This is a genomic window from Chloroflexus sp., assembly GCF_034432675.1.
Taxonomy (GTDB): Bacteria; Chloroflexota; Chloroflexia; order Chloroflexales; family Chloroflexaceae; genus Chloroflexus.
The window spans coordinates 1-46,948 of the sequence record NZ_DAOUBI010000143.1; the positions used below are offsets into that span (position 1 = coordinate 1).

The following is a 46,948-nucleotide window of genomic DNA, read 5'->3' on the forward strand; positions in this document are numbered from 1 at the left end:
CTGTCCCACACACTTGCCAGCAACCCCTTCAGCGTGGGTCGCCCCTCGTGCGCGATCAGCCCGAGAAGGACGGTCACGCAGTCCTTCCATTGGCGGCGGCTGAAGCACGGGCGAAACAGCTCCGGGGAATAGCGCAGTGCTGGGAAAAGGCATAGAATGGGCGTGGGCCTGGTCCACCTTTGGGACAATGGTTTGCTGGTGTATTTCATTATCCACGAAAGAGGCCGTGCCCGCTACTTCAGATTATCAAAGTGCAAAGATAGTGAGTCAGATGTTGCCGGACTATTCCTGTCGTGTAGTTTAGCGTAAAATAATTTCTAAACAGCATGCTGAACACACATCACGAGAAAGAGGCGACGCATGTCTAGCATGCATCGCCTCTTCGATCTGAGAGTAACGATACCGTAATCTACGCAGATTGTACGTGGAAGATAGCTTGTCATATATTTTTCATTATCATATCAGATTTTATTCAAAAAACATTATCAAAAAATATGTATGAAAGGCTTCTTATCACGATCATTCTTTGCTATTGAATTCAGTAAATTTATTGCACTTGTCCTCATCATCTTCCCGTATGGTGCTGCTGCCTCACGGGCACACGAGTCGAAATCTTCACACCGCAAGGTTTCGCCTCGTCCGCAACCACAGGTGCTCCGGCACCGGCCATCTTCCAAACCCAAACCCTGCTGGCCCACTTCGATTATTATTGCGTCCTTGAGCCACCATTCGGCCCTGAACCTGTCGAAGTCGATGTTACCTTTCCTGACGGACGGGTTTTTACCCTGGGGCGAGTCAATTGCTTGATGGCGTGATCGATATGCCGACCAACGTCCAGTTTGCACGCTTCAGCAATAATGCCGGTCAGCTCTCGCTCAACATTACGATACCGGGTACATGGCCTTACGGTTGCTACCGACTGACCGGACGCGGTCTGAGTAGTGGTGGCGCCAATACCGCCTCAGCGTTCTTTGTCGTGATTCCCGGTGGCCGACCAGGGCCAACCGGGAATGTGGAGTTACGCACAACGTTGAACGGACAGGACACCAGTGTTATTCAACAGGGACAAATTCTCGAAATCGACGGCCGTGGGTTCATCGGTGGTGAGTTTGTCTCATTCTGGCTCACGGCCCCCGAAGGCACCGTTATCGATTTTCCGCCCGGCCAGCAGGTCGTGCAGGCGACACCTTCCGGCGCTGTCGCCACATCATTCCAGTTTGAGGGCAAGAATCCGGTTGGCCGCTATACCGTGACTGCCCTCGGCAACACCAGCGGTTTTCGCGCCTTTGTCCACTTTGAACTGCGCTCCCGACCGGTTACACAACGCGGCCCGGCCCGGCTATCGGTCGTGGTACCATTTGGTGCCGAAGCTCCGCAGCGCTCGATCTTCTACGCGAACGGCGACCTTTTCTTCCCAGGTGAGCGCGTAGACATCTGGTTGACGATGCCGGATGGATTGGTGCGCGGCTTCCCCTCGACCTTTGCTGACCCTGTAGCTGGTCAATTTACGGTCGAACTGTTCCTCGATGAACGGCTACCGGTTGGATTCTACCAACTGACCGCGCAAGGGGCAGTGAGTCAGCAACTGGTGATTGCTACCTTTACGCTGACCCAAACGACTGACACAATTGTCAATCCGCAACCGGTACCCCAGATCGGGTTAGACAACAATCCAGCTACGCCGCCCAATATCTCTTTCAATGATCCCGATCCGACGAATAGTAACGAATACGGCAATCCCGATGAGTAGTGGCTGGATCGCGTGCCCGATCACCGCAAACGTGAGAACAGCCATCGCTGTGCGACTGCGAAGAGTGGGCAGAGGAATTCCCTCTGCCCACTACTATGCATTAAACCCGAAAATGGTCTCAACGTGTTACTTACCAGATCGGGGGAACTATTCGCCGGTAGTGGGTAAAACACTTAACCCAAGCAACCGGTACATTTCTTGCAAACGGGCGAATTGTGCTTCGAGATCGGTAAGCGCCTGAAGGTCACCGGCACGTGCGCGTTCAAATGCAGTGCGGACCTGGGTTTCGATCTCGCCTAACAGCGTTACACTGCGTTTACGCCGGGTTTCAAGGTCGGCGGCGTAGATTGCCAGTGAGATGTGACACGCGGCCAGTTCCAGCAGATTGAGATGGGAACTATCGAAACGGCGACTATGGGTTGTCGTCACCGTAATTGCACCGAGCAGGCGCGTTCCCCAGCGTAGCGGAGCAGCCATCGCACAACGTGTTGGGGCGTCTATTTCGTGCGTCCGTAATGACAGCCAGCGCCGGTCAGCTTCTGTCTCATCGATGATCAGCGGTTGTCCTTCTCGCAACACCAGACCAGCAAAGCCGTGTTCGCGCACCTCACGAGCACGTTCTGGAGTAGTAACGTGACCATTACTGAGCAGCAACATTGGTGATTCTTCATTATCCAGCGGAATCAGTAACAATGATGCTCGCTCACCACCAACCATCGCCGGCACCTGCGTTGCCAGTTGCAAGCCGAGATGGAGCGGATCGGCCGTAGCGCTGACAACCAGCCGGCCAAACTGCAACAATTGGTCGAGGGTGTCGGCGTGGGCACGTGCCTGGTTGAGGTACTGATCGAGTTGCCCCTGAAGTGACGACTGTTCAAGCACCGTGCCAACAATTTGACCGAGCGCCGTGAGCAATTCACGATCATCGCTGTCAAACGGAGGGGTCGCCCGTGTCACTTCAATGCGCCCGACAACCCGACGGCCAATCGTAATCGGGCCAACCAACACTGTGGGAGCGTGGGAGCGTAAACTACCGGTGCCGGCGGGAACAATGATCTCGACCTTATCGGCCAAAAGCCACTCGCCGCACAGATCGCGCAGCATTGGCAATGGATCGGACTGGCGAGCAGTTGCGAAAAACGCACCTACCGTTGTAAGGGCATTGCGCAGACGGGCAGCGCGCCGCTGGGCAGCGACAAGTTGAGTTGCGACATCGGATGCAGTCACGGCCACTCCTGATCTGGAACAAAGAACTTGATGACCTTCATTCACGATAATACCACGACGCCGGGTGAATGAAGATGACAAACCCAGCGTCGTAGATTACAGTTCAGGCATCAAGAGGTTCAGCCGGGCGGTGTTCTTCCATGGTCAAGATGCCACCGCGATGGAAGACCAGTTGACCATTCTCGACATCTACTTCTATTTGATCACCGGCCCGGAACATACCGCGCAGCAACTCCCGCGAGATCGGGGTTTCGAGGAGGCGCTGGATGGTGCGGCGCAACGGTCGCGCACCAAAGACCGGATTGTAGCCCTCTTGCACCAGGTATTCCCTGGCGGCCTGGGTCAGGGTGAGACCAATCTGCTGTTCGCGCAGCCGTTCCACCAGCTCGGTGATCTGGAGTTCGACGATCTTCGTTAGATCGTCCATCGAAAGCGGATGGAAGAGAATGATCTCATCGATCCGGTTCAAAAATTCGGGTCGGAAGGTCTGCCGCAATGCTTCATCGACCTTCTTTCGCGCCTCACGCATATCAATCGTTTTGGCGTTTTTGCCACCGACATTGAAACCGATCCCGCCACCTTGCAGATGTTCGGTACCGGCATTGCTGGTCATGATGATGATGGTATTGCGAAAATCGACCGTGCGTCCCTGACCGTCGGTCAAGCGTCCATCGTCAAGCACCTGCAAGAGGGCATTGAACACATCGCGATGCGCCTTTTCGATCTCATCGAAGAGCACAACCTGGTACGGTCGGCGGCGAATGCTCTCGGTCAACTGTCCACCTTCATCATAGCCAACGTAACCGGGTGGTGCGCCGATCAGGCGACTGACGGTGTGGCGTTCCTGATACTCACTCATATCGACGCGGGTCATCGCCTCTTCGCTGTCAAACATAAACTCGGCGAGGGCACGCGCCAGCTCAGTTTTGCCAACACCGGTTGGGCCAACAAAGAGGAACGAACCAATCGGGCGCCGTGGATCGCGCAGGCCAGAACGGGCACGGCGAATTGCATCGCTCAGGGCGACAATCGCCTCGTGCTGACCGATCACGCGCTCGTGCAATCGCTCTTCCATATGGATGAGCTTCTCGCGTTCGGTTTCGAGCATACGACTGACCGGCACACCTGTCCAGCTTGAGACAATTTGGGCCACGTCTTCATCATCAACGACTTCATCGAGGTTGTTGTGCGCCAGCCACTCATTGCGCTCGGCTTCAAATTGGGCCTGGAGGGCAAGGTAGCGGGAACGTAGCATTGCGGCACGTTCGTAATCGCGTCGGGCACCAGCCTCTTCCTCTTCGGCCTGAAGTCGCTTCAATTCTTCCTCTTTCGCCTTCAATTCAGGCGGCATCGAGAAGATGTCGATGCGCAACTTGGCACTGGCTTCGTCGATCAAATCTATCGCTTTGTCGGGCAGGAAGCGATCATTAATATACCGGCTCGAAAGCTGAACGGCTGCCCGTAGAGCTTCATCGCTGATAGTAAGCTGATGATGCTCCTCGTAGCGCTTGCGCAGGCCGCGCAGCATCTCGACCGTCGTCTCCGGGTCAGGTTCTTCGACGAAAACCGGTGAGAAGCGCCGTTCAAGGGCTGCATCTTTCTCGACATGCTTGCGGTACTCATCGATGGTGGTTGCGCCGATCACTTGAATCTCACCACGTGAGAGGGCCGGTTTCAGCATATTCGAGGCGTCGATGCTCCCGGTTGCGGCGCCGGCACCGACGACCGTATGCAATTCGTCGATAAAGAGAATAAGCCGCCCCTTTGCATTGCGCACCTCATCCATGACCGCTTTAAGGCGCTCTTCAAACTCACCACGGAACTTAGAACCGGCAACCATCCCGGCCAGATCGAGCGCCAGCAGCTTTCGGTCGCGTAAGGTCAGTGGTACATCACCACGTGCAATACGTTGGGCCAATCCCTCAACAATCGCTGTCTTGCCGACGCCGGTTTCACCGACCAGCACCGGATTATTCTTTGTCCGTCGTGACAAGATGCGAATGACCCGCGTGATTTCGGCTTCACGGCCAATAACCGGATCGAGCTTATCTTCACGGGCTAGCTCGGTTAAATCGACGCTATACTTACTCAAAATTTCGTAGCGACTCTCAGCCGATGGGTCATCGCTGCGTTGACTACCACGAATCTCCATCAACACCTGATAAATCCGCTCCTGATCAATTTGATAACTCTGCAAAATTCGTGCCGATGGTCCATCACGCTCGTTGGCCAGTCCGATCAGCAGATGATCAAGGCCAACATACTGGTCTCCCAGACGGTTAGCCTCTTCCTCTGCCCGCTTGACTAGTCGCTGCGTGCGTGGCGTAATATAGACCTGACTGCCCATGCCGTATGGGCTGAGTATCTTGGGGAGCTTTTCCAGCTCGCGTTCGACACGTCGTTCCACCTCGATGGGATCTACGTTCAACCGTGTCAACGCACGAGCTGCTAGACCATCACGCTGCCGGAGCATCGCCAGGAACAGATGCTCAACATCGAGCTGTGAATGTTGATGCTCCTGCATAATCTCTTGCGCAATATGGAAGGCATTTTGCGCTTTTTCGGTAAATCGCTCCAATCTCATCGCAGTCCCTCTATCTGTATCCGCTGGTGGCGGTTTGGCAGATCACAACATTGATCTGCTCTGGTAGTATAGCACAGGAAGCAGTCGAAAACAGGGGTAAACTGTTGGATTTGTGTTAATGGAGATGTTATGAAGCGATGGTTGTGGTCTTCATCAGCCGATATCTGGTTGCTGATCGGTGTGATGTGTATCGGGATAGCCTGCGCCGGTATATCCAGTCTGGTTCTACCGATGGGTTTGCTCGATATTGGTACAACGTATGCCCAGCCCTACCTGGAAGGATTTCACGGTCTGGAGCGGAATCTGCAGTTCTCGTATTCTTTTACGAAAGAGAACGCAACGGTCACCTTTCCCGGTATTGGTTCCGGTTGGACAACACTTGTCCTACGTGCAAGCGGGTATCGGCCAGAGAGTGCTCCACCGGCAGAACTGTTTTTGGCAACCGATGAAACCGAGCCGATTCGACTGCAACTCCGCAACGATACGGCGCGCTACTATCTCCTCTTGCCACCAGGGGATGATGATTTGCGCATACAATTGACAAGCCCGACCTTCACGACACCGACCGACCCCAGGCAATTGGGGGTGGCGATTGACTGGATTGCTGCTCATCAACTGGAATACGGCTGGCCGTTTTGGCAGGCATTGTACCTGACGTTGATCGGTGGTTTGGGCTACTGGTTGTTGCGTCGGGTAGCGGTTGAGCGCCAGCCTGCGGCAGCCATTATGCTTGCAACACTCATCACGCTGGGCGGTCTGCTGGTATCGTTTCGCATCTGGTGGGCTATCTTTACCCCGATGCTGGTTGGGTTACTGATAGGATTACACCTTTGTCTAGGGCCACTTCGGGTTTTCACCTGCTTGGCCTTCGCCCGTGGCGGTGAAACGCTCCCTCAATGGCACGAGACGTGGCTCTGGCGGATTGTGTTGCTGGCGGCATTGATTAAGATCGGTGGCGTGATTTACCCGCAAACAATTGTGTACGATGAACGCTGGCATGTCCCGCGCACGCAACTGGTACTCGATGGCCGGTTTCTGGAGCTGGTGGTCCCGAGTCGGGTAACGCTGTTGGGTGATACCGTGGGCTTTGAGGGAGGGCACTTTCCGTATTCACCTCTCTGGTATCTGATTACAGCGCCGTTTGGTCTGATCGGTATTGATCTGGGTCTGGCATCGAACGTTTTGAACACAGCTCTTGACGTGTCACGAAGTCTGCTCATCGCTTACATTGCCCTCCGCCTGTTTGGACGTCCGGGGCTGGCCGTCACAGCCGCTGGCTGTTATCATCTGCTGCTGATGCCCTATTTTCTGATCTCGTGGGGTAACTGGCCGACCCAACTGGGACTTTGGGGAACCCTGGTCTTGATTGCGGTTGTGCTGGCTTACGATGATCGACCTGAAGAGCGGCGGGCATTGTGGGGGGTTGCCGCTGCCGCAGCTCTGGCAATGCTGACCTACACTGTTGTGGGGATTATGGCCTTTACAATGATGGGCATCTATGCATTGTTTGAACTGGTTCGTCGCGAAACACTGGCGCGTCATCGGGGCAGGCTGATCTTATTGGGGCTAGCAATTGCCGAGGGAGCGGCATTTCTCATCTACCACATGTGGTATGTACCGGTGATTGTAGCCGAAACTATACCTGCCATCGGTGCAGCGCTCGGTCAGCGGGTGGGTCGCGCCGATGCACCACCGTTACCGATACCACTGATTGATGGCGCTTTTATGCTCAATCATCTGACCTGGCCGGGCATTTTGCTGATCCTCGGCGGTGCGGTGCTTGCCTGGTCGGCAGCGCGTCGCGCCCACGGTCTGCTCATCGGCTGGTGGGCTGTGCTTCTGCTTTACTCACTGGTGAGCTGGAATATTGCCGACATGATTCTGAAGCAGGTCTTCTTTATGTTGCCGCTGGCCGCTCTCTGTATGGCACTGGCCATCGATTGGCTCTGGCGTCAGCATTGGATCGGGAAGACGGCGGTTATCTTGTCGTTAGTGTACCTCTCACTGCGACTTGCCGACCGCTGGTATGAATACATTATGGTGAAGCGTCATATTGGGTAACGGTAGTGTTCGGTAGGTGGTGGGAGAAAAGAGAAAACAGGAAATAGGAGGGAGAAAATAGGATATACAGTAGGAGGGAGCGCTGGGGGTGAACAAGATACGTCAAGTCCAGGCGAGACGTTGAGAGAGGGGCGGGAATGTAGTTCCCGCCCAATCACCTTGCCGGAATGGAGATTCTTTGATTGGGCAGGTAGACAGTCTATACCTGCCACGTTGCAGCGATAGGGGTACACGGCTGTGTACTCCTACCGATACATTCAATCTCCCCTAACCGTTCGAGACGAGCCGCAGCCGTGGCGGGAAGGATTTTACCGACTGTGATGAGCCAACTGCCCGCTCAGCCCTGGCAGCGGGATTGGCGAAGATGTTTGTATCAACTACCGAGTTATCACCGCCGTATGGGTTGGGGACGTAGCCGTCAGCATTCCAGTCGTTGTGCCATTCGTTGCCGTTGACAAGGTAGCGGTACTGGTAGGTCCGCCCGGCTTCCAGATCGAGCGTAACTATCCACCCGTGTTCAGTTGCGCGGAGCGGGGTAGCGTTGGGGTTCCAGCCGTTAAAGTCGCCGACGAGGTAGATTGTGTCGGCCCACAATGAGGCAGGGAGCGAGAACGTCACTCGTACTTTTCCGGCGGGGCCGGGCTGTTTCGCAATCATGGCCAAACTCCTTTGTCAGGCCGTTGTTGTGACTACGCTGTCAGTTGATTTTCAAATTATAGCATGCCCCTCGCGGTTATGTCGATAGGTGTTGCGTCTCGGTCTTGCTGTGCCATCGGTACAATGTATCAAGAGCGACATGAAACCTCTCACAAGAGGACCGGCGCATGCAACCTGGTACTGGCGTTCGTTGTCGGAATCGAGATTGGGTGCTGTTGCTATTGAATCATCCCGACATCGTATTACTTCATCCGCTGGTCGGGGTAGATGATCAGGTGGTAGCAATGTATCGTTGACCGATCTGGTTGGTTACGACTATCGCCGGGCAAATGCGGCACCGTCACTTTCAATCACCCCACCAGGTATACTTACCCGTACCGTTGACAGCAACCGCCCTACTGTGCTATCATCAATGACGCATTGTGTTATAAAGAAAGGCATAACGGAGTGTCACATGCGCTGGATCGGTTGGTCGCTGGCTGGAGCCGGAGTAACGGCAGCAACGCTCTTCGCTCTACGTCGCCCTTTACTGGCGAGGCTCCTTGGTTTGCGCCCCGCTGAATATGCCGTCCGGGTGGTGCGTGACATTCCTATTCGTATGCCCGATGGCGTCACCCTCTACGCTGACCACTATGCCCCATGTACAGGCGGCCCACACCCGACGATTCTCATCCGTACACCTTACGGTCGTCCCGGCGAACTTGGCTCGCTGGGTGTCTTTGAGCATACCGGTTGTATGCTCTTTGCTGAACGTGGCTACAACGTGATCGTGCAGGGAGTACGCGGGCGTTACCGCTCAGAGGGCGAATTTGAGCCGTTTGTGAATGAAGCTGCCGATGGGCGGGCGACGATGGCCTGGATTGCTGCCCAACCCTGGTTTGATGGCAATCTTGGCTTGTGGGGGCCGAGCTATGTCGGCTATGCGCAGTGGGGGTTGGCGATTGATGGGCCGCCATATCTGAAGGCGATTGTCCCAATCATGACCAGTGCCCGCTTCTCGCCACTCTTCTATCCCGGCGGTGCATTCGCCTTCGAGTCAACGCTGCGTTGGGTCTTTTTGATCGATGCCTCTAACCGCCACCGTCATAACCTCGACCTGTCTGCGCTGTGGCGAGGGTTTGTGGTCGGCGAGCGGATTCTGGATCGCGCTCTTCATCACCAGCCTTACGCCACAGCCGATACTATTGCGACCGGTGCGCCGGTATCTTTTTTCCAGCGCTGGCTCACCGATACCGATCCCCAGGGCGCCTACTGGTCGCGGGTTGATATGCATCGGCAGTTGCACCGGATTGACGCCGCTGTCCATCTGGTGGCCGGCTGGTACGATATTTTTCTCTCCGGCCAGTTGGCCGATTACGCGGCGCTGGTCGCAGCTGGTAAACGTCCATACCTGACGATTCTGCCGCTGGTGCATACCGGTCTTTCACAACTACTGGAAGGGATGCGCGAGGGGTTGTGGTGGTTTGACGCTCATCTGAAGGGCAGACGCGAGCTGTTGGCCCGCCGACCGGTGCGGCTCAAACTCATGGGTAGTAACGAGTGGCACGAGATGGATTTCTGGCCACCACCGGCAACCCTGTACCGCTACTTTCTCCGGCCAGGGCGGGAGCTTGATCGGCAACCACCCCCAGCCGCTGCGCAACCGGGCAGGTTTTGCTACAATCCCGCCGATCCGCCGCCATCGATTGGCGGTGCCGTCCTGAGTCCGCTGGCCGGACCACGTGATCAGCGTGTGCTTGAGGCGCGGAGTGATATGTTGACATTTACCAGTCCCCCGCTTACTGCCGATCTAGATGTGATCGGGCCGGTGCGCCTGGTCCTCTATGTCAAGAGTGATCACCACTTTTTCGATGTTGTCGGTCGGCTATGCGATGTCTACCCCGATGGGCGGAGTATTAACATTTGCGATGGTATCATTCGTGTGCGGCCAGGCATTGGCGAATGCCAGCCCGATGGCTCACGCCGTATCGAGATCGATCTCTCAGCAACTGCCCAGCGCTTTCGGCGCGGGCATCGCCTGCGTTTACAGGTGACCGGTGGCGGCAGTCCGCGATGGGGGCCGCATCCCGGTGATCATAGCCCTTATGGACAGAGAAACGGCGGTTCACCGCTGGAACAGTCTATTTATCACGATGCTGCCCATCCGTCGGTATTGATTTTGCCGGTGGTGGATGGCACGGTATCGCGTGATCAAACTACATCCGCAGCGTGATACAGACGGGCCGGTTGGTGACATCTTCTCTGATCCGTTCTGGGATAGATGGCGGTCAGGTTCGGTTGATGGCAGGTATTGTATGAACGAAGGGAGCTACGACAATGGAGTACGAGCACAGTGCAGAGATCAAGATGCTGCGACAGGCGGTGCGTGAGTTCGTTGACAAAGAGATTCGCCCGATTGCACGTGCCATCGATGAAGAGGAGCGCGTGCCCTTCGAGACGATGAAGAAAGCGGCTGAGCTAGGGTTTCTTGGCGTACCCTTCCCCGAACGGTACGGTGGGCTTGAGCTGGGCATTACCGGCTACTGCGTGTTGATGGAAGAATTGAACCGGGTCTGTGCCAGCCATGCCACCATCATTGGTGCTCATTCGCAACTGGCGGCGATGAGTATCTACCTCGGCGGCAACGAGCAGCAAAAAGAGACCTACCTTCGTGCCCTGATCGAAGGCCGGAAGTGGGGCGCATGGGCACTCACTGAACCCAATGCCGGCTCAGATGCAGCTCACATTCAGACGACCGCCGAACGACGTGGCGATGAGTGGGTGCTCAACGGTCAGAAGATGTGGATCACCAACGGCAGCTTTGCCGATGTCATCGTGGTCTTTGCCGCAACTGACAAGAATCTCGGTGCGCGTGGTGGCATTACCGCCTTCATTGTCGAGAAGACCATGCCCGGCTTCCGGGTCGGGAAGGTGGAAGAGAAGATGGGCTTGCGCGCCTCGCACACGGCCAGCCTCTACTTCGAGGATTGCCGGGTGCCGGCGGAGAATGTGCTCGGTCAGGTTGGTATGGGCTTTCCGCTCGCGATGCGCACGCTCGACATTGGGCGCTGTGGGTTGGGCGCGAGCAGCATTGGGTCGGCGAAGGAAGCCTTTGAACTGAGCCGCCGGTACATGGTTGAGCGCCATCAGTTCGGGCGCCCGATTGCCGAATTTCAGGCGTTGCAATTCAAGCTGGCCGATATGGCGGTGAAGCTCTACACCATGGAGCAGATCGTCTATGATTGTGCCCGTCGGGTTGACGCCGGTCAGCAGGCGACGCTCGAAAGTAGCATCGTCAAGCTCTATTGCACCGAGATGGCCAGCCAGATCATCGACGAGGCGATTCAGATTCACGGTGGCATGGGCTTCTCACGTGAATTGCCCCTGGAGCGGATGTACCGCGATGCCCGCGTAACCCGCATCTTTGAGGGTACCAATGAGATTCAGCGCCACGTGATTGCCAGCGAGCTGCTCAAGCAGGTTGGTTACAAGGTACGGTTGTATTGAGGTGTCTGGGGCGGGAACCAGCGGTGACGTATGGTTCCCGCTGCCCCCATACCTGATCGTGATCACGGCTGCTGCGGCAGCCACGCTGCCGCAGCATACCCATGCACCACGGGCAATCCCATCTGGCAACGGTATCCTCTCCGAAATGTGCAGCATTGCGTGCGGAGCGGAAATGCTGCTGCTACGCTTCTGCCACCCACGGCGAGGGAACCTGCTCTCTTACCGTTCACGCGGATCGAGCGCATCACGCAATCCATCGCCGAGGAAGGTGAACGACAGCATCAGACCGGCGATTAAAATCACCGGAAAGCTGAGCAACCATGGCCCGGATGATAGATTGTTGTAGCCTTCGGTCAGCATCACACCCAGACTGGTAGGGAACGGATTATCGGGATCGAGCGAGGGGCGCATCCCGACACCGAGAATAGTCAGTACAGCTTCGGCGCTGATCAATGCCGGAATGCTGAACGATGTGGACACAATGATCGGAGCCAGGGTATTGGGCAAGATATGACGCCAGAGGATAGCCAGCGTAGGCACACCAATGGTACGGGCCGCTTCCACAAACTCCTTCTCCTTCAACGACAACACCTGACCGCGTACCAGCCGGGCAATGCCGGTCCAACTGACCAGCGACACCGCAATGAAAATTAGCAACAGGCCATTAAAGGTACGGCCCAGCCACGTCTCGCGAAATGCGGTTGATAACGCGATGATGAACAGCAAATCCGGGAAGGCGGCTACAATCTCGGTAAACCGCATCAACAGATTATCGAGCCAACCGCCGGCAAAGCCCGATATTAAGCCGATGGTGACGCCAATCAGCAGAATGGCAAATTGTGGCACAATCCCGACAATCAGCGAGACCCGGATCGCATACATTAAGCGCGATAGCACATCGCGTCCCAGGGTATCGGTGCCCAGCAGATGCTCCGGCACCCCCATCCGGGCCGGATTATCGGTTACCCAAGCCGGTGGACGTAAGCTGTTGTTTGGGATTTGCTGAACAGGGTTGAAGGGTGCCAGCCACGGTGCAGCAATTGCAACGATGATATACAGCACAATAACCAGCAACCCTACCATTGCGGCCCGATTACGGCGCAGCCGGCGTAGTGCATCTGACCACAAGCTACGCGGTTTCGTATTTAAGTTCTGAAGGTCGATAGGATTTGTCAGTGGTCTGGCCGATGAAGTCACACCGTTCCTCACTACTTGTAGGTAATACGTGGATCAAGAATACCGTAAGCAATATCGACCAGTAAATTGGCAATGCCCAGGAAAAAGACATAGATGAGCGATCCGGCCATAATCATCGAATAGTCGCGCTTACCGATGGCGTCAACGAAGGTGCGACCCATACCGGGAACCTGAAAGATAGTTTCAACAAACAGGGTACCGGTAATCAAACCAGCCAGCGCCGGCCCTAGAATTGTCACTACCGGCAGTAACGAATTTTTCAGCATATGGCGCCAGATAATCACGTGGCCTGCCAGCCCTTTTGCCTGCGCTGTGCGAATATAGTCCTGACGCTTCACTTCCAGCACGCTGGCCCGCGTCAGGCGGGCAATGAATGCCATGCTGGTCGAACCAAGCGCTACTGTTGGCAAGACCCACGGCTTGATCGGATCATTCCAGTCTGGAATAACGGTAAACCAGTTGAGGATGACGGCAAAGATAATGACCAGAATCAGACTGGTAATCAGTGTTCCCAACGCAACAAAGATGGTTGATGAGAGTGAGAGCAGATAATCAAGCCAGGTATTTTGTCGCAGTGCCGCCAGGATACCAAGCGGAATGCCAAACACAACTGCAAAGGCCAGTGCCTGCAACCCCAGGCGTGCCGAATAATAAAACTTACTCGGTCGGGATGGTGTGCCTTCAAACAATTCCTGCTGTACCGTCCGTGCCCCGCGTGAAGCGTAGGTTGGGCCGAGATTTCCGGCAATGGCACCCCATTGAATTTTCCATTCACTAGAGCGAGTATCGGGCACAATATCAAAAAACATATAGCGGGTAAACTGCCGCCAGAACGGCAAATCCATCCCAAAGCGCTCACGCAAAATTGCTTCAACCCGTGGCGAGAGTTGCCGCCGTTCTGGCTGGGTATCGAATGGCCCGCCCGGTGTTAGCTTGGCAATACCAAAAGTAATAAATCCAACAATGATGAGCACAGGAATATTCCACAGAATGCGCCGAATGATATAGGCTGTCATAGGCATGCTCTGGTGGCGCGAGCAGGCTATCTCGCGCCACCGCTAGGGCTTCAGGAACGCCAACTATGGTTGGACATCAACGTTGGGCAGGTTGAAGAAGCCAAGCCAGTAATCGAGTGGGGTGATGGTGTCAGGTGTGATACCCTTCACGTATGGCTTCACCAGTACCGGTCCACCGTTGTTGAGCATGAAGACCACCGGTGCATCTTCGACTAGAATCCTCTGCGCCTGAGCATACAGTTCGGCCCGCTTCACCGGGTCTTGCTCAACGTCAGCCTGGCGCACCAGCTCATCAAGTTGCGGGTTCGAGTAGTTCACCCGTGCACTGAGCAGACCGTTGGTCTGGAACAACGAGACCCAGTTCTGCGGATCAGGGTAGTCGGCGCACCAGCCAAGCGAGAACATCTGCGGCGGGTTGTCCTTGGTAGCCGCAGCGAAGGCTGTCGGATCAATCGGATCAAGGATTACATCGATCCCCAGATTCTGCTTGAACTGGTTGGCAACCCACTCAAAGCGCGCATTGTTACGTGCCGTGCCTGAGTAGGTAAGCCGGATTTCAGGCAGCCCCTGCCCATTCGGATAGCCGGCTTCGGCGAGCGTCTGCTTTGCCTTCTCCGGGTTAAACTCCCACAGTTTCAGATCAGGCTGGTACCCAGGGAATCCAGGCGGGATGAAGCTGTAGGTTGGCGAACCAAGACCCTGGAAAACATCGCGCACATACGATTCACGGTCGAGCGCCTGCGCAAATGCCTGGCGCACCAATTTATTGTCAAACGGTGGCTTCGCCAGGTTGAAGCCGAAGTAGAAGGTACATGAACCGGGTACGTCAATCGTTTCCTTGCTTAAGACGGGATCTGATTTGACTGTTGCCAGGTCTTCAGCACCTACACCGAGGATATCAATCTCACCGTTCTGATAGGCCTGGAACGCTACCTGACCATCGGTGATCATGTAGTATTCAACCCGCTTGAGCTTAACCGGCCCTAGTGGCCCAACGTAATAAGGATTAGGCTCCCACACCGCCTTGCTATCGTGCTCCCACTCCTTGAGGACAAACGGGCCGTTACCGACATAGTTTTCCGGGTAGTACCACCAGTCGTCACCCTTCGCAACATCCTCCTCACGCACCGGTGCGCCAATCCAGAGGGCTGCCATGCTGAGGAAGTAAGGAGCAGGTGCGACTAGCTCGATCTGCAGCGTGTAGTCATCGATGGCCTTGACGCCAAATTCGTCGCGCAGCTTCTCGAGATCGAGCTGCATGACCTCTTCCATCGACAGACCCTGGCACGCAGCGGCACTGTACTCGCTGTAGCCTTTGATGATGCCACACGGCAGCGACTGATACTCGCCGGCAGTTTCAGGATCAGCCAGACGTTTCCAAGCGTATTCAAAGTTACGTGCTGTCAGCGGTGTCCCATCACTGTACTTGCCATCGCGTCGCAAGGTAAAGGTGTAGACGGTACCGTCTTCCGAAACCTCAACCTTCTCAGCAGCACCAGGGATGGGATTCATATCGAGATCGAAGGTCATCAGCGCCTGATAGGCCATCATGATGAACTGAATCTCGTTGACGAAGCTCGATTTTTGGGGATCGATGTTCTCCGGCTCAGAACCGGTCACGAGGCGCAGAACGCCGGGTTGCGCAGTGCCGACAACTGGCGCAGTAGTCGGTTGTTCAGCAGGGGCCGTTGTTGGTTGTTCAGCGGGGGCCGTTGTTGGTCGTTCAGCGGGGGCCGTTGTCGGTTGAGCTGCCGGCGTGGAACCACCGCCACAGGCTGCGAGGATAGGTAAGAGCAACCCAAACAGGAGAGCCAGTGCGAGCGAGCGACGCCAGTAAAGCAAATTCATCGCAACACTCCTTAAAAGGTATCTGTCATGCGAACTAAACACTCGAAGCGAGAAACACCGGCAAAGCCGCACTACGCCGAGCAGAAACGGTTTTTGGGCAAGTAGGGTGCGGGTTTAGAGAATGGTAGATACACCTCCTTTCTTAGCTCATGTCAAGTACATCCGCATCCGTTGCGTAGTGCACCCTTGCACGTGTGGGCATTCCCCGTTCGATAATCGTGATCGTAACACGTTCTATCGAAATCTGTCAAGACAATCATTATGCTACCGCAACATATTGAGGTACCGCCGACACTAAGTCAGGTGTAATAGAGGTCATAACATGCTATTCAACCATCACTCTGATGCTGCGCCTAAGCGTTGTACCGTTGTACGTAAGTGCAGGTATCCCTCTGGAAGCTGGGTGCGCGAGCTTCTAGCTCGTCCACTACCTGAAACCGCACGCACTGCTGACACTTGCTGAACTCTTCGCTTCCGCTCTCGGTGAGGTAGTGCAATCCCATGTTATGAGGAAACACGTTGCGCCAGCGTCTCCCCCCTCCAGCAGGTACAGATTGGGCGGGGGCATGGCGCTGATCACCGTTGCGAGCAGTGCATACGTGACACGCTCGCCATCAATTACCTTGATGCCGCACCTGGGGGTATAGTGCTTCAGCACGGGGATGATGCCAGAACGATGCACTTTGTTGGGGAAGATGAAGGTGTATTCTGCTGCGGAAATACTACCGAATCACGATCCCAATACGGCAGCCGCAGCGATGGCAAAGAAGATTTGCACACCCAACGAAAATCCCTGCCAGAGCCGGGCTGCCAGGGGGCTACGACGATACACGATCAGTCCACCGGCCAGATTCAGCAAGGCGATGATCAGGGCTGCAACAGGCAGAAAGAAGATACGCACCCGTGGCACAAGTTCGGCTGCCGCACCAATCTGATCACCCCGCCACTCAATCTGCGCCGGTAGGGTTGGATAGATAAACGCCAGCACACCGAAGAGCAGCAGGTTCAGCACAAACGTACTGAGAAGAATCTGGCGAATCACCGGGTCGGCCCAAAAGTCGTAGACCAGAAAGCGGGCAACCTGAACACCGGGCGCCAGGGTCTGTATGGCACCCAGGCGACGCCGTTGCTCCAGCTCCTGGACAAAGGTTTCCTGGTCAACAGGCGAGATCGCGTAGGCTTCCTGACCGGCGTAGATAACCAGTGCCTCGGCCAGTGGCCGGGTAGTGAAACGGTGGATGATCGTTCCATCCAGCGCTTTCACTCGTCCATGGTAATAGCCGATGCTGGCAAACGCAGTACGCCAGTCGCCAATCGCCAGAGCACCCTGTTCGATGCGATCAATCATATTGAGCGGGATGATGGCGCGACTGCCTATCCAGGAGACGTACAGACCATTGCGATCAAGGCTATAGCGGAGTGTGAGCGCAGCGCCAAACCGATACAGGAGGATGACGGCAAGGATGATCAACCCAAGTGCCAGCACCGCTTCCCCAAAGAGCCAGCCATCGATGGGCCATTGTTCTGGTGCACCGGTTAGTCTGGTAGCGAGGCGCACTATCAACCAACCGGCGCCGATGAGACTCAGCACGGCGAGCACGAGGCTGATCCAGACTCTTGAGGATGGAATTGGCGGCCAGCGTTGCATAGGTCTTTTGCGTGCCGGAGCAAACTGCTCCGGCACGTGTGAGCGTTACGGTGTTGTAGTTGCGGTCGATGTTGGTGTTGGCGTTACTTCCGCCGTGGGTCCTGCGGTGATCTCGACCGTCGGCGCCAGTGTTGGCGTTGGGAATGGCGTCGGTGGGCCTGGCAGATACGTGGGTACCGGTGTTGGTACCGGTTCGGTCGGCGCCAGCGTCGGTGTTGGTGTTGGTTCGGGGAAACGACGGACATCGGCGGCTGCCCGCTGTTCGGCGATCCAGCGGTCAAACGCCTCGGTGCGGGCCTGGCTAAGTTGTTCTTCCTGGGAGGGGATCGTTTGATCGGTGACTTCCAGGATGTGCCAGCCAAACTGGGTGCGGATCGGATCGCTGACCTGATTGACCGGCAGGCTAAAAGCAGCCGCTACCAGCTCCGGCGGATAGGTTGCGCCATTATCGGCAAAGCCATTCCGGTCGAACGAACCAATATCACCGCCATTCTCACGCGATCCAATATCGTCGGAGCGCTCGGCGGCCAGCGTGGCAAAATCGGCACCGTTCCGAAGCTGCATAACAATCTCTTGTGCCGCAGGTAAAGCCGCTGCAAACGCTGCTTCAATCTGCTCTGGAGTCGCCTCAGCCGGGGGGGTAACGGCAACCAGGATCTGGCGTGCACTAACCCGTTCCGGCTCTGTCTTGTAGGTGAAGCCATCTTCGGGCACCAGCCGGGCCTGAATCTGCTCGTTAAGCAACCGCTCCCGGTACTGACCGAGCAACGCCTGCCGGAATTCATCTTTGCTTAACTCTGGCTGACGTTCGGTGACGATCAGTTCGAGTTCGTAGCGGCGAAACACCTCATCGATAATCTGATCAAACTGCACCCGTGCCTCAGCCGGTAGCGGTGTCGGTTCTGGGGTGAAGGTAGGCACCGGTGTCGGTGACAGCTCTGGGGTCGGGGTTGGACCACCAGGGGTTGGTGATGGAGTTGCGGTTGGTTCTGGTGTCGCCGTTGCCGCCGGATCGACCGTCGGTTCTGGGGTGACATTAGGATCGGGCGTCGGTGTCGGTTCGGGTAGTGGTGGAATGAAGATGAAGCCAAGATCGGCAACGATATTCTGAATGACCTCATCATCATTAATAGTAATACCGAATTCCCCGGCTGCTCGCTGCTTGATCTGGCGATCAATCCATTCCGACACCACTTGCTGATCAACTTCAGCCCGGCGCAACGCGCGGATCTGCTGATCGATCACGATACTGCGGCCCTGGAACTGCTGCGCAATCTGGGGATTGTTACCGAAGAGATCAAGCAACTGAAAATTCTGGATAATCTGCCGGGCGTATGCGATACGCTGTTCACGCCAGTAATTACTACGGGTTAACGTAACTGAGCCAACCTGGGCGACCGGTCGGCTGGGTATCCAGAGCTGTTCGTAGATCAATCCGCTCGTAACGGTGAGCAGAGCGATGACCAGCGCACTCGCTGTTACGATAATAATCAGGCGCTGACGGCGCTCTTCTTCCATGCGGCGACGTGATGGACGCCGCGGCGCAGGGGTTGGCGCCGAAGACGATGCGCTCCGTGGCGGTTTGGGTGTTTGTGACATAGGCTAAAACGGAATATCATCATCGCCAATATCGGGCGGTGGTTCACGGCGAGGGCCGCGCGACGGTTCATCAGAACGGGATGGACGCTGATCGAGCAAAATCATATCCTGCACAATCACTTCAACCCGTGAACGTGTCTGACCACTCTGCGCATCCTCCCAGGTTCGCGTTTGCAGGCGTCCCTCGATATACACCCGAGCGCCCCGACTCAGATATTGGTGGCAAATTTCAGCCAATCGATTCCAGGCAACAACATTAAACCATTCGGTCTCATCGTGCAGATCGCCATTCTGGTCACGCCACTGGCGACTGGCAGCAACACGAAACGTAGCGACCGGTGCGCCGGATGCGGTGTAACGTAGTTCGGGATCGACGCCAAGACGACCAATAATCAACACTTTATTCAGATCACGCGCCATGGCGTCTTCCCTCCACAGTTGTCCCAATCGCTACCAGCACACCGGTAAACGCCTACGCCTCACTCGGCGCTTCCTCTGTTTCCGACTCTGCCGGTTCGACAGGTGTCACCTGAACCGATTTCTCTTCGACCAGCACCAGCAGGTGGCGGAGAATGTTATCATTCAACCTGATAGTCCGGTCGAGTTCGGCAACCTTTGCCGCACTCAATTCGAGGGTGAAGAAGACGTAATAGCCTTCCGTGAACTTACGACGGCTGGCTTCACCGGTCACGTATTCCCGAATGGGATACGCCAGCTTGCGGCGTCCCCACGGCGACGACTGGCTCACCGTGTTAATCTTCCCGCCGAGTTGCTCAACAGTCTGTCTGATCCGGTCAATATTTGCCGTAATGCCTTCTTCGTTGGCAAACAATGGGTTGATGATAACAACCAGTTCGTACTCTCGACGACGTTCGCGCACAAAATCCTCCTCTGGCGATGTTTCGCTCATTGCATCACCGGCAGCGCGCTCCGGCGAGATGGCGAAACAGAAAGACTTTGGGGAGCTCCCCAATTCACGCTCCCCGTGACATCGTGCGATTATAGCATACCTTGCCTGATATGGTGTCAGGGGGTCTGTTCACTCTCTCGCTGCATTAGTGCTTCCCAGGCAGTTGGAGTATCGACATCGGTAACCACCGCCGGATCGTCAACTTCCAGCTCGATAACCCGATCTGCGTAGCGGCGAAAGATAGCACGGGCGCCGGTGTCGCCGTGCAGGGTGTAGAGTTCGGGGAAGAGTGAAGCGGCAATGATGACCGGATTGCCACGTTGACCCTGGTACAGCGGAACGAGCGCTACTGCACTGGGGGTTGTCTGATAGGCACTGAGGAGCTGGTTGATCAACCGGGTAGTGACCAGGGGCTGATCAACCAGCAATACCATCGCAGCAGCGGCATCGTCGGGTAAGGTGCGCAGACCGGCTACGAGCGAGGTGCTCAAGCCCGCACTGTAGGCTGGATTTGTGATGATGGTGAGGGGGAGATTGTGTAAGGCGGTACGCACGGCTGCCTCGGCAGCACCCACGACCACGGTCAGGCCGGCCAGGTGACTGGCGAGAGCTTCGCTGGCGATATGCGTCACTAACGGGCGACCACGCCAGGATAGAAGCTGTTTGGGTTGCCCCATACGAGAAGACTGGCCGGCAGCCAGCAGGAGACCGTAGATTTTCATTGCAGACCTCACGCACGACATTGATCAGGGTGTCGTCTTCGTGTGGAAAAACGCTACGGAGATCGCACAGTACCTGATCATCGACAATCCGGGTTATCACCGGTGGATTGGCCATGCGCAGCCGGTGCGCCAGCACGGTAGCCCCACAGCCAACAGGGGGCAGGGCGACATCGGCGCTGGGTTGCGTTGCACCGGGGAGTGAACCGCCACCAATCGCACTGGCACAATCCACCATCTGCGCTGGAATGCCGGCAGTGCGCAATTCGCCGGCAATACGCTCTGCGCACGCCTGCAATGCACTCAAGGGGGTGCTGATCAGTTGCCAGACCGGAATCTCGCGTAGGGCAGTGCCACGCAGATAGCTGTGCAGGGTTGCGGTTAAGCCGGCAATCGTACACTTATCAACCCGTAAGGCGCGGGCAAGTTGGTGACGCCGCAGTCTGGCGATCAGCTCACGACGCCCGACGATGATACCGGCTTGCGGCCCACCGAGCAGCTTATCGCCAGAAAATGTCACCAGGTCGGCACCGGCGGCAACACTCTCCTGCACGGTTGGCTCAGGCGGCAGGCCAAACTGACGGGTATCAATCAGAGTTCCGCTCCCCAGATCATCGAGTAGCGGTATACCATGGGTATGGGCAACCGCAGTTAACTCGACAAGGGGTGGTTCGTGGACGAACCCGATCAGACGAAAGTTACTGGTGTGGACGAGCAAGATCAGGGCAGTGCGCTCGGTGATGGCTGCGGTATAGTCACGGGCATAGGTGCGGTTGGTCGTGCCAACTTCAATCAGGAGAGCGCCGCTTACCCGTAAGACATTGGGAATACGGAAGCCACCACCGATTTCTACTGCCTGCCCACGCGAGACAATCACTTCGCGCCCGGCAGCTATGGCGATAAGCACCAGATAGACGGCAGCGGCGTTGCTGTTCACGACCAGGGCTACCTCGGCACCGGTAAGCTGAACCAGGAGCGATTCGAGATGAATGTGACACGAACCTCGTTCGCCCTGAGCCAGATCGTATTCGAGATTGCTGTAACCGCTGCCGACTTCCTGCATCGCCGCGCAAGCCGCAGCACTCAACGGCGCCCGACCGAGGTTGGTTTGGATGATGACCCCGGTGGCGTTGATCAACGGACGCAGGCTGGGAGTCACATCTGCGCACAGGTGCGCCTGGACAGCCGCTACCAGCGTAGACAGATCGGGTGGTGGGTGACCGGTACTGATAGATGTCCGCGCTTCGTTGAGAACAGCACGGGCAGCCTCTCGCACCAGTTCGTGCGGCATATCGGCCCCGTCGCTGCGGACGGCGCGGATGAGTCTATCGACACTGGGTAAGGCGCGGAACGTCATTGTTTATCCCAGACCATCACGACTCGGTTGCGTTATCTCAAAAGCCTTGCGCAGCACCTGTTCGTAACTGGGTGTCAGCTCGCGTTTCCGCCGTGCCATCACGATGCGGGCGACGCTGATCATAGTATCAATGCGGTACTCGCGAAAGACCTCGCCGCCCCAGGTGAAATGGGGAACGTTTTTTGGCGCACTATGCATACCGAAGACATTCGATCCGGTACCAATCATCGTTCCACCGGTCAGATGGAGACCGATCCCCAGCTTCACGTGATCGGCCAGAAAGCAGCCCAGCTTTAGAATACCGGTATCGATCTGGCCGATGCCTTCGAGGAGCACGCGCACCGAACCATAGTTGTTTTTCAAGTCGGAATTGGTCGTCATTGCCCCGATATTCACCCATTCCCCTAGCCAGCTATGACCGAGAAAGCCATCGTGATGTTTGTTGGAATAGCCGTGAATAATCGACGCCTCCACCTCACCGCCAATCCGACACACCGGCCCGATACAGGTTTCGGCACGGATACGAGCACTGGCAATCAGGGTGCCTGGGCCAATGTAGGCCGGCCCCTGAATGTAACTGAATGGCTCGATCTGCGCTGCCTCGACGAAGACCGGCCCGTCGCGACTATCAAACACGATTGGCCCAGCCAGTTGCGCCGTCGGATCGACATAGACCCGCTTGCCATGGGCGATGACGTGAGGTGCATCGGTTGTCAACAGCGGTAACCGACGGGCCAGCAATGGTTCATCACGAATGAGCTGTTCGCCGGCCTGCGTGATGAGATCCCAGGGATAGGTCAGCAGTGGTGCGGTGAGTTGCAGTTCGCGTATCCGGGCAAAGCGCAGCAATTCGTCACGTGCGGCTTCAGCCTGCTGCTCACGAAGATAATAGATGATTGCACTGGCCAGGGCCGGCGATATGCGAGCACCAAGGAGCGTTTCACCGGCAATGCAGGCAGTGTTGATCGGCTCACAGACAAGTGCCGGCAACCACTCCAGATTGAGGGCCCGGCCATTCACGAAGATGACCGGATCACTTCGGGCCAGCAATTCGGCCAGTCCACCGGCAGGGCCAAAGTGGGGCATCAGGTGGGCACGACAGAGACCGTAAGCCGGTTGGTCAAGAATAGCGGCAACCCGTTCACGGGTTGAAAATGCCCCACAGCGAAGTTCAAAGACCGGACGGGCCTGAACCAGCGTAGCAAAATGGCGCCAGAGTTCATCTTCAAACAGGATGACGGTCATAAGGTTTTGCGACCATGGCTATACGTGTGGTGATACTGCTCACTCAAAGCATAGCATAGAATGCATTGTTGGCAAGGAACTGAATAGAACGAAGCTAGAAGTTATCTCATTCATTGATCGTGATGAGCAGTCACAGCATCCTCGTGACCGGCAGGGGCAACAGCGTGACCCGTGCCGGATCGTGAGCACGACTGGTGTGGCAGCCATGTTGCCGCATGCCAAACGCCGCGACATGCGCCTGACAAGCGGGCAAGGCAACCTATCCTGCGCGTGATGGCACGACTGGAGCTGCGCGTTGCCAACGGGCCAGGAGCAGGGTAGGCTGTCGTGGTGATTGGCAAGCGTTTATGAGCTTGTGCGACAGGATGGTAGCACGACAGCACAGCTTTATGAGATACATTATGGAACATCATGCACCATACCATTGAAGTATGGAAGCCATGCTGCGGCCCGTCAAACCAAGCGCCACTGACACTGCCAGATCAGAACGATGGTGTGTTATCAATCTGTAATCCACCGCTATGCAAAAGTTATCCACAATTTTCGTTTACTTATCCACATTACGACAGGGTATCGTGGATAGATTGGGGATAACGGCGTCCAACGAAACGACAATCGTGATCAGTAGTGCGTTCGCCCTATGAGGTTGATAGCTATCAGTGCCGATTAGCGACCGCACCACCTGTCTACCGCTGCACCGGTTCAGCAGTTGGCTGAACCGTAATCACACCCACATCAACCGTTCCCTGATTGGGCACGTCAACCGCAACTTCCCAGGCCGTACCGGCAAACGCAACGTAGAGTATTTGCCGTCCTGACGGCACACCACGCACGATGAAACTGCCATCAGCTGCAACCGGAATTTCAGTTAAATCTGTCCCGGTAAAGACCACTGCTCCCCCGGCAGGTGCCACGACTCGCCCCACAATATCACCCCGACCACCGGGCAGAGCTATCAGATTACTCCGCCAGAGTGCAATCAAAGCGATAAGTACCAGCACACTACTCAAGCAGACAATCGCGATCCGCACTACTCGTCGTCCCTGGCCTGGTGGAATAACCGGTGGTTGCCATTGCACATAGTAATCGGGATCAAATTGCCCCTGTGGCGGTTGCGATGATCGCTGTTCGTCGGTCATAATGCCACCTTCGAGAACATTGCCATGTCCTCACGGCCTGCGCACACTCACATCATCGAAGCAGGCACTCGATGCATCCCAACTGCGGAAGCCGATACCGCCTTGATCAAAACTGCTATCACGTGCCTGAACAACCGGTTGACCATCGATAGAGGCAACAAATGTATTCCCGCGTACCTCCAAGCGCACTGTGCGATCTGAGCCATACCAATCGTAGCCGGCGGGTGCATCTACGCGGGCAATCGGCACTGCCAGCTCATTAACATTGATCCACTTGCGAATGATGAATGCCCCTTGCCCGTAGCCTGGATCGTACTGGAACGAGTAGCCATTGAATTTTGGCCCACCCGAGTCGCGGAAGAAGAGGCCATAGCCATTCCCTCTGGTCAGACGGGCCAGGCTGACATCGATCACGTAGTCACTGCGATCAAATGAGCGATAGATCCGCCCTGGCCCATCGATACAAAGGCGTCCCTCACGAATTTGCCAGCGTCCGTTCTGAATAGTCCAGTTATTGAGATTGGAAAAATCGTCGCGAAACAGATCGCCACAGGTGCTCCCGAACGCACTTGCTACCCGACAGAGCGCATCACGGGTGCCTTCACCGGTGAGCATTAAGCCGGAAATCGCTACTGCTGCCACCAGTGCCAACAGAATGGTAATTTCAGTCATCGACTGACCGGTTTTTCCCCAATCGAGTCGCTTCACGACACCCACTCCTTTCACAGTTGTGCTGTGAAGGGAATGTCACGATGCTGTCAGATACGTGATGGCCAGACCTGTACCCGATTACTGTGAAATGTGCTCTGTCCACCCAGATCGGCCAGTGCATCAGGGGTTGTCCAGTTGACATTCCGCCCATCGGGCGAGAGTGAAGGCCAGTGGCCCTTAACCGCAGAGACAACACCAGGTGGTACGTTGGTACTCACAACTGCACGCAGATGGCACTGCCCCCGTTGATTACTGACAACGACAACGTCACCATCACGAATGTTGCGTGCGGCAGCATCGACCGGATTAATCTCGATAGTCGGTTCTCCCTCTTTTGCCCGCAAACTGGGCTGGTTGGCCATACTTGACGAGACAAAATGGTGAGCAGCGGCTGAGATAAGGGTTAGCCATCCCTCCTCCGGCGGATGTGCGACATACTCAGCCGGTGGTTCATAATGGGGAAGCGGATCAAGCCCCTGAGCAGCTAGGGTCGCACTCCACAATTCAACTTTGCCTGATGGAGTTGGGAAGTGACCATCAGCAAACGGCACTTCGTTCTCTGGTGACAGTGTGAGCCGAACGGTTCCCTCTTGTTGCAGACGTTCAAAGGTGATGCCGGCCAGAAACGGATTGCGTGCCCGCGAGGCATCAAGGACACCACGGATCGCCTCTTCCGCACTCTCGTGCAGCCACGGTTCGCTATAGCCCATCGCCTGCGCCAGCAAGCGGGTCACGTCCCAATTGCTCTTCGCTTTACCCAAGGGGGCAATTGCCGGTTGGTTAAGCGTGAGATAGCGATGACCATAGGCACGGTGCAGATCGAGGTGTTCGAGTTGACTGGTTGCCGGTAAGACAATATCGGCATAGCGGGCCGTATCGGTCATAAAGAGTTCGTGGACGACGGTAAAGAGGTCTTCACGCCGCAACCCCTGTTCGATCAGGCCGGCATTGGGTGATGAAGCGAGAGGGTTAGCGCAGTAGACAAAGAGGGACATGATTGGCGGATCGGTTACTTCGCCGGTGAGAGCCGCGCCAAGACGGTTCATATTGACAGTCCGCGGTACTGGTGGGCATTCAGAGGCATGACCAACGGCTTCCGCATCCCACGTTACATAACCGCCGGTGGAATAGGCCAGGCCACCGCCACGCACACCGTACTGTCCCACAACCGCCGGCAGGCAAAGGAGTGCCCGGAAGGTCTGACCACCATTCTGATGGCGTTGAATACCGTCGGCTGTTTTAATGATAGCCGGTTTGGTGGTTGCATAGCGACGGGCCAGTTCAATGATGGTTGATACCGGCAGTCCGGTAATGGTTGCTACCCGTTCGGGATCATATTCGGCAGCCCGTGTACGCAATTCACGCCAGCCAACCGTATGCGCTTCTAACCATGCCTCATCGTGCAGGTTTTCAGCGAAGATGACATTCATCATGCCCAAGGCCAGCGCCCCATCGGTTGCCGGCCTGATCGCCAGATGGAGATCGGCAGAGCGAGCGGTAGCCGTCCGTCGTGGATCGATCACCACCACATAGGCACCGGCACGCTGTGCCTGACGGATAAACGGCATTGCGTGAGGGCCGGCGCTGGCCGGGTTATGCCCCCAAAGGATGATGAGCCGGCTGTGCCGCAGGTCGTCATAGTCGGGACTACGACGGGCGCCAAGCGTGTCATAGACAGCAGCGTGGGCAGCAGCACAGCAGATCGTTCGATCCAGACCGCTGGCTCCTATCCGGTTCCACAAGCGGGCATCAACAATTGCCGTTTGCAGCAAACCCAGCGTGCCACTGTACGAATAGGGCAGGATCGCAGCAGCACCGTATTCGGCGATAATTGCCCGCCAGCGCTCTGCGATGGTAGTGATCGCTTCGTCCCAGCTTATCCGTTCCCAGCGTCCGCTGCCTTTTGGTCCTACCCGACGGAGTGGATAGAGTAGCCGATCAGGACTGTACACTCGTTCGAGGTACGGACGGACTTTGGCACACAGCCAGCCCTGGGTGATCGGATGTTCAGGATCGGCATAAAACGCGACTGCCCGTCCATCACGCACTTCCGTTATGGTGGCACAGGTATCGGGGCAATCATGCGGGCAGCAACCACGAACACGTTGTGTTGTCATAGCAATCTCTCCGCTAGCGGTTATTTTACGTATTGTAGCACTCTCAAATTGTTGTGACCAGAATCCGCTTCAGGACTGGATGATATCAAATCTGGTCGTGACACATCAGTCAACAATGACCCCGATACTGCACCTGAACGATGCACCGCTAGACGCTAGTAGGGGCGACACCTGCGTCTTACCTACCTGGTACGCCGGGAGTCGTAGGAGCACGGCATGCCGTGCCCCTACTCCAAACGACGCGAGACGCGCACGATGCGCAGGCAAGGCAATCAATCCAGTCTATGATGAGACGAACGAAGCTGCTCTCTCCCATACCAACCTATGCAATTACCCATATGTTGCCAGGTAGCCAGTATGGTGCATCGGTTGTGTCACGGGCTAGCAGGGATCGCCCTGACCGTGCTCGGTAGGGGCGCACGGCTGTGCGCCCCTACCAATGCCGGTGCGGGATGCTGTCGCCATCCCCAGGACGCCAATGGTTGCCGGCGGGCACCCGGTGATGCCCGATCAGGGTGCAGCAGCGCCCACTGCGGGGATGAGCGTCCATCTGGGAAGCACCCAGTCCTACCCCACCTGGCAAGACACCCCCGTCCGCCACCACGGTGTCCATCCGGTTATCGTTGGTGATCCCCCTGCGGCGACGGGCGGATAAACCGAATAGCTTCGGCATCACGACAGGGCTGGTGCCGGGCGGTGATGTCCGGAGGAGTGTACGCTGGGATAGTCCCTGATAAAGAATGCAGCGGGTGACTACAGAATTATGGGTAATGAAAAGCCCATACCAACGGGTTGGGCGCAGGACAGGCAGGCTTTGATGATTGGCAAGCGTTCATGCGTCTGTGCGACAGTCTGGGAGATCGACAGCACAGCTTTTAAGTTCTAGAACCTGTTTCAAAAAACATCTACGAGAAGGTATCTTCTTCATTGCCGCTCGATATCCATGTTCATGACGAGCCCACCCGGCCTCCGCGTGACCAGCCGGGTCAACGACGTGACACGCGCCAGATCGTGAGTACGGCTGGCGCAGCAGCATGGCTGCCGCACTCCAAACAACGCCACACGCGGATGATGAGTGAGCAAGGCAACCAATCCAGCGCGTGATAGCACCGGAGATGGTTATTCGAGCGCGACAGTACAACTTTTTATGAAATAAGTTCTACGTTCACACCTGCATTATTTGCCGGACGGATTATACCAGACTATCAGGATTGCACCAGTTCATTCAGAGCTGGAGTAATGTGTCTGTCGGGCATTGCTGCGTCGTGTAACACCTGTGATGCGCTATCCTTCAGCAAGAGTATCAGTACTGTGCTGATGATGCCACAAGACGCCGGAGAGCGAATGAACGAATGGTGTTCCCGACATGATGCACGGGTTCATCACGCATCGCGTGCCACGCCTGGGTGGGAGGGACGGGTTCGTAGGGGTGGGTTTGGAACCCACCCCTACGAAATGCTTGGGGTGCGGATGCGGTGGTCACCCTTATCTCACATCTGGTAAGATGCCAGGCACAGAACGCGCACCAATCAGCCCACCCTTCTGCCACCTCTGCATCCATCCGCATCCCGTGCGATGTCAATCGGCAGGGGTGGAACAGCGGTACATACAGCATATCCATGCGCATCCACCAGACCTATGTTTGTGCATTTTCTGCAGGTTATTCCCACGGTTCCGCACGGCTGGATTCGGATACTCACGGATGACCACACCATCGATGCCATGCGATGATGCACAGTATCAATCAAGGTTTGGTATGAGAGACAACAATATACACGGCAGACATATGAGGATGTCAGATGGTTCTGGATGCCAGAATAATCAACCCATGAAACGGCTTCACTCTCTACACCAACCATGCCCCATTTCATAACAGTTGCCAATACTATCGTGATTGAGTCATTATATCGGTTTTTAACGTTTCAACTCTAGCCAAAATCAAGCTGTAAGTGGTATAATTGATGCGCCGCAGTTGCAGAGGTCGTATTATTCGCACTACCAGCAAAGCAAACAGGGAGCGCCGCATGAATATTTTGGTTGTTGATGATGACATCCCCAGTGCAAGAATGACTTCTTACTTGCTTGAAGAAGCTGGTTATCGTGTCTTTCGGGCACATGATACGTCCAACATTCTCCAGTTGATCGAGCAACACAATCCTGATCTCATCCTGTTGGATGTCATGATGCCTAAAATTGATGGGTTCGAGGTTTGTCGCCAAATTCGACGCAACTCCGACATCCCGATCATTTTCCTCTCGGCCCGCCATCAACTCCAGGATCGGGTTACGGGTCTTCAAATCGGTGGTGACGACTATCTGGTCAAACCGTTTGAACCTTCGGAATTGCTGGCGCGTGTTGAAGCTGTCTTACGACGACGCAACGCTGATGTGCTCAATACCTCGACTCGTCTCAGTCAGGGCAATCTCACGCTCGATCCCGTCGAACACAAAGTTCTTTTCACCGATGGTCGCTCTGTCGAATTGACCCCACTCGAATTTCGGTTGCTCTACTACCTGATGAAGAATTCGGGACGAATCTTGAACGTAACCCAAATTCTGAGTAAAGTATGGGGGTACGACTACGAAGGCGAAAGCAATTTAGTCGCCGTTTACATCCGCCGTCTGCGTACAAAGGTGGAGGAAGACCCGGATCATCCACGGCACGTCATCACGGTACGCAATCTCGGCTATAAGTTTGAGCCATAGTTTGAGATACATCGACTATTGACATGAAGCATAACACCTGGCAACTGCAAACGATGATCCGCCGCCTCTTGCCGTTGCCGGCATTGGGGTTAGGCTGGCTGCTCACCCAATTCAATCTACCATCTGCCGCCTGGAATGGATTGATCGGTTACAGTTTGGTCAACGTTGTCTTGCTGCTATTGCTCCGCCGTTACCCAACTTCAACTAACCTCCTCCTAACACTCGCCGGCCTGAGCGATTTGCTGATGATCATCTGGTCGATCTTCCTGATCAGCACCAACCCGCTGCCGGCCGTTGTTCAGGGAGTAGGTATTTTGCGCACGTGGCGGTATCGATTCCATTCATTATGGCCGGCACTGCTGCCGGCGTTGATTGGCCTAATCTACCCGCTTACCACTCCTTCGCCCTGGACTGACAATCCACTAACGTTGACCACGCTGGTGCCAGTTGGTAGTTTCCTGTTGAGCATCATCACTGTTCTGATTTTGGTCTGGTTTGGGCAGCAACGCAACCTGGTAGCTCTCGATTGGCAGACACGGTACGATCAGCTTCACCGTGAACAAAAACAGCAGGTCGCCAGCCTGGAAGCCTCGAATAACGATCTGCGTGAGCGGCTACGACGGATGGAGGCCCTTGGCGAAAGCTTGCGTGCTATCAGCAGTTCACTGAGCCTGGATGATGTTCTGCGCCAGATTCTCGACTCGCTGACCCGTATGCTGGGGGTGCAGCGGGTCGATAATGTGGCGCTGACATTGGCCCACGCTAACGGACTTGAACACCAGATTCTGCATACCGATGCACAACAATTAGACTGGGCAACCGCTTTGGCTCAAGTCGTTATTACCGAGAAACGAACCGTCTTGCTTGATGCCCACGAGATAGCGCAAGAACCGGCATGGCAATCCCTGGCCGATCAGCAATGGCAGGCTGCGCTCAGCGTTCCTCTCTTTGATCCCGATCAGCCTGACCGGATTCGCGGTGCCCTCAGTGTGGTAAGTCGGCAGAGTGAAGCCTTCTTTCTGGCCGAAGAGCGCCATTTGACCTCGTTTAGTATCCAGGTCATGATTGCGATTCGGAACGCCGAACTCCACGTTCAGTTGAGTCGACAACAGGCGATGCTCAGCGCAATTCTGCACGATATGGCCGACGGTCTGATCGTGTACGATAAAGCGGGTAACGTATACCTTGACAACGCCGTAGCACGACAGGCGATAGAGCATAGTGCTGCTTGCAATGGCAAACTGGCCGATCACCTGATTGACATGGCGCTTCAGCTCTACCAGAACAGGGTCTCGTTCAGCAAAGAAATCGTTGACGGCGAAGCCGAACAGGCTCGCTATTACCAGATTCACGCCACCCTGGTGAATCCGTCACCCGATACCTGCCTGGCTGTGCTGGTGCTACACGATATTACCGACCAGAAAATACAGGAGCGGCAGCGCCGGGAATTTATTGGCAAACTTGCTCATGAGCTGCGTAATCCGCTGAACGTTCTTAACGGTAATCTTGATATTGTCCTTAAGGAAAGTGATAACATTGGTAAGCTTACCGAAGCGCAACGCCATTTCCTCGGTGAAGTGAAAGACAGTTATAAACGCTTGTGGAAACGCATTGAGGAGTTGATAGAGATCAATCGTAATGGCTCCAGTCAATTGAAGCTACGGCCGGTGCGCACCAATATCATTGACATTATCATTACTACGTGCATTCAGCAACAACAACCGGCGAAATCATGCAGCGTCGATCTGCGTTGGGAGCTGCCGGATCAGTTACCCGATATGTTTCTCGATGAGGAACGTATTGGTCAGGTACTAACCAATCTGATCGAGAATGCGATCAAAGCGATGCCCAATGGTGGTCAGATCACCGTGAGTGCTGAACGACAGCAGGATTATGTTTATGTGCACGTGACCGATACCGGGATCGGTATTCCGACCGATCAGATTGAAAAAGTGTTTCTGCCCTATCATCAGGTACCAAGCCATTCTAATGGTCGCGAGAGGAAAAATACCCACCTCGGCCTTGGGCTGGCCATTTGCAAACAATTTGTTGAAGCCCACAACGGCAGAATCTGGATATCACACAGTAAAGTCGGGGAAGGAACCCGCTTCACCTTTTCTCTCCCCATATTGTACAAGACTGAACAATAGGTTAACACCGGCAATCAAACTACTGTGTGAGTGAAATGATTTCTGAATATTTCGTTATCTTAATTGCTGCTGAAATGTGCTATCTTTGCAATAAGAATATTTCGTTACACTATGTAGCTCTGAGGACGCTGAATCGGGTAGTCTGATCATTAACAACAGGATTGGTGAAGATTCCTGTTCATGGTTGGCGAAATCATTGCTGACACAATAGTCGCTATCCAGACAGGTTGGCGGGAGAAACTAGGTGAAGGTTGCACTCATTGCTCTACCCGGCAAACAGACCAATCAAATACCGCCCCTAACTCTGGCCTACGTGGCGGCTGCTTTGGAACAACGTCGCATCATCGTGCGGATGTACGACCACATCCTGAATGCGACGGGAAGCTGGCACGATATTGAACGTCGCCAGCAAACGTTTCAGCCCCAACGTGTCATCGTCGGCGGTGAAGATAGCCGCACCATTGAACAGGCAGTTGCAGATTCATCCTTATCCTGACATTTTGCCATTACTGGTTCAACGCAACGGTACTGATGTGCCCGCAGCCATCACCGGTGTCCTGGCCTGACTCGATGGCGCAGCAACGGTCAATCAATGCCTGCCAAACGATATTCCCTTTCCAGCCTGTCATCTACTGTCGCTTGAGCACTACGCCCCCCGAGCACCGGGCGGAGAGTTACAAACACCCGTTGTGAGCGGTTGGCATATCAATGGTCAATGGTACATACGCTAGCCCCGCCATATCGGTCAGGAGCTGCGCACACTGGTGGAGGAGACCGGCATACGCCGCGTACTGTCCTGCGAGCCGGCATTGACCATCGATGAACAATGGTTTACTGAACTACTCGACTACCTGACAAACGCCAGTTTGAATGTCAAATGGCAAGCCGTAGTCGCCCTTGAATATCTGCATGAAGATTCTATTCTGCGGCTGGCTCAGACCGGTTGCGCAGCACTGACATTTGTTATTGCTACTACCAGCATTTTTGACTCTGCCAGTAGGTGTAACCAAGCGCGTAAATTGATCACTGCTATCCGTGAGCACGGCATCTACACCCACGCAGCAATTCTACTCGAACCACCCTACGAATCTATCGCTCGCCTGATCGACGTTGCTGCTACATTTGGACTGAACGATGTCTCTTTTGTATTGATGCAGACGATGCGTGTAGGTGATGACGAGCAAACCATTAAACGCCTTGCCCGTCAACGGTATCAGGAAGGACAAACCCGCCAGCGCCTGGTTGATCGTTTTGGCCCGGTCCTCGGCGGTTTGCTCTGGCAACTACGGGTGCAACATGTGAATGAGGACGACGGATTGGGTAGGTAGAAGTGGGTTCTTATATCACCCTTACCGGTACCCCCCGCTCGGCCAGGTAGCGTTTGACATCGGCCACCGAGTAATCGCCGAAGTGGAAGATGGACGCGGCCAGTACCGCATCGGCACCGCCTTCGACGATGCCGCGATACATGTCGTGCGGCGAACCAACCCCACCGGACGCAATGACCGGTACCGGGGAGATTGCCGTGATAGCCTGTAATAGCTCCAGATCATAACCGATACGCGCACCGTCGGCGTCCATGCTGTTAATGCAAATCTCGCCTACCCCAAGATCGATCCCTTGCTTGATCCATTCGATAGCGTCAAGCCCCGTCGGGCGCGGATTGGCCCCGGTATGCGTAAAGACTTCCCAGCGTGGTGGTTCGCCCGGTGCGTTCACCCGTTTAGCATCAACCGACAGTACAATGCACTGGCTGCCAAACCGCCGGGCACCCTCGGCGATGAGTTGCGGGTTGTAGACCGCTGCTGTATTCAGGCTGACCTTGTCGGCACCGGCCCGCAGCATGCGATACATATCGTCAACGCTGCGTAAACCACCACCAACTGTGAGCGGAATAAACACCTCGGCAGCCGTACGTTCTACAACCTCGACCATAATTACCCGTTCATCACTGGATGCCGTGATGTCGTAGAAGACCAGTTCATCGGCTCCAGCAGCATTGTAAACAGCTGCCAGCTCTACTGGATCACCGGCATCACGGTGATTCAGGAATTTTACTCCTTTCACCACACGTCCCGCTTTGACATCAAGACAGGGAATGATTCGTCGTGTCAGCATATGTTGGTCCTCGGTAAAGTTCGGCATGCGAGCGAGCTGTATTATGGCAGAAGTGGCCAGTAAACCATCGCTGAGTTGGTAGTAGGTGTTGTATGATACCACCTTCTTGAACACATCAATCACTATTTTGGCCGCACCTGTCCACGCCGACCACGCTCTTCAACCGGTGTCGGAGGTTCCGTGTCTGTTACCTGCTTAGCCTGTGCGTCATCGATCAGAAATTGGGTCGCACGCACCCCCCACACCGCCAGGAGCGAGACGCTGAAGAGCAGGAACGGGACGACCAGCACCAGGCTGCTGATAAACAAGATAAAGCCCATCAAGAGCATGGTGATCAGAGTATAGATGGGGCGACTGACGATCAAGATCAGAGCGTTGCGCACAATCTGGCGGAGCGAAGGCTGTTCCAATAACACCATCATTGGGAAAGCATAGATGATGATGGCCGACCAGAGCATAAACAGGTAGAGAAAAAAGCCGATCAGGAGTCCTCCCAGCAGACCGGACACATTGGCATAGAAGGCCAGGTTCCACAAAATCAGGGCCAGACCGGCCATCCAGATACCGTATAAACGCCACGCCGGAATTGCATACGTCCGTATACCGGCGAAGAAATCGGTTAATTTGCTGGCCCGACCTTCGGTGATCCGCTTGCTCAGCGCGTACAGGCCACCAAATGCCGGAGCTGCCGGTACGACGCCAATTAGTGCCGCTGCTGCCGCGGGGAGGGCAGCGTTACTCACCATCGCAACGTAGGCAATACTGAAGAGTGGTACACTCAGCGCGGCCCAGATAATGTTGGCAAACGTGAGCAGCAAAAATTCATCAAACAGATCGCGCAGTGCATGCCAGAAGACGCGAAACGGTGCGGTGATATCGGCTGAATTGATTATTTGGCGCTGACTCATAACTCTTGTATTATAGCTGAAGTTTGCGGTACCTGCTCTCGCCACTGTACGGGCGCCTGTAGCCACCGGCCTGTCGATAAGCGTTTGCCAGGACGGATATGCCCGTGATTCGGTCACTCCCACCAGAAAAAAAGCACCCGGCTCTACGCATCCCACTGCTGATCCCGGCGAATGATTGACACCAGCAGCTATCCCAGACTACGGTGCATCTTCGGCCCATAACACCATGACCCGTTGATCATCAATGGCAAACAGGCCGTGGTCGAGTGGTGCATCACTCAGTGAGCGCCAGCCAACCACCTCATTGCCATGAATGTCGTAGATTGCAAAATCGCCACTCACTGCGCCGTTGGTGAAATAGCGCGCCTGTGGCCCCAATAACGCCAGTACTCTACCGGCAAGATCGGTGGCCTGAGCCTGGGGCACGACCTCGTCGGGGTAGGCCAGGTCGTGGGCGATAAGGTTGGTCACGATCTTTACTGCGATCCGTCGCGGCACTTCGATCCAGTGCTGCCCGAGAGGCTGGAAGTCGAGTTCACGGGCCGCCGCATCGAGTGCATCACGCGGATCGGTCGGTGGTTGGTACAGGCGAAATACCGCCCCGGTGAGGGGATAACTTTGGGCACGGGCCGTTTCGATGGCGATCCATAGTCCCTCAAGCGCAGGATCGGTCTCCAGGGTCAGTATTGGTTGTGACATAATGCCTCACTTCACTTTCCAGGCTTCATAAGTGCTATGATACCGCGAGTCCACGATTATAATGTGTAATTCAATCGTCGTCGATCACGGCCTGCGAACAGTGAATAATGCATACAGTGGTATGATGGAGAGCAGTGGGGAATAACCGAACAGCGTTGAGGCTGGCGATGTTCGCATTAGAGGAGATTGTTGTGCATGAATAACCCGATGACCACCACGATTGACCAGTTATGTGCCAATGCGATTCGAGCACTGGCGATTGATGCCGTTCAGCAAGCTAACAGTGGCCATCCCGGCATGCCACTTGGGATGGCCGACGCTGCATACGTGCTTTGGACGCGCTTTCTGAAGCATAATCCGAGCGATCCACACTGGCCAAACCGGGATCGTTTCGTCCTATCAGCCGGTCACGGTTCGATGTTACTCTACGCCCTACTCCACCTTACCGGTTACAATGTGGCGCTGGATGACCTGAAACAATTTCGGCAATGGGGGAGTCGCACACCCGGTCATCCTGAGTATCACGAAACGCCGGGGGTTGAGATGACGACCGGCCCGCTCGGTCAGGGGATTGCAACGGCAGTCGGGATGGCAATTGCCGAGCGCTGGCTAGCGACCAAATTTAACCGGGTAGGGTTTCCGGTCGTTGATCACTATACTTATGTCATCGCCAGCGATGGTGATCTGATGGAAGGCATCTCCCACGAGGCGGCCAGTCTGGCCGGCCATTTACAGCTGGGGAAACTAATTGTCTTGTACGATAGCAACGATATTTCGCTGGTGGGACCAACCCGCCTGGCCTGGAGCGAACAGGTTGCCGATCGGTTTACCGCTTATGGCTGGCAGGTGTTGTACGCCGATGGTCACAATATGGCGTCGGTGGCACTGGCCCTGGCTGAAGCGATTGCTGATGGTGAACGGCCTTCCCTCATCATCACCCGCACGGTGATAGGGTATGCCAGTCCACGGGCCGGCAGTCACAAGGCTCACGGCGAGCCGCTTGGCGTCGAAGGCGTGAAATTGACCAAAGAGGCGTTAGGCTGGCCGCAGGAACCGGCTTTCTACGTACCTGACGAAGTCTATGAACATATGCACATGGCGGTTGAAGTTGGTGAGACCCGCCAGCGTGAATGGGAGGCGATGTTCCGACGGTATCGCGCGTCGTATCCCGATCTGGCTGCGCAGTGGGATCTGATGCAGCAGGGCGGTTTACCAACAGGCTGGGAACAGGCGATACCGACCTTTGTCCCTGATCCGAAAGCTAAAGGTACCCGTGTCGCGTCGGGAGCCGTGTTGCAGGCACTCGCTCCGATTATCCCCGGTCTGCTGGGAGGTTCAGCCGATCTGCACACCTCGGACTTTACCTATCTGGAAGGATTGGGTTCGATCAACGGTGAGGATTTCAGTGCGCGCAACCTGCATTTCGGCGTGCGTGAGCACGCGATGGGTGCCATTCTCAACGGTATGGCGCTGCACGGCGGGATTATTCCCTACGGCGGTACCTTCCTCGTGTTCAGCGACTACATGCGCCCGGCCATCCGGCTGGCGGCCTTGATGCGGTTACGAGTGATTTACGTCTTTACGCACGACAGTATCGGCGTTGGCGAAGATGGGCCGACCCACCAGCCGGTAGAGCATCTGCTGGCACTGCGGGCCATTCCCAACCTGCTGGTTGTGCGACCGGGCGATGCCAATGAGGTGGCAATGGCCTGGCGTTTGGCACTGCAACGGAGCGATGGCCCAACCGCGATCATCCTCTCCCGGCAGAACGTGCCGACACTTGACCGGACGCAGCTTGGTGCCGCCGATGGTACCCTGCGCGGTGGCTATGTGCTGCGTGATGCGGACGCGGCTCAGGCGTTGATCATTGCGACCGGTTCGGAAGTAGCGCTGGCCCTGGCAGCCGCCGATCATCTGGCCGGGGAAGGCATTGCCACCCGCGTTGTCAGTATGCCTTGTCGCGAACTGTTTGATCAACAAGATGCTGTCTACCGTGATCGGGTGCTGCCACCGCAGATCAGAGCGCGGGTAGCCGTAGAGGCGGGGCGCTCAATCGGCTGGGAGCGCTACGTTGGCTGTGCAGGCGCGATTATCGGGGTGGATCGCTTCGGTGCCTCAGCGCCATTCCAGCGCATCTACACCGAATTCGGTCTGACCGTCGAACGGATTGTGTCAGCGGTGAAAGATCAGCTTGGGCGGCATGGCTAGCGTTGGCTATGATCGGCTACTAAGCAGCTCAAGGGTAGTGACATGAAGGCAACCGGATGTCGTTGCCTTCATGTTGCCGCTGGAATTGAGCCTATATCTGCCGGAGAACACTACCAGCGCTCGTTACGCGGCCAGAGCGCCCACACAATGGCCGCTGCTGCGGCCCACCAGGCCCGGTTGGCTTCGCGCTCCAGACCACGAGTGCGGAGCTGCACACCACCGAGGAATAACCCGGTTGCGAGCATTCCCCCCATCAAGCGGTCGGTGGCCCGCTCAACCCGTTTCATACTGCGTTCAAGTCGACTCAGATCGGAACGGGTCTGCAATTCGCCCCGATTTGCCGCCCGGTAGTAAGCATCCATCTGCCGTGGCAACCCGATCAGTATCTGACCAAGTTCAGTTAGCTCTTGCTGCAACTTCTCGACCCAATTGCCATTGCGTTGTTCTTGAGCCAGCATCGCGCGTGCGAACGGTCGTAACTCCTGAAACAGATTAATGTCAGGGTAAATCTCAGTAGCAAGACCGGCAACCATGCTCAACGCTCGCCCCAAATAGAGTAGGTCTTGGGGAATCTGAAACGGCAAATCGTAGATCAGATCCTTCGTCTCGGCCATAATTGCCTCGACATCGAGGTTGGTCAGCTCGCGCACGGTACGATTGAACGAATAACGCAGCATCGTCTCGATAGCCGCTTTGATCGCCCGCCGATCAGCACCGGGCAGGATCATATTGAGTTGTTCGAGAGCGTTCAGAATCCGGTCGGCATCGTTGGTTGCCAGACCCAACACGCCCTGCCGCATAATCTCCATCGTTTGCGGTGGCAGATGACCAACCATGCCGAAATCGACAAAGATGAGCGTGAAGGGTGTGCCGGCCGACACTTCATCCGGAGGCCTGTCAATCGGCAGCCCGGCCTCAACCGCATTCATAGTGTGATGACCGTTGCGGCTAACCGGCATTACCGGTGATGATGGCTGAACGGGCGCTAAATCACTTTCTATCCGCACGAAGAGATTGCCGGGATGCGGATCGGCGTGGAAGAAGCCGTCGATGAAAAACTGTTTCAGGTAGCAATTGTTCAACCGGGCAGCCAGCTCAAGCCGACTGACACCCAACTGATCAAGCGTGTGCAGGTCGGTAATCTTAATCCCGCTGATCCGCTCCATCACCAACACACGCCGGGTTGTTAACTCGAAGATCGGTTCGGGAATGTAAATCCCCGAATGGTTAACGAAGTTTTTGCGGAACGTCGCTGCCGAATGTGCCTCTTGCACATAGTCCAATTCCTGCACGAGCACACGGGCAAATTCGGCCAGCAATGCCTCCAGGTCGGCGCGCCGACGAATGGGCGGATAGTTTTTGATCAGACGCACGACCCAGGTCACTGCGCTCAGATCGACCTCGATAATCTTATCGATCCAGGGGCGTTGCACCTTTACCGCCACCTCACGGCCATCGTGCAAAACGGCATAGTGCACCTGCCCCAGCGATGCAGCCGCGACACAATCGGTCTCAAAGCTGCGAAAGATCGCGCTGGGTGGCGCACCGAGTTCCTCTAAAATCACCTCCAGCACGTGGCCAGCAGGTGCGGGTGGCACTTCATCCTGGAGACCGGTCAACTCGCGGCGCACGACATCGGGAATAATATCGGCCCGCGATGAGAGGAATTGACCGAGCTTGATTTGCATGCCCCCTAGCTCAACCGCCATCATACGGAAGCGACGAGCAATAGACACCCAGCGCCGCAGCATCGTGCGCTGAACATACCAGCGGAAGAGAGCAAAGCGGGCGAGAAAAATATCCCAGATGTAGATGTGAATGACAACGCCGAGAAAAAACGACGAGACCCGTAAGAAGCGCTCGCGCGGACGAAAGCGCGGTGGTTCGGTTGGCCGTGGCACGGCGTTGGTGGTATCAGTTGCTTGGATAGAGATTGGTTCACGCATAGTATCCTGCCAGTATTCCTATTACTGATTATACCAGAGGCGAAACTCAATCTCACGACCGATCCGCAAAGAATTGATCGGCGACTACCATAACAACGGGTGCGTAATGACGTTTGGATCCGACTTAGACAGGTACGGTATCGCTGATACTATGACGATAGATAGTCTTCGCTTGTTAACTGATAGTGCTGCCAGTTTATGGCGACGTCTCAGTCAATTTGGTTCACCCGATCTGCTTGGTCGCCGAACCCCATTTGACGAATGGCTGGCGACCGTCAAACCCGGCCTCACATCCGCCGACGAACAGGCCATCCGCCGCGATTATCGCCGCCTCACGCTTCTTCTCACCGAACTCGAAATCCTTACCCGCTCGCGTGAACAGGCACTGGCACTAATTTTGGAGACCGTCCAGCAATCTCTTCCTGCCGAACAGGCCGGAGAGAAGTCGGCAACAACTGAGAGCGACGTGACCTGAGTCGATGTCTTTATATCAAGTCTTGACCGGTACCGTGTGTCATTCAGGTTGTCAGAACCACGCACGCAGTAATGAGTCGCTGGTGGTGCGAAACAGTCACACGGAAATGGTTCGCGGGCAGTTTCAAGTGCGACACCAGTGTAATGGAGGTGAGCGGGTGAGGGTGGGGCCAAGCAGTACATTGCGAAACGCCCCCACTCTCACCCACCCCCGCTGGGGGTGGGAACTGACAGTACAGGATGGGTCCCGCTTCACGCACCGGTTCAAGGTGGCAACACCATGCGAGATGCAAGCATAGCAGGTTGTTGCCGGTGATGAGCGCACCGGAGGCGTGCGCTCCCAGTGTGCGCTCCCAGCGCGTGCGCCCCACGAGGTAGCGTTGCAGTGCACGACATGAGGGTGACGCTCGATAGCGGACTACGACGTTTATTGAACCAGATTTGATCTTTCTGTGATCAAAGAATGTCCAGCCTTGCTGCTGCAAGCAAGGCTGGACGTTGGTATAACCGGGGCAGATGGCTGTCAGATGGCGCCTGACAATTACGGTACTGGCGATGTAGTAACTCGAATCGGGCCAAAGGTCGCTGTCGGTGTCGGTGGTGGTGGCGTGATACACATATACTCGGCCACAATGAGTTCACGTTCGCGTTCGTGGACAATGATCTCGTGTTCACCGGTTCGCTCGGTACCGATCCGCAACACGATACGGAATGCGCCTGTTCGATCACTCGCTCCGCCCCCGACCGGTCGCTCATCGAAGAGTACCAGCAATGCGGTTTGCGGGCGAGCGGTACCCGTCAATTCAATCAGATCACCCGGTGCGCAACGTAGCATCTCCTGACTCAGTGGAGTGGCGGTAAAGGTAGCCGTTGGCAAAACTGTGGGTGGGGTCTGGGTAGGAAGCGCCGGTACGGTTGGTGCTGCGGTTATACCGGTTGGCGTAGAGGTGGCAGTAGACGTGGCGCCGGTAGTCGGTGTGGTCGCTGCGGTTGTCGCGGTAAAGGTTGAGGTCGGGGTCGCCGTCGCAGCTTGCTGGTTTGATTGGCCTTGAGCTGTTCTTGTGAGTAACGATCCAACGGTTGCAGTGCGTTTCTGCGCAACTGCTGTTTGGGTTTGACTACACTCGTTTGGCCCTACATATGTACAATCAACTGGCGGTTCATAACACCCCGGATACAGCGGTTGTTCGTCACAGCTCGGTTGAGCCAGCGACATGCCCGGTGGTGTGGATAGCGCCAACCAGACTGTGAAAACCAGCCAGATCACTACAATGCTTAGTGGCCAGAAGTAGCGTGACCGTGCCATGAACGTCCTCTGCCTGCAAGAGTTAGCGTTGTCCGACCCGCTCGATCACCCGGGCAAAGGTCTCGAAGCGCTGTGAGCCGACGATTACTTCAGTACCGATCCGAAATACCGGACGAGCATAGACCCCTTCCTCAATTGCAGCGGCATAATCGGCCTGCACCTGTGCCTGATAGGTATGTGCGTCAAGACAGGTGGTAAAGGCTTCTCTCGGAATGCCAAGACCAGCAGCCAGATCAATCACCGTCTCGCGGGTGTTGAAGTAGAGTTGATTATACCGCGCATAAATCTCACGGCGCAACTCCCAAAAATATCCGAAGTCGGACGCACACTCGCTTGCTTCGGCCAGCATCTGTGAACGTTCCCCCAATTGCAGTAAGTGCCGATATACAAGCCGCATCTGACCGGTAGCCACAAATGCTTCAATCAGGCGTGGCTCAACATCGAGGGTGTGGATAGCGCACGAGGTGCAGAGAAAATCTGAATAGATAACCATCGTTACTGGCGCATCCGGTCTACCGAGGTAGTGATACCCCTCTGGGGTACGACCACGCGGCAGATCGGGAAAATAGCCAGCCACGACCGGCGTGCTATCAGCTGTGGTTGGGGTTGATGTTGGGGCACGGATAGGCACCGGCTCCGAAGACGCCGTCGGCGACATGGGCGTCGGAGCGCTACAGGCTGTTAGTAAGACTACGAATGATAAAACGAGATGACGTACCATTAAACAGTAACTTCCACTTATGATTTGTGTTAACCATCGTGAGTACTCTACCATACGTTACAACAATAAAGCAAAAAAATGAGATGTACGTGAGAAAGGACGACCGGTTGGTCGCCCTTTCTCACGATGGTTTGCCAATGAACTATCCCAACTGGTTCAGTTTCGCCTGTAAGAGATGGTTTGACGGCTCAACCAGAATTGAACCATCGGGAAAAACAATGGTTGGCACACTCTGATTACCGTTATTTACCTTGATCACGAATTCAGCCGCCGCCGGATCGCGTTCAATATTGATATAGGTGTACGGTACGCCGTGCTGATCGAGCACGCGCTGGGCACGACGGCAATCAGGGCACCAGTTTGTACCGTAGACAACAATGGATTGTGCGGTCATACACTCCTCTCGTTGCAACAACGATGAAGCAGCACAATGCTGCTTCATCGTTAAGTATATCAGTTTTTCTAACCTTAGAGGATGCCCGCTCGATGACAACATGGGTAACTGTCAGGCAGCCTCTGGCAAAGTCAGGTTATGCTGCAACCGATTCCTCTTGTGGTACCTGCTTGACAATCTCGATCTCAATCTCAATTGTCACTTCCTCACCGACCAGTACCCCACCGGTCTCCAGCGCCACATTCCAGGTCAAGCCCCAGTCTTTGCGATTGATCTTCGTGGTAGCGCTGAAACCGGCGCTAATCGTTCCCCAGGGCGACTTGGACTGACCATTGTACTCTACGTCGAGCGTCACTTCACGGGTGACACCACGAATGGTCAGATCTCCGATAATGCGACCGTGACTCTCGTCAATCACCTCAACCCGCTTGCTGACAAAGGTCAGCGTCGGGTAGTTGGCGACATCGAGAAAATCAGGCGACATCAAATGCCCGTCACGCCGTTCGTCACGAGTATCGATGCTGCTGGCATCAATCGTGACCTGAACCTTCGAGTTAGTCGGGTTCTGCTCATCGAAATCAACCGTGCCGTCGAAACGGGTAAAACGGCCACGGACTTTGGAGATCATCATGTGGCGAACGGAAAAGGTGATCATCGAATGGGAAGCGTCGATTACCCACGTCATAGAGACATACTCCTGTCAAACTACAATGCTTTACGCCATGCAGCATAACCTGCCGGCGTAGACAACAGCGTGAACAGAAGCGTGAACGTTTCATCGGTTCATCGCGCTTCCCCAGTGTATGCCCCAAAACGACGATGGTCTAATCGAGTGCCGGCACAATCTCGTACCGGTACTGAATGTCAACGGTTGCGCCTAGCATCCGCCAGACCGGGCAGTAACGCTCGCGAGACAGCTCAATCGCCCGTTCGAGGGCAGCCGGATCAACCTCACCGGAACAGCGATACACCAGTTCAATGTTCGTGTATGGTTTGGGGTACTCATCACCCCGCACACCCTGCGCTTTGACCTCAAGACCGGTAACCGGCTGCCGCTTCTTGCGCAGAATGCTAATCACATCCATTGCCGAACAGCCAGCCAGCGCCATCAACACCGTCTCCATCGGTGAAGGCCCCGCCAGATCGGTATTACTTTCATAGGGACTGTCGAGTTCGATGGCCCGCCCTGAATCAGCTACAGCGGTAAAGTGGAGACCTTCACGCAGGCGAACACTGGCATGAATTACTGTACCCATACAAATCCTCTTGCTATTCACAACGGCATGGACGGTCAGTCAATAAGACTATTGACTTTACCATGTTTAGTATAGCACTCCGGGTTATAATGCAAAAAGAGCAGGCCAAATGGCCGTGGGAGAAGACAGCCTATGGACTACGACTATATCATTGTCGGCGCAGGGGCCGCCGGTCTCAGCCTGGCCTTCCATCTTGGTCAGAGTGCCTTAGCCGATCAAACAATCCTCATCATCGATCCAAATCATATTCGTCAAAATGACCGTACATGGTGCTTCTGGGAAGTGGGCGATAGCCCATTTGAAGCCGTTGTCTCACGTCGCTGGGAGCATCTCTGGCTCTACGACAAACACTGGTCGGCGCGCATGGCAATTGCGCCGTACCGCTATAAGTTGATTCAGGGCATCGATTTTTATCAGTTTGTCGATCACTGGCTGGCACAGCGCCCAAATATTACTCGCCTTCAGGGCAGTGTGGATCGGCTGGTTGAGCTACCGGAGGGTGTGGCTGCTGTCGTTGGTAGCAGGCAATATACGGCGCGTTATGCCTTTAATAGCGTGTATCGGCCGGTGCCAACCCCACCCGGATACCACACCTGGCTGCAACACTTCAAGGGCTGGGTCATCAAGACACCACAACCGGTATTTGATGCTGAAGCGGCAACTTTTATGGACTTTCGCATTCCTCAGGCCGGTGATGTCCGTTTTGGCTATGTCTTACCATTCGACACCCATACGGCGCTGGTGGAATACACGATCTTCTCGCCGCAACTGGTCAGTCAGACCGAGTATGAAATCGGGTTACAGCGCTATATTGCCGAACAACTGGGGATCGACCGCTACGAGATCACCCATGTGGAGTATGGTGTTATTCCAATGAGCGACGTACCACTGCCGCTTCGCCCCAGTCCCCATGTGCTCAATATTGGTACGGCAGGAGGGATGAGCAAACCTTCCACAGGTTACACCTTCCAGCGTATTCAACGCCAGACACGGCAAATCGTAGCCAGTCTGACGAAAGAGGGGCATCCCTTCTACCGGCAGCCTTTGTTCAATCGCCATGCTCTCATGGACAGCATCCTGTTAAACGTGCTCGATGCGGGTCGTACACCTGGTCATCGCTTCTTTGCCAATCTCTTTCGCCACAACCCGATCCAACGTGTCCTCCGTTTCCTCGACGAAGAGACCACGATTGCCGAAGACATTGCTCTGATGTCTACTGTGAAAATGATGCCGTTTGCCATTGCCACCCTGGCCGTGTTCTGGGGGCGTATGAGCAGCTTGGGGCGCCGCGAGTGGGAGATGGGGTGATGATCTCAAGGGCGCACGAGACAGATGTCTCTGATCGAGAAAGTCTGTCGTATTACCTATTTGGGATAGCACTCCCTCCGCAAGCGACGCAATTCTTCCTCTTCCCCCGTGCTTGCAGGCAGGAAGAAAACGGGTGCGCAGCGCATTACACTGCGCACCCGTGATGAACGTGTATGCTCTGTCGCTAGAGCTGGGACCTCTTACTCACCTTCCTAGGGCAACACAGACGACGGTAAAACGCTCTAAAATCCGGTTCGCTCCGTCAGGACTTACGGATGACTCTCACGCACATCAATCACTTTGGCTACCACCGGTGTAATCACCTCACGCACCTGATCGACCGTCATCCCGCTGACCTTGAACGTTACCTCGGACATTGTGGCAGTTTCACCGGCGAAGGTGCCGAGCGCGATGATATTGCCACCACTATTCGCAATTGCCGCGGTCAATTTGGCGAGTCCCCCCGGTTCATCCAACATCGACACGGTAGCCCGGACGCCGGGGTTGCGCGCTCCCATCAACTCAAGAAAGATTTTGAACAGGTCAGTCTCGGTAATAATCCCAACCAGCTCGTTCCCTTTCATCACCGGCAACCCACCGATCCGGCGGTCGGCCATAATCCGGGCAGCCTCCTCGATTGGGGTGTCAACGGTCACCGTATAGACATCGCGTGTCATCACCCGCTCGACGGTCAGCTTACTGAGCAGATAATTCAATTCCCACACACTCAATGTGGTGGCCGGCGACGGTGAAGCGTTGATTAGGTCTTTCAGCGAGACGATACCAACCAGACGGCCATGCGAAACGACCGGTGCCCGCCGGATGTGTTCGGTACGCATGAGATGCATGGCATCGTGAATCGATGTTTCTGGAGTCACAGTAATCGGGGGATGCGACATTCGCTCGCCAACAAACATACAGGCACCTCCCTGCTGCCTCATCGTGAACAGCGACTTCGCTGTTCTCTATGCTCAACTATACCATGCCCCTGACAAAAAGGGGTAAACGGCTCATAACTTTTACGTACATATTTCATATCGGATGATACGACGTTGACAGGCATGGAAGACGGTTTCACGCTGGAAGTTAGAAAGGACTTATTTCATAAGAGCTGTACGGTTGTACTCCCAGACGATTGCACAGGCGTATGAACGCTTACCAATCGCCAACGTCAGTTTTCCAGGTTGCCGGTATGGCAGCGAGGAGGACTGCCGACTATCTGCCGTGCCATCACGTGCTGGATTGGTTGCCTTACCCGTGCGTCATGTGCGTGTCGCAGGGTTTGGAGTGCGGCAGCCATGCTGCCGCGCCATCCGTGCTTCGTGCCCGGCGTGCGGCACGCAGTTGAACTGGCTGGCTATGGGGATGCTGTCTGTGCGCGTTATCATAGGGTCTGTCTGTAATGGATAATACCAAATCGTCATGACATTATCGCAACATCGTCCTATCCTGTAGGACGGGATCCGGGCTGATGCGGAGGATAG

The 46,948-nt window shown here is 55.5% G+C and carries 36 protein-coding genes and 1 pseudogene; 11 read left to right on the forward strand and 26 right to left on the reverse strand.

Annotated elements, in window-relative coordinates; translation table 11 throughout:
* Nucleotides 1-820 precede the first annotated feature (820 nt).
* Nucleotides 821-1,750, forward strand: coding sequence for a hypothetical protein (locus VAE55_RS10620; RefSeq protein WP_322815757.1), 930 nt, complete (start codon nucleotides 821-823; stop codon nucleotides 1,748-1,750).
* Between the two features lie 147 nt (nucleotides 1,751-1,897).
* Here the strand turns inward: VAE55_RS10620 and VAE55_RS10625 are convergent, their stop codons facing one another.
* Both VAE55_RS10625 and VAE55_RS10630 read right to left on the reverse strand, forming a co-directional pair.
* Nucleotides 1,898-2,977 (reverse strand): GAF domain-containing protein, encoded by a 1,080-nt coding sequence (locus VAE55_RS10625; RefSeq protein WP_322815758.1) that lies wholly within the window; start codon nucleotides 2,975-2,977, stop codon nucleotides 1,898-1,900.
* A gap of 103 nt (nucleotides 2,978-3,080) precedes the next feature.
* Nucleotides 3,081-5,561 carry an ATP-dependent Clp protease ATP-binding subunit gene (locus VAE55_RS10630; RefSeq protein WP_322815759.1) on the reverse strand — a complete coding sequence of 827 codons (2,481 nt, stop codon included), beginning with the start codon at nucleotides 5,559-5,561 and terminating at the stop codon, nucleotides 3,081-3,083.
* A 129-nt stretch (nucleotides 5,562-5,690) separates the two neighbouring features.
* Between VAE55_RS10630 and VAE55_RS10635 the strand changes: the two genes are divergently transcribed.
* Entirely contained in the window at nucleotides 5,691-7,622 is a 1,932-nt protein-coding gene (locus VAE55_RS10635; RefSeq protein ID WP_322815760.1) for a hypothetical protein, read from the forward strand.
* A 267-nt stretch (nucleotides 7,623-7,889) separates the two neighbouring features.
* Here VAE55_RS10635 and VAE55_RS10640 read toward each other — a convergent pair whose 3' ends face one another.
* On the reverse strand, nucleotides 7,890-8,279 hold the full coding sequence (locus VAE55_RS10640; protein ID WP_322815761.1) for an isoamylase early set domain-containing protein: 390 nt from the start codon (nucleotides 8,277-8,279) through the stop codon (nucleotides 7,890-7,892).
* A gap of 454 nt (nucleotides 8,280-8,733) precedes the next feature.
* Here VAE55_RS10640 and VAE55_RS10645 point away from each other — a divergent pair, with 454 nt between their 5' ends.
* Both VAE55_RS10645 and VAE55_RS10650 read left to right on the forward strand, forming a co-directional pair.
* A complete protein-coding gene (locus VAE55_RS10645) occupies nucleotides 8,734-10,491 on the forward strand; it encodes a CocE/NonD family hydrolase (RefSeq protein WP_322815762.1) in 1,758 nt (585 codons plus the stop codon).
* A gap of 104 nt (nucleotides 10,492-10,595) precedes the next feature.
* Nucleotides 10,596-11,765 carry an acyl-CoA dehydrogenase family protein gene (locus VAE55_RS10650; RefSeq protein WP_322815763.1) on the forward strand — a complete coding sequence of 390 codons (1,170 nt, stop codon included), beginning with the start codon at nucleotides 10,596-10,598 and terminating at the stop codon, nucleotides 11,763-11,765.
* Between the two features lie 219 nt (nucleotides 11,766-11,984).
* Here the strand turns inward: VAE55_RS10650 and VAE55_RS10655 are convergent, their stop codons facing one another.
* The 13 genes and pseudogenes from VAE55_RS10655 to VAE55_RS10715 form a co-directional block, all read right to left on the reverse strand.
* Nucleotides 11,985-12,962: an ABC transporter permease gene (locus VAE55_RS10655; RefSeq protein ID WP_322815764.1), complete on the reverse strand. Its 978-nt coding sequence runs from the start codon at nucleotides 12,960-12,962 to the stop codon at nucleotides 11,985-11,987.
* An 11-nt stretch (nucleotides 12,963-12,973) separates the two neighbouring features.
* Nucleotides 12,974-13,978, reverse strand: coding sequence for an ABC transporter permease (locus VAE55_RS10660; RefSeq protein ID WP_322815765.1), 1,005 nt, complete (start codon nucleotides 13,976-13,978; stop codon nucleotides 12,974-12,976).
* A gap of 63 nt (nucleotides 13,979-14,041) precedes the next feature.
* A complete protein-coding gene (locus VAE55_RS10665; RefSeq protein WP_322815766.1) occupies nucleotides 14,042-15,826 on the reverse strand; it encodes an ABC transporter substrate-binding protein in 1,785 nt (594 codons plus the stop codon).
* A 730-nt stretch (nucleotides 15,827-16,556) separates the two neighbouring features.
* Nucleotides 16,557-17,474, reverse strand: a complete 918-nt coding sequence (locus VAE55_RS10670) for a PH domain-containing protein (protein ID WP_322815767.1) — start codon at nucleotides 17,472-17,474, stop codon at nucleotides 16,557-16,559.
* 45 nt (nucleotides 17,475-17,519) lie between these two features.
* A complete protein-coding gene (locus VAE55_RS10675) occupies nucleotides 17,520-19,073 on the reverse strand; it encodes a peptidylprolyl isomerase (RefSeq protein WP_322815768.1) in 1,554 nt (517 codons plus the stop codon).
* A 3-nt stretch (nucleotides 19,074-19,076) separates the two neighbouring features.
* Nucleotides 19,077-19,493: a single-stranded DNA-binding protein gene (locus VAE55_RS10680; protein WP_322815769.1), complete on the reverse strand. Its 417-nt coding sequence runs from the start codon at nucleotides 19,491-19,493 to the stop codon at nucleotides 19,077-19,079.
* A gap of 52 nt (nucleotides 19,494-19,545) precedes the next feature.
* Entirely contained in the window at nucleotides 19,546-19,983 is a 438-nt protein-coding gene (rpsF, locus tag VAE55_RS10685; RefSeq protein WP_322815770.1) for a 30S ribosomal protein S6, read from the reverse strand.
* Between the two features lie 116 nt (nucleotides 19,984-20,099).
* The gene (locus tag VAE55_RS10690; protein WP_322815771.1) at nucleotides 20,100-20,726 is read right to left on the reverse strand and encodes a nucleotidyltransferase family protein; all 627 of its coding nucleotides are present in this window, start codon (nucleotides 20,724-20,726) and stop codon (nucleotides 20,100-20,102) included.
* Nucleotides 20,710-22,059 (reverse strand): annotated as a pseudogene (gene selA, locus VAE55_RS10695) (L-seryl-tRNA(Sec) selenium transferase); the annotation flags it as partial. The gene VAE55_RS10690 and the pseudogene selA, both read right to left, overlap by 17 nt.
* Before the next feature lie 3 nt (nucleotides 22,060-22,062).
* Entirely contained in the window at nucleotides 22,063-23,304 is a 1,242-nt protein-coding gene (locus tag VAE55_RS10700; RefSeq protein WP_322815772.1) for a putative sugar nucleotidyl transferase, read from the reverse strand.
* Between the two features lie 686 nt (nucleotides 23,305-23,990).
* Entirely contained in the window at nucleotides 23,991-24,443 is a 453-nt protein-coding gene (locus VAE55_RS10705) for a hypothetical protein (protein WP_322815773.1), read from the reverse strand.
* A gap of 30 nt (nucleotides 24,444-24,473) precedes the next feature.
* A complete protein-coding gene (locus VAE55_RS10710; RefSeq protein WP_322815774.1) occupies nucleotides 24,474-25,151 on the reverse strand; it encodes a family 16 glycoside hydrolase in 678 nt (225 codons plus the stop codon).
* Between the two features lie 50 nt (nucleotides 25,152-25,201).
* Complete coding sequence (locus tag VAE55_RS10715; RefSeq protein ID WP_322815775.1) at nucleotides 25,202-27,271, reverse strand: molybdopterin oxidoreductase family protein; 2,070 nt, start codon at nucleotides 27,269-27,271, stop codon at nucleotides 25,202-25,204.
* 2,024 nt (nucleotides 27,272-29,295) lie between these two features.
* Between VAE55_RS10715 and VAE55_RS10720 the strand changes: the two genes are divergently transcribed.
* The 4 genes from VAE55_RS10720 (at nucleotide 29,296) to VAE55_RS10735 (ending at nucleotide 33,454) form a co-directional block, all read left to right on the forward strand.
* Complete coding sequence (locus VAE55_RS10720; protein WP_322815776.1) at nucleotides 29,296-29,976, forward strand: response regulator transcription factor; 681 nt, start codon at nucleotides 29,296-29,298, stop codon at nucleotides 29,974-29,976.
* A 23-nt stretch (nucleotides 29,977-29,999) separates the two neighbouring features.
* Nucleotides 30,000-32,126 carry an ATP-binding protein gene (locus VAE55_RS10725; RefSeq protein ID WP_322815777.1) on the forward strand — a complete coding sequence of 709 codons (2,127 nt, stop codon included), beginning with the start codon at nucleotides 30,000-30,002 and terminating at the stop codon, nucleotides 32,124-32,126.
* A 244-nt stretch (nucleotides 32,127-32,370) separates the two neighbouring features.
* Nucleotides 32,371-32,622 (forward strand): hypothetical protein, encoded by a 252-nt coding sequence (locus VAE55_RS10730; protein ID WP_322815778.1) that lies wholly within the window; start codon nucleotides 32,371-32,373, stop codon nucleotides 32,620-32,622.
* A gap of 268 nt (nucleotides 32,623-32,890) precedes the next feature.
* Nucleotides 32,891-33,454: a hypothetical protein gene (locus VAE55_RS10735; RefSeq protein WP_322815779.1), complete on the forward strand. Its 564-nt coding sequence runs from the start codon at nucleotides 32,891-32,893 to the stop codon at nucleotides 33,452-33,454.
* Nucleotides 33,455-33,464: 10 nt separating this feature from the next.
* Here the strand turns inward: VAE55_RS10735 and hisF are convergent, their stop codons facing one another.
* The 3 genes from hisF to VAE55_RS10750 all read right to left on the reverse strand — a co-directional run bounded on the left by hisF (nucleotide 33,465) and on the right by VAE55_RS10750 (nucleotide 35,851).
* On the reverse strand, nucleotides 33,465-34,244 hold the full coding sequence (gene hisF / locus VAE55_RS10740) for an imidazole glycerol phosphate synthase subunit HisF (protein WP_322815780.1): 780 nt from the start codon (nucleotides 34,242-34,244) through the stop codon (nucleotides 33,465-33,467).
* Nucleotides 34,245-34,366: 122 nt separating this feature from the next.
* Nucleotides 34,367-35,152 (reverse strand): hypothetical protein, encoded by a 786-nt coding sequence (locus tag VAE55_RS10745; protein ID WP_322815781.1) that lies wholly within the window; start codon nucleotides 35,150-35,152, stop codon nucleotides 34,367-34,369.
* A gap of 198 nt (nucleotides 35,153-35,350) precedes the next feature.
* Complete coding sequence (locus VAE55_RS10750) at nucleotides 35,351-35,851, reverse strand: hypothetical protein (protein WP_322815782.1); 501 nt, start codon at nucleotides 35,849-35,851, stop codon at nucleotides 35,351-35,353.
* A 195-nt stretch (nucleotides 35,852-36,046) separates the two neighbouring features.
* Here VAE55_RS10750 and tkt point away from each other — a divergent pair, with 195 nt between their 5' ends.
* Nucleotides 36,047-38,059, forward strand: coding sequence for a transketolase (tkt, locus tag VAE55_RS10755; RefSeq protein WP_322815783.1), 2,013 nt, complete (start codon nucleotides 36,047-36,049; stop codon nucleotides 38,057-38,059).
* A 110-nt stretch (nucleotides 38,060-38,169) separates the two neighbouring features.
* Here tkt and VAE55_RS10760 read toward each other — a convergent pair whose 3' ends face one another.
* On the reverse strand, nucleotides 38,170-40,005 hold the full coding sequence (locus VAE55_RS10760; protein WP_322815784.1) for an ABC1 kinase family protein: 1,836 nt from the start codon (nucleotides 40,003-40,005) through the stop codon (nucleotides 38,170-38,172).
* 151 nt (nucleotides 40,006-40,156) lie between these two features.
* Between VAE55_RS10760 and VAE55_RS10765 the strand changes: the two genes are divergently transcribed.
* Nucleotides 40,157-40,480, forward strand: coding sequence for a hypothetical protein (locus VAE55_RS10765; RefSeq protein ID WP_322815785.1), 324 nt, complete (start codon nucleotides 40,157-40,159; stop codon nucleotides 40,478-40,480).
* A 540-nt stretch (nucleotides 40,481-41,020) separates the two neighbouring features.
* On the opposite strand, the gene VAE55_RS10770 is transcribed toward VAE55_RS10765, so the two are convergent.
* From VAE55_RS10770 to VAE55_RS10790, 5 genes are all read right to left on the reverse strand, one after another.
* On the reverse strand, nucleotides 41,021-41,785 hold the full coding sequence (locus VAE55_RS10770) for a hypothetical protein (protein ID WP_322815786.1): 765 nt from the start codon (nucleotides 41,783-41,785) through the stop codon (nucleotides 41,021-41,023).
* Between the two features lie 22 nt (nucleotides 41,786-41,807).
* Entirely contained in the window at nucleotides 41,808-42,560 is a 753-nt protein-coding gene (locus VAE55_RS10775; protein WP_322815787.1) for an Rcas_1661 family thioredoxin-like (seleno)lipoprotein, read from the reverse strand.
* Between the two features lie 88 nt (nucleotides 42,561-42,648).
* Nucleotides 42,649-42,900 (reverse strand): mycoredoxin, encoded by a 252-nt coding sequence (locus VAE55_RS10780; protein ID WP_322815788.1) that lies wholly within the window; start codon nucleotides 42,898-42,900, stop codon nucleotides 42,649-42,651.
* Nucleotides 42,901-43,036: 136 nt separating this feature from the next.
* The gene (locus tag VAE55_RS10785) at nucleotides 43,037-43,585 is read right to left on the reverse strand and encodes a YceI family protein (protein ID WP_322815789.1); all 549 of its coding nucleotides are present in this window, start codon (nucleotides 43,583-43,585) and stop codon (nucleotides 43,037-43,039) included.
* A 139-nt stretch (nucleotides 43,586-43,724) separates the two neighbouring features.
* The gene (locus VAE55_RS10790) at nucleotides 43,725-44,156 is read right to left on the reverse strand and encodes an OsmC family protein (protein ID WP_322815790.1); all 432 of its coding nucleotides are present in this window, start codon (nucleotides 44,154-44,156) and stop codon (nucleotides 43,725-43,727) included.
* 132 nt (nucleotides 44,157-44,288) lie between these two features.
* Here VAE55_RS10790 and VAE55_RS10795 point away from each other — a divergent pair, with 132 nt between their 5' ends.
* Nucleotides 44,289-45,464 (forward strand): lycopene cyclase family protein, encoded by a 1,176-nt coding sequence (locus VAE55_RS10795; protein WP_322815791.1) that lies wholly within the window; start codon nucleotides 44,289-44,291, stop codon nucleotides 45,462-45,464.
* Nucleotides 45,465-45,733: 269 nt separating this feature from the next.
* On the opposite strand, the gene VAE55_RS10800 is transcribed toward VAE55_RS10795, so the two are convergent.
* On the reverse strand, nucleotides 45,734-46,381 hold the full coding sequence (locus VAE55_RS10800) for a CBS and ACT domain-containing protein (protein WP_322815792.1): 648 nt from the start codon (nucleotides 46,379-46,381) through the stop codon (nucleotides 45,734-45,736).
* Nucleotides 46,382-46,948: the final 567 nt, after the last annotated feature.

Excerpts from the sequence above, each read along its gene's own strand:
- VAE55_RS10665 (WP_322815766.1), bottom strand. The coding sequence starts at position 15,826 with ATGAATTTGCTTTACTGGCGTCGCTCGCTCGCACTGGCTCTCCTGTTT.
- VAE55_RS10650 (WP_322815763.1), top strand. The coding sequence starts at position 10,596 with ATGGAGTACGAGCACAGTGCAGAGATCAAGATGCTGCGACAGGCGGTG.
- VAE55_RS10725 (WP_322815777.1), top strand. The coding sequence starts at position 30,000 with ATGAAGCATAACACCTGGCAACTGCAAACGATGATCCGCCGCCTCTTG.
- VAE55_RS10800 (WP_322815792.1), bottom strand. The coding sequence starts at position 46,381 with ATGTTTGTTGGCGAGCGAATGTCGCATCCCCCGATTACTGTGACTCCA.
- VAE55_RS10745 (WP_322815781.1), bottom strand. The coding sequence starts at position 35,152 with ATGAGTCAGCGCCAAATAATCAATTCAGCCGATATCACCGCACCGTTT.
- VAE55_RS10700 (WP_322815772.1), bottom strand. The coding sequence starts at position 23,304 with ATGACCGTCATCCTGTTTGAAGATGAACTCTGGCGCCATTTTGCTACG.
- hisF (WP_322815780.1), bottom strand. The coding sequence starts at position 34,244 with ATGCTGACACGACGAATCATTCCCTGTCTTGATGTCAAAGCGGGACGT.
- VAE55_RS10705 (WP_322815773.1), bottom strand. The coding sequence starts at position 24,443 with ATGACCGACGAACAGCGATCATCGCAACCGCCACAGGGGCAATTTGAT.
- VAE55_RS10795 (WP_322815791.1), top strand. The coding sequence starts at position 44,289 with ATGGACTACGACTATATCATTGTCGGCGCAGGGGCCGCCGGTCTCAGC.
- VAE55_RS10670 (WP_322815767.1), bottom strand. The coding sequence starts at position 17,474 with ATGCAACGCTGGCCGCCAATTCCATCCTCAAGAGTCTGGATCAGCCTC.
- VAE55_RS10765 (WP_322815785.1), top strand. The coding sequence starts at position 40,157 with ATGACGATAGATAGTCTTCGCTTGTTAACTGATAGTGCTGCCAGTTTA.
- tkt (WP_322815783.1), top strand. The coding sequence starts at position 36,047 with ATGAATAACCCGATGACCACCACGATTGACCAGTTATGTGCCAATGCG.
- VAE55_RS10760 (WP_322815784.1), bottom strand. The coding sequence starts at position 40,005 with ATGCGTGAACCAATCTCTATCCAAGCAACTGATACCACCAACGCCGTG.
- VAE55_RS10775 (WP_322815787.1), bottom strand. The coding sequence starts at position 42,560 with ATGGTAGAGTACTCACGATGGTTAACACAAATCATAAGTGGAAGTTAC.
- VAE55_RS10715 (WP_322815775.1), bottom strand. The coding sequence starts at position 27,271 with ATGACAACACAACGTGTTCGTGGTTGCTGCCCGCATGATTGCCCCGAT.
- VAE55_RS10640 (WP_322815761.1), bottom strand. The coding sequence starts at position 8,279 with ATGATTGCGAAACAGCCCGGCCCCGCCGGAAAAGTACGAGTGACGTTC.
- VAE55_RS10785 (WP_322815789.1), bottom strand. The coding sequence starts at position 43,585 with ATGACGTGGGTAATCGACGCTTCCCATTCGATGATCACCTTTTCCGTT.
- VAE55_RS10630 (WP_322815759.1), bottom strand. The coding sequence starts at position 5,561 with ATGAGATTGGAGCGATTTACCGAAAAAGCGCAAAATGCCTTCCATATT.
- VAE55_RS10620 (WP_322815757.1), top strand. The coding sequence starts at position 821 with ATGCCGACCAACGTCCAGTTTGCACGCTTCAGCAATAATGCCGGTCAG.
- VAE55_RS10660 (WP_322815765.1), bottom strand. The coding sequence starts at position 13,978 with ATGACAGCCTATATCATTCGGCGCATTCTGTGGAATATTCCTGTGCTC.
- VAE55_RS10720 (WP_322815776.1), top strand. The coding sequence starts at position 29,296 with ATGAATATTTTGGTTGTTGATGATGACATCCCCAGTGCAAGAATGACT.
- VAE55_RS10770 (WP_322815786.1), bottom strand. The coding sequence starts at position 41,785 with ATGGCACGGTCACGCTACTTCTGGCCACTAAGCATTGTAGTGATCTGG.
- VAE55_RS10680 (WP_322815769.1), bottom strand. The coding sequence starts at position 19,493 with ATGGCGCGTGATCTGAATAAAGTGTTGATTATTGGTCGTCTTGGCGTC.
- VAE55_RS10690 (WP_322815771.1), bottom strand. The coding sequence starts at position 20,726 with ATGTCGTGCGTGAGGTCTGCAATGAAAATCTACGGTCTCCTGCTGGCT.
- VAE55_RS10780 (WP_322815788.1), bottom strand. The coding sequence starts at position 42,900 with ATGACCGCACAATCCATTGTTGTCTACGGTACAAACTGGTGCCCTGAT.
- VAE55_RS10635 (WP_322815760.1), top strand. The coding sequence starts at position 5,691 with ATGAAGCGATGGTTGTGGTCTTCATCAGCCGATATCTGGTTGCTGATC.
- VAE55_RS10750 (WP_322815782.1), bottom strand. The coding sequence starts at position 35,851 with ATGTCACAACCAATACTGACCCTGGAGACCGATCCTGCGCTTGAGGGA.
- rpsF (WP_322815770.1), bottom strand. The coding sequence starts at position 19,983 with ATGAGCGAAACATCGCCAGAGGAGGATTTTGTGCGCGAACGTCGTCGA.
- VAE55_RS10645 (WP_322815762.1), top strand. The coding sequence starts at position 8,734 with ATGCGCTGGATCGGTTGGTCGCTGGCTGGAGCCGGAGTAACGGCAGCA.
- VAE55_RS10790 (WP_322815790.1), bottom strand. The coding sequence starts at position 44,156 with ATGGGTACAGTAATTCATGCCAGTGTTCGCCTGCGTGAAGGTCTCCAC.
- VAE55_RS10675 (WP_322815768.1), bottom strand. The coding sequence starts at position 19,073 with ATGTCACAAACACCCAAACCGCCACGGAGCGCATCGTCTTCGGCGCCA.